Below are 57,671 nucleotides of genomic sequence, written 5' to 3'. Positions count from 1 at the left end.
CGTTTTTCGTTGCGGCATAGGTCAGTAGATACGGCGGCCGGTGGGGCGCGGGAACCGTGAGCTGGCGCCCAATGCCATCTACTTTCACCATCGCTTGCGATTGAAGCGTTAGCGGAGCGGCGCAAGCCGCCCGGTGTGTGAAGGTTCGCACCGCAAAACCGGACGGCTCGCGCCGTTCCGCTACAAAGGAAGTGGCATCGGGCTGGCGCCCTGCGGCTGATGGGGAACGGGAACCGTGTCATTCCGCGGGCGGACGGCGCGGGGTGTCGCCCCCGGCGCGGGGGCGGTCGCCATCGCGGGGGCCGCGTCCATCGCGGGGCCGATCGCGCAGCCGCGACAGGGCCGCTTCGGCTTCTTGCTTGTCCACCACGCCGTCGGCGTTGCGGTCGATCCGTTCGATGTTCTCCTGCATCCGCGCGGGCAGCTCGTCACCGCTCAGCTTGCCGTCTCGGTTTTCATCCCGGCTTTCGAACAGGCGATTCACCATGGCGGCGGCGTCCATCCCTTCGCGGGGACCGCGATCGCCGCGAGGACCACGGTCGCCGCGGGGGCCACGGTCGCCACGCATCTGCCGCATGGCCTGGAGGGCGGCGACCAGTTCCTGGGCGTCCAGTTTCTGGTCGTCGTCTTTGTCGAAGCGTTCGATCAGCTGTTTGGCCATGGCTTCGGGCCTGATCTCCGGGCCGCCGCCCCGCCGCCGGTCTCTTTCGCCCCGCTCGGGTCGCTCGCGATCGGCTCGGTCGGCGTCGCGTTGGCCGCGGGCCGGGCGGTCTCCGCGAGGGCGATCGCGTTCGGGGGGCTGCGCCTGCACACTCGTCACGGTCACGGCCAGCAACAGGGCCAAACTGGTGACAGGGCTCTTCAAGATTCTCAACGACATCGCACGCGACTCCGAAAAAGAAAAGGGACAGGGTGGACGTAGGTCCGGCAGATTAGTAAACCTCCGTAAAGCCTGAGGGTTCCGCGGAAAAGAGGCTTCCCGCCGCGCACGCGCCCCGGTGCCGTTTGTGCCGGCCTCGTCGTCCACGGGCGATCCGGATTAGAATGACCCCCTTCCTCCGCAAATCAGACGAATCAGAAAGCAGAAATGGTTTCACAAACGAACGCCTTGCCTCGCATCGTGATCACCGGTCTGGGGGTGATCAGTCCGCTGGGAAATGAGTCCCAGGCGTTGTTTGACGCCCTGCAGGCCGGTCGCAGTGCGGTCGGGCCGCTGACCCGCGTGCCGACCGCTCCGCTGCCGCTGAGCCACGGTGCCGAAGCCAGAGAGTTCACCGGGGCGATCGGCGACTACGGTCCGATGGAAAAGCCGCTGCAGCGAACGATCCGCAAGGGCAGCAAGGTGATGTGCCGCGAGATCGAGATGGGCGTCGCGGCGGCCCAGTTGGCGTTGGTCGACGCCCAGTTGCCGGCCGACAAGCGAGATCCGCATCGCACGGGCGTGATCTACGGCTGCGATTACATCATGACGCTGCCCGAGGAGTTCGCCGCCGGGGTCCAGAAATGCTTGGACGAGGACGGCCAGTTTCAGTTCGAGAAGTGGGGCGAACAGGGCAAACCGCAAGTCAATCCGCTGTGGCTGCTGAAGTACTTGCCCAATATGCCGGCCAGCCACATCGCGATCTACAACGACCTGCAGGGACCCAATAATTCCGTTACCGTGCGCGAAGCCAGTGCGGCCGCGGCGATGGCCGAAGCCTATCTGACGCTGCAGCGCGGCCACAGCGACGTGATCCTGGTCGGTTCCACCGGCTCGCGGATCCATCCCTTCCGCACCATGCACGCCTGCATGCAGGAGGATCTGGCCAGCGACCGCGAGGATCCGACCCAGATGAGCCGGCCGTTTGATGCCGATCGCGACGGCGGTGTCCTGGGCGAGGGCGCCGGGGCGATGATTCTGGAAACCCTGTCGCATGCGGAGGCTCGTGGAGCCAACATTCTCGGCGAAGTGGTCGGCTATGGCAGCAGCGCCGTGGCCGCTCGGGTCACCGATCAATTCCAACGCAACGCCTTGGCCAACGTGATGCGTTCGGCACTGGGCCAGGCCTCTGCCGTGGGGCACATCCACGCCCATGGCTTGGGCACGGTCGAGGGCGACATTCAGGAAGCCGCCGCGATTCGCGACGTCTTCGGCCAAAGCATCCCTCCGGTGGTGGCCGCCAAGAGCCACTTCGGCAATCTGGGGGCCGGCGGTGGGATGGTCGAAGCGATCGCCAGTCTGATGGCTCTGCAGCAGGGGCGTCTGTTCCCCACGCTGAACTACCGCACGCCGGATCCCCGCTGTGACCTGCCGGTCACCGTCGACGACCAGGCCCCCGCCGGCGACAGCTTTCTGAGTATGAACGTCACGCCACAAGGTCAGGCCGCCGCGATCCGGATCGCCAAGTTCGTTCCCTAGGGTGTGGCAAACCACCGCCGAGACCGGGCTCGCCCTCCGGTTGGTGGGGTGGTTTTCGCCTAGCCGTTATTGGTTGACAGCCTCTGGACAGATCGTTAATCTCATTCATTCAACGAGATCCTGCGACGCGCCCGGGTCGATTTTCAACCCGGGCCGTTTTTTTTATCTACGGAAAACCGTACAAGTCTGCATGAATCCCCAAGATATCCTTCGCTACGTCGACTCGCTTCATCGCGAAAAGAACATCGATAAGGAAATCGTGTTCTCTGCGATCGAGTCTGCTCTGCAAACTGCCGCCAAGCGGCAGTACGGAGAAGACGCAGATATCGTTGTGCGATTGGACCGTCAAAGTGGCCGTGCGCAAGCCGTGCTCGATGGCGAACCGTTGGGCGAAGATCAGATCGGTCGCATTGGCGCCCAGACCGCCAAGCAAGTCATCATTCAAAAGGTCAAGGAAGCCGAGCGGGATTCCTTGATGTTGGAATACCGCGAACTGATCGGTCAGATCGTCAGCGGCGTGATCGGCCGGGCCGATGGCGGCGTGGCGACGGTCAACCTCGGAAATGTCGAAGCGATCCTGCCACGGAGCGAGCAGATTCCGGGCGAATCCCTGCACGCCAACGAGCGGGTGCGGGCGGTCGTGTTCGAGGTTCGGGCGACCGGCAACCGGATCCGCGTGGTGCTCAGCCGAACCCGGCCCCAATTGGTGCAGCGTCTGTTTGAACAGGAGATTCCCGAGCTGGGCGACGGTACGATCGAAATTAAATCGGTCAGCCGCGAGCCCGGTTATCGCAGCAAGGTTGCCGTGGCCAGCATGGACAACCAGGTCGATCCGATCGCCGTTTGTGTGGGGTTTCGGGGTAGCCGGATCAAGGCGGTTCGCGAAGAATTGGCTGGTGAGCACATCGATGTGATTCGCTACAGCGAAGATCCTTTGGTGCTGGTTCCCAATGCCCTCCAGCCCGCCACGGTCGAACAGGTCTTGCTGTGCGACATGATTGGCCGAGCGATTGTGCTGGTTCAAGAAGATCAGTTGTCGTTGGCCATCGGTCGACGCGGTCAAAATGTCCGGCTGGCCAGCAAGTTGTGCGGCTGGGACATCGAGATCATGACCGGCAACGAGCTGGAAGAGCAGATCAGCCGGGCTGTTTCTGGATTCAGCGAGCTGGAAGGGGTCACCGAGGAATTGGCCGGAGCGTTGGTCGAGCAGGGGTATCTGTCCTATGATGACCTGTCGGTGATCGAGCCGGATGCTCTGGTGGAGATGAGCGGCTTGAGCGAAGAGCAGGTCGATCGCATCGTCGAACAAGCCGAACAGCGTGCCGAAGAGGCCGAGGTGGCGGCGGCCGAAGAGCGACGACAACGCCGCGACCGCGAGAAACAGCAGCGAGAAGCCGAGGCGGCCGGTGAGCAACCCGCCGGCGAAGCACAGCCCGCCAGCGAAGAGCAACCTGCCAGCGAAGAGCAACCCGCCGGCGAAGAACAACCTGCCAGCGAAGAACAACCTGCCAGCGAAGGGCAGCCCGCCGGCGAAGCACAGCCCGCCGGCGAAGAGCAAGCCGCCGGCGACTCGCAGGCGGGTCAAGAGGCAGCAGCCAGTGAAGAACGCCCCGCAGGGGGTGATGAAGCCGCCGCGGCGGACTCGGCACAGCCGGCGTCCCCGGACGCCTCATCCCAATCCGACCCGCAGTCTGCCCAGGACGGTTCGACCGTCGGCGGCGATGACTCGGGCGAAGCGGCTCGAACCAGTCAGCAAAGTAGTTGATGCTTCACCACGTCCCGGGCGGAATCTTCCCCTCGGGTCAGGATGGTCGCTTGGCGCCTTGTGAGAGGCCCGGCGAACGGAGGAAATGATGTAATTTTAGCGACATAATTTGCCAGCAACGCTCGCCTCGATTCGGGGAGCAACGACTGGCCTGAAAACAGATTCACAGGATCCTTGCCCCGTGCCCGTACGCATTTACGCGCTCGCAAAAGAATTAAAGTTAGACAGTAAAGAACTGGTCGAGATCTGCAAAAAAGCCGGAGTCAGCGGTAAAGGCTCGGCATTGGCCAGTTTGGACGACGACGAAGTTCAACGCGTCAAAAAGTATCTTGACGGCAGCGCTACCAAGAAAGCTGCGCCGCGTCCGTCCGCTCAAGCCACTCCGGCGGCCCCGATCAAACCGGTCCGCGAAGCCGATCCGGTGGAAGCCCGCGGCACGGCCAATCGCGTTATCGGCCGTCGTTCTGCGAGCAAGCCGCCACTGAGCACGTCGGCACCCGCGGAGACGTCCGGCAAGGACGAGGGCAAATCGCCCGACACCGCTGCGGCGCCCGGCACCGCTGCGGCGCCCCAGGCTTCGCAAGAGGCCGAGACTCCGGCGCAAGCTCCGGCGGCCAGCGAGCCGACCAAGACGGCGCCCACCGCTGGCAAACCATCTCAGCCGGCGGCCGAGAAGCCGGCGGCCGAGGACCGTTCCCGATCCGGCGGCAAGCCATCGGGTGGCAAGCCCTCCGGCGATCAAGGGGCCGGCGACAAAGCGTCGCCCACCCCCAGGCGTCCCGAAGCCGCGCCCGGTCCGCTTTCGCCGATGCGGCGGGACCCGATGGGCCCGGGCGGTGGCGGCGGTAAGATCCGCGTAATCGGTCGCGGGGCCCGCCCGGATCGCGGCGACAAGTCCGAATCCAAGGGCAACCGTCCGCCCAAGCGGCGCGAGCCATCGGTCAAGATCAACCTTGCCGCTCTGCCCGAAGCCAAGCAGCCGGTCGCCAAGAAAGGCCCCAGCGAACCGCCGGCCCAGCAGCCCGAGGTGCGTTTCACCAAGGATGCGATCGCCGGCCACAAACAGGGCGATGCCGCCGGGATCGACAAGACGGTCTCCGATGAAAAGACCAAGAAGACCAAGATCGGCACGGGTGGTCTGAGCGAGTTTGCCGAGAAAGCCAAGGGACGCGGTGGACGCGGCGGCGACGCCGACGACGCAGCGGAGAAACGCCGCAATGCCGGTATGGCGGGTGCTCGTCCGGATCGCAACAAAAGCCGACGCTCGGGCAACCGGCGAAATATCACACTCGACGGCGGAGGCGATTTCGGTCGCCGCCGCGGCTACGGCCGCCACAGCGGTCCGCGGCGACGCAAGGGCGTCAATACGGCCGCCCCGCGTAAGGATGCCGTGACGGTCGAGCTGCCCTGTACGATTCGCGAGTTCTGTACCGCTGCCGGCGTGCCGGTGGCCAACGTGCTGCGGTTCCTGATGGGCATGGGCACGATGGCCAACATCAATGCCACGATCGATCACGAGACGGCCGAATTGATCGCCGCCGATTTGGATCTGAATATCCAGCTGAAAGAGCACGAGACGCTGGAAGACGAACTGATCACGACGATCGAAGAGCAGGAAGACGATCAGGAGAACCTGGTGCCCCGTGCTCCGGTGGTCACCTTCCTGGGACACGTCGACCACGGCAAGACCAGCCTGCTCGATCGCTTGATCGGCATCGATGTGGTCAGTGGCGAAGCCGGCGGGATCACCCAGCACATTCGGGCCTATACGGTCGAGAAGGATGGCCGGCCGGTGACCTTCGTCGACACCCCGGGCCACGAAGCCTTTACCGAGATGCGAGCCCGCGGTGCCAACGTCACCGACATCGCCGTGTTGGTGGTGGCCGCCGATGACGGCATCATGCCGCAGACCGAAGAAGCCATCAGCCACGCCAAGGCGGCCGGTGTGCCGATCGTCGTCGCGCTGAACAAGTCGGACCTGGAAGGCGTCGACCCGATGCGGGCGATGACCCAGTTGACCGAACACCAACTGACGCCCAGCGAATGGGGTGGGGATACCGAAGTCGTCAAGACCAGTGCGATTACCGGCATGGGCATGGACGAGCTTTTGGAAACCCTGCTGACGGTCGCGGAACTGCACGAGTACCAGGCCAACCCGGACCGACAGGCTCTCGGTGTGTGTCTCGAGGCCGAACAGCAAGGCGACCGCGGTGTGGTCGCCAAGTTGGTCGTCCAGAACGGTACCCTGCGAGTCGGCGATGTGGTCGTCTGTGGTGCGGCCCACGGCCGGGTCCGAGCGATGACCAACACGTTGACCAACAAACCGCTCGAGGAAGCCGGCCCCAGTACGCCGGTCAACATCATGGGCTTGGACGAGCCGCCGGGCGCGGGCGATCGCTTCCACGTCCTGGACGATATCACGCAGGCCCGCGAGATCGCTCAGTCGCGTGAACACGGCCACCGCACCGAGAACCTTTCGGGCGTGACCACCAAGGTGTCCTTCGAACACTTCCAGCAACTGCTCGAAGAGGGACGTCTGGGCGAACAGCAGGAGAAGACCAAACTGAACGTGATCATCCGCTCGGATGTTCGCGGGTCGCTGGAAGCCATCGACAAAGAACTGAGCAAGCTGGACAACCCCGAGGTCGAAGTCCGCGTCCTGCAGCGGAGCGTCGGCGGCGTCAGCCTGGCCGACGTCACCTTGGCCTCGGCCTCCGACGCGGTGATCCTGGCCTTCAACGTGATTCCCGACGATGCGGCTCGAGCCCTGGCCGACGAACGCGGCGTGGAGATCCGTCGCTACGACGTGATCTACAAGCTGGCCGACGAAATCAAGGCGATGATCGAAGGCCGACTGCGACCCGAGGAACGCATCGTCGAATTGGGCCGAGCTCTGGTCAAACAGACCTTCCAGATCAGCCGCGTGGGAACGATCGCCGGGTGCTATGTCGCTCAGGGCTCGATCCAGCGTGGTTGCCGTATCCGCGTTAATCGCGATGGCCGGACCATCGGCGATTATCCCTTGGAAGCCCTGCGGCGGATCAAGGAAGATGTCAAGGAAGTGCCTCGCGGCATGGAGTGTGGCATCAAGCTGTCCGGCTTTAACGACATCAAACAGGATGACGTGCTGGAAGCCTACAAGATCGAAGAAGTCGCTCGGACGCTGGATTGATCGCCCGGCCGCTGTTTTTTCTCTCCGCGCCGCGTCGCCCTCGGCGCGGCCCTGGTTTGTCTGTCCTGCTTCACCTGGATCCTTTTTATCCGTGACTAGTCGTCGAATCCTCAAAGCCGCCGAAGCGATCCGCGAAGTGGTGGCGACCGCCATCCTGACGGACCTGCGAGATCCGCGCATCCAGGACGTCACCGTCGTGGGCGTCAAGCTGAGTGCGGACATGCGCGACGCCAAAGTCGGTATCAGCGTGATGGGAGACGAGGCGCAGGAACGGTTGACCCTGCGGGGCTTGCAAAACGCCGCTGGCTTCCTGCAGGCCAAGATCGCCGAACGCATCGACAGCCGCTACATCCCCAAGCTGCGCTTCGAAATCGATAAGGGGACCCGCAGCGCTCTGGAAGTCGGGCAATTGCTCGATCGCTTGCGCCGCGAACGCGAAGCCGAGCAAGCCGCCAAAGCCGCGGCTCGCCAAGCCGGGCTGACCGATCCGGGCGACGAGCAGGATGCTCCGGGCGACGAGCAGGATGAACCGGCCGCCGAGCAGGATGAACCGGCCGCCGGGCAGGATGATGCGGCCGCCGGGCGGGGTAATTCAGACGCCGGGCAGGATGAAGCGGCCGACGACCGGCGCGATCTTCGGTAATCTCGCTGGCCGCTCCCTGGCAAAGCCCGGGCGGGCGATTAACCTACGGCTCGACCCGCTCTCTTAAAGCTCACCGAAAAAATATTCTCACAACCTCTATAGACGATACGGATACCGCGCGATGACCGCCAGCAATCGAGCCGCTCGGATCACCAAGCTGCAGACCGCTCTGAAGAAGCACTACAAGCCGGTGCCCAGCCCCAGTCGGCCGATCATGGAGCACCTGTTGTACGCGTGTCTTCTGGAAGGGGCTCCCAGCGAATTGGCCGACGAAGGCTTGGCCAAGCTCGAGCAGCAGTACTTTGATTGGAACGAGGTCCGGGTCACGACCACGGCCGAGATCACCGACGTGTTGTCCAGCCTGCCCAGTCCGGTATCGGCGGCGACCCGCTTGAAACGCGTTCTGCAGTCGGCCTTCGAAGCGTTCTACTCCTTCGATCTGGAGGAGATGAAAAAACAGAATCTGGGACAGGCCGTCGAGCAGTTCGAGAATCTGCCCGGGATCACGCCCTTTGTCCTGGCCTATGTGACCCAGCACGGCTTGGGCGGCCATTCCATCCCGGTCGACAACGGCGGTCTGCGGATCATGTTCGCCGCCGGGATTATCAACGAAGCGGAGTTGATGCAGCAGAAGGTGCCGGGGCTGGAACGAGCGATTCCCAAGAGCAAGGGGATGGAGTTCGGTTCGCTGTTGCAGCAGGCCAGTGCGGCGCTGCGAAAGAACGCCAGCGACAAGACGGTGGTGGCGGTCGTCACGGCCGTCGATCGCAACGCCCCGCAGTTGTTGGCTGCGGTGACCGCCGCCGGCGGCAAACCCGCCGCCAGGAAAGCCGCCAAGAGCAAGTCGGATGACGCTCCGGCGGGGGGCGAGAAAGCCGACAGCGGCAAACCGGCGAAGAGCAAAGCCGGCAGCGGCAAAGCCGACGGCAAGCAGTCGTCCAAATCGGCTGCGTCGAAAGGTGCGGCGAAGTCCGCGACGCCGGCCAAGAAGGCGGCTTCCGGTAAAGAAGCTCCACTAAAGAAGGCGGCCAAGAAAGCCGCCAAGAAAGCTGCGGCGAAAAAGGCGGCCCCCAAAAAGTCCGCCACGGCGTCCAGCAAGAAAGCCACTCCCAAGAAGGCTTCGACCAAAACCGCCAAGACGCCCACCAAGAAGCTCAGCAAACGCAAGCCACGGTGAGTTGGTTGTTGGTTGTTGGTTGTTGGTTGTTGGTTGTTGGTCGATGGTCGATCGAGACGTAGCGGAAGTCGCCAGACTTTGGAGAGAGTCGCCTTTCGCTCCGCCGAAAGTAGCCGCCCCTCCCCGTAGCCGAAGTTGCCAGACTTAGAAGGAGAACGCGGCGAGATCTGAAATCTCAAATCTGAAATCTCAAATTTGAAATCTCCGATCTGTTTCCCCCGCCCATAGGGCCCTCCCCGTCGCGGAAGTCGGCAGTGGGGTTGCTTTTTCGCGAAACCTTGGCCCATCGGCTAGGTTGAAAGGGTATAACGCGTCGCCCTCGCATCGATTCCGCTGCAGGCTGGCGAGCCTTTTCCTGCGGGGATCTTCTCCCATGACGATGCGCCTCTCGCTTGCTACGGCAGCACTGTTCGTCGCCGGTTCGGTTCTGGCAGACTCACCCGACCCGGACGCGGTCGCTTTCTTCGAGACCAAAATCCGGCCGGTCCTGGTCAACGAGTGTTATAGCTGTCATTCCAACGAGACGGGCAACGCTCGCGGTGGACTGCGGCTGGACACTCGCCAGTTGACGCGGATCGGCGGCAGCAGCGGTCCGGCCGTAGTCCCGGGCCAGCCCGAAGAAAGCTTGCTGTACACCGCGATCACGCATCAAGACTTTGTGATGCCTCCCAAACGCAAGCTTGCACCGGAGGTGATCGCGGACTTCCGGCGGTGGATTGAAACCGGAGCCGTCGATCCTCGAGAAACCGAAGTCATTGAGATCAAAGCCACGATCGGTCCGGAAGATATCCGCACCGCACGCGAAACCTTTTGGGCTTACCAGCCGCCTGCGGCGCCGAAGTTGCCCGAGGTTCGCAGCCCCGCCTGGCCCACCACCGAGATCGACCGCTTTGTGCTCGCCCGGCTGGAATCGGCCGGGATGCAGCCGTCCGCCGATGCGGCGGCGGCCCCGCTGCTGCGGCGCTTGTTTTTCGATCTGGTCGGGCTGCCTCCCACACCTCGGCAGCTCACCGCCTTTGAGAGCCAGTACCGGAGCGATCCCCAGCAGGCGGTCGAGGACGTCGTCGCGTATCTGCTGCGGCAGCCGCAGTACGGCGAGCGCTGGGGTCGCCACTGGTTGGATGTGGTCCGCTATGCCGAATCGACGGGCCGCGAAGTCAATATGACCTACCCGCACGCCTGGCGCTACCGCGACTATGTGATTGATTCTTTCAATGCCGACAAACCGTTCGATCGCTTCGTCCAGGAACAGATCGCCGGAGACCTCTTGCCCGCCGCCGACGACGCGCAGTGGGCCGAACAATTGATCGGTACAACGTTCCTGGCCCTGGGCCCCAAGAACGTCAACGAACAGAACCGCGTGCAGTTCGCCGCAGACCTGGTCGACGAACAGATCGATACGACTACGCGGGTGTTCCTGGGCACCTCGGTCGCGTGTGCCCGTTGCCACGACCACAAGTTTGATGCGATCCCCCAGGCCGATTACTACGCGATGGCGGGCATCTTCGGCAGCATGAACACGTACTTCGGCAACCCGCCGTCGAGCTACGGTAGTTTTCGCGGCGCACAGACTCGACGTAACAGCAGTTTGTTGTTGTTGCCGGTCGAAGACGAGCGTCCGGTAGGCCAACGGTACACGGCCGCCGAGATCCGCGCGATGCGGCAGCAGATGGAAGAGCTGCAGGAAGAAGCGGCGGCAGCTCGTCGCAATCGGGCGGCCGGCGATAACCAATCGATCAGGAACTTCCTTCGGCTGCAAAACCAGTTGGCTCAGTTGTCGGCAAAGCTGGCTGTGGTGGACGAACAGGGACGACCGCGGAGCTACTGCATGGGAGTGCAGGAAGCGGACCAGGTCGAGGACGCTCGAGTGCTGATCCGCGGCGAAATCGATCAGCCCGGACAACGCGTCGCTCGCGGTGTTCCCCAGGTCCTGGCCACTCGGCCGCTGGAGATCGACGAAGACTCCAGCGGACGGCTGGAGCTGGCTCGTTGGATCGGCAGCGATCGCAACCCGTTGACCGCTCGCGTGATGGTCAATCGCATCTGGCAGTCGATGATGGGTCGAGCTCTGGTGACGACGACCGACAATTTCGGAGCCAGCGGAGCGGAGCCGACGCATCCGGAATTGCTCGACTATCTGGCCGATCGCTTTGTTCAGTCGGGCTGGAGTGTCAAGCAGATCGTGGCCGATATCGCCAGCTCGCGAATCTATCGCGCTTCGACCGAGTTCGATCCGGACAACCACCGGCAGGACCCGGACAACGAACTGCTGTGGCGGGCTCATCCGCGGCGTCTGGGTGCGGAATCGATTCGCGACGCGATGCTGCAGGTCAGCGGCGAACTGGACCTCCGCCGGCCCGCCGCGTCGGTGGTTGCCCAGGCGGGGTATGTACGGGTTCGTGACGGCGTCTTGGGCGACCCCCGTGAACAGCTCCGCGAGCAGGCCGAACAGATTCGGGCCCAGGCGATGGCCGAAGCCCGCAGCCGCCTTGCACGACAGACGCCCGCCGCACGTTTTCGCTCGCGTGGGTCAACCGATATGCGATCGCTGCGGCAAGAGATACAGCGTGAGGTCGCCCAGCGGCTACAGCGTCTGGCCCAGAGCACACGCGACTCGCTGCAGATGACCGACGCCAAGTACCGCAGCGTCTACCTACCGATCGTCCGCGACCAGCAGCCGCGTTCGCTGGACGTGTTCGATTTTGCCGATCCCAATGCGGTCGTGGGCACGCGGGAAAGTTCCAGTACGTCGAATCAGGCGCTGTACATGATGAATAATCCATTCGTGATCCAGCAGAGCGAACGGTTTGCAGCGCGTTTGTTGGCCGAAGCCTCGGATCCGGAGCAGCGTGTCGAGTTGGCGTTTCAGTTGGCCTTTGCTCGTTCGCCCAGCGACGGGGAATTGGCCGCAGCGCTGCGTCTGGTGAACGATTTTTCCACCTCCACCGAATCCCCGCGAGCGTGGTCCGTGTTGTGTCAGTCCCTGTTTGCCGCCGCCGAATTCCGTTACTTGGACTAGGAGATCAAAACATGTTTGCAAACCTTTCACGCCGGCAGGCGTTACAGACGGTGTCGGCGGGGTTTGGGTTTCTGGCCTTCAGCGGTTTGACCACCGCGGCGGCTGGCCGAGCCGGTGCGGCGGAGACGTCGAGCGGTTCGCGCAACCCCTTGTCGACTCGTCCTCCGCATTTCCCGGCTCGTGCTAAACACGTTATTTTTCTGTGCATGCAGGGCGGTCCCTCGCACGTGGACACCTTCGACTACAAACCGGAACTGACGCGGGACCACGGCAAACGTGCACGCTATGGCGGCACCCTGCTTGCGTCGCCGTGGGCATTTCGCCAACGTGGTGAAAGCGGTTTGTGGATTTCGGATCTGTTTCCAGAAGTCGCCAAGCACGCCGATCAATTGTGTTTGATCCGGTCCATGCAGTGCGATCAACCGGTGCACCCCGGGGCGATGACGCAGATGCATACCGGCACGGCTCAGTTCATCCGGCCGTCGCTGGGAGCCTGGACGCTGTACGGCTTGGGAACCGAGAACGACTCGCTGCCCGGCTTCGTTTCGCTTAGTCCGCCGGCGGGCAGCCAGCGCAATTACGGCAGCGCGTTCCTGCCGGCCATCTACGGCGGAACCAAGGTCGGCCGTGGTGGTCGGGCGGCCCGCTTCGCCGCCGACGCCGGGCCACCCGTTCCCGATATTCAGAATCCACGGCTGAGCAAATCGCAGCAGCGTCGCCAACTGGATTTCATCCAGTCACTGAATCAGGACAAACTGCAGCGGGAATCGGTGCACCCGGGCATCGAAGGCGTGATCGAATCCTACGAACTGGCTTTTCGAATGCAGGATGCAATGCCGGAGTTGATGGACATGTCGGGGGAAAGTCGCGAGACGTTGGCGATGTATGGAGCCGACGGAGGGGCGACCGAAAACTTTGGCAAACAGTGTCTGTTGGCTCGGCGGTTTGTCGAAGCCGGGGTGCGGTTCGTGGAAGTCACCCACGGCAACTGGGACCAGCACGCCAACCTTTCCCGCGATCATCAAGCGCGAGCCGAAGCCTGCGACCGCCCGATCGCGGCCCTCTTGGCGGATCTACAGCAGCGCGATCTGCTGAAGGACACGCTGGTGATCTGGGGCGGCGAGTTCGGTCGAACTCCGGCGGCGCAAAACGGCGACGGACGCAACCACAACAACAAAGGTTACACCACGTGGATGGCCGGCGGCGGCGTCAAAGGCGGGTTCAGCTACGGGGCGACCGACGAGCACGGTTTCGAAGCGGTCGAGGACAAGTGCCATATCCACGACTGGCACGCCACGATCCTGCACCTGTTGGGGCTGGACCACAAACGCTTGACCTACCAGTACGCCGGCCGCGACTTCCGCCTGACCGATGTCTACGGCAACGTCATCGAGCAGATCATGGCGTGATGCACCCCGTAGCTGAACTCGCCAGAGTTTGGTCGTTAGTCGGCGAGTGGCGATTTCGTGCTCGTGCTCGTGCTCGTGCTCGTGCTCGGCGATTTAAGATCTGCGATCTGAGGTTTGCTGACACGGGCGGAATCGATGTACGGGAACGGACGTTCCCGAATCGCGGAGCGATGGCGTGTGGTAGCCCCGGGCGCGAGCCCGGGGTGCCGCCCTACATAGAAACGTTTTCTCCCCTCTCCCCCGAAGCCTGGCGAGCCCAAGCGAGTCAGGCTTCGGGGGAGAGGGGGATTGCAGAGCAGGCCCATGAACCGTCCTGCGTAACGATCAGACAATCGCTAGCCACACGGTTTCGTCGTTTCGCGTACTCTATCTGGACGCGGCGATAGCATCCGGTGCAACGAGTTGGGTCGTTGCGCCGGAGGCCCCTCACCCCCAACCCCTCTCCCCACCGGCCTGGGCAAGCTCCACTTGCCCAAGGCCGGTGGGGAGAGGGGAGCAAACGTCAAGATACCGAGAACCCGTTGTGGCCGGCAAAGTTTCTCCAACCGGTACCACCCGAATCGAGTCCGGAATGGGAGGGTTATGCCCCCCGGACGGTCGACACAAGTGGCATAGGCTTCCAGCCTGTGAATCCGAGACCCGGCTAAACTTTCGCGGAGCGAAAGGCGACGCTGGGTCAATACCACGTGCTTAAGAAAAACACCGCACAAAACAGGGGGGGCAGCGATGCAAGGAAGCGTTCGCCGCAGTTTGATTTCCAGCCGTTTTGCCCTGCACGCGGCGATGATGATCGCTCTGTGTTGCTTGGCCGCCGGGTGTACGCCGCGAGTTGTCGTCCGGGCCAATCCGGATCAGAGCGACACCGGCATCCGGTTCTACCGTCCCAAGCCGTACCTGAAGATTGAACCGGCCGAGGTCGCCGTCGATCGGAACCAGACGACGTTGGTTCCCGGCATGGTGCGGATTTCGTTGGTCTACATGCCGGACTTCAGCGAGGAGTATTCGATCGACGTGCGTACCGGCTGTGGCACGGCCAACGTCGGAATCAAATTGGAAGACGGCTGGAACCTGACCGAGATCAGCCAGGACCTGGACAGTCAAACCGACGAGAACATCGAGGCGGTCGGTGCGTTGGTCAAAGCCGTCGGTGGAGTCGTTCCTACGGCGGCTGGCGACGGCGCCCAAGACGTTTCCTTCACCGTGCCGGCGCGGAACGTACCGATCGGGTTCTACGAATCGGTGGTCGGCCGCGACGCCCGCGGATGCAAACGCTTGTATGGATTCCGGTACGTCGGCTTCCTGCCCTATGCGGGTTGCCCGGTGGACATGGGCGGGCACCAACAAGCCTGTTGCGGCGACGGCCTGCATCCCCTGTACGGATTAATGTTCGAGAACCAAACCATGGTGTTTCAGCCGCTCGATGTGATGGCGACCACGCCGATCGGTGCGGCCACGGACCCGCAAAGCGACATGCCCCAGCAGACGGACGCCCCGCAGCCGCCGGCGATCGTCGGCCCCGCAGACGCTCCGACGGCCAGTGAATCCGAGCTGCTGGCCGTCGAGCTGCGAAGCCACTTGCGGCAGCGATTTGCGGAGGTCCACGAGGTGCAGGTCGCCGGCCGAGCTGGCGTAGTGGAGGTGATGGTGCGGGTCGGGACCGGAGCGGACATCGAAGCGATCGAGATGGCGGCCAGCGTGTGGTTGGACCAACGCTTCGGCGTCGACGCACCCACACAGTTGCGACTTCGGGTGGGACCGTAGCGTGCCGGCCGACCTGTCGCTGGATCGCCTCCGCCGCATGCAGCGAACGCTGTTACGTCGCGTGGCCGGTCGCGATCCTCGCAACATCGTCGCCGTCGGCTTTGCGCCCAGTGCTCGGCAGCCGGCAGACCACGTCGGCGATGATGCCCTCGCCGTTCCGGTCGTCGCCCAGTTCGACGTGCGGAAGAAACGCCAGGCGGTCCCGGAGGCGAAACGCATTCGCCCTGAAGAAACCCTGCGGTTGCTGGATCGCGACCGCGGCGGTTACGACGATATCCGCTTGGGTACCCGCGTGCGGCAGGCCGGCGGCGCGGAGCCGACCGGGGTTGTGATCACTGCGTCCGATCGCCGAGCCACCGCGGCGGTGGTGGTGCGGTGGAGCCGCCGCAGACCGGTTCCGCCCGTTCCCAAAACGTCCGCTCTGGGCGCCGACGATTGGCGGTGGGGCGTGCTGACCGTGTCCCACTTGTTCGCTCACGCCGATACGTCCGGCCGAGCCCGGGTGACGCGCAAAGCCGTCTGCGGTTCGGGGCCGCGCGACCTGGGCGGACGCGTCGTGGCGGCTGGCCGGGTGCCCGGCGGCCCCGACGTCGCGTTGGTCGAAACCGGACTGGACCGTTTATGGCTCAGCGGTTTTCTGCCGCGCATCGACGTCGATGCTCTCGATCCCGCTGCCGCGGGCGATCTGCTGCGCTGGACCCAGGAAGGCACAACGGGACGCCTATTCGCCACCGCAGCGGCATCCTGGCGATGGGAAGCGTATTATCCGGTGCTGGACCTGAAGGGGCTGGGCCAACTGCAGCATGTGATCCGATATCGCTGGCGAGGCAGGGCGGCAGAGGCGAACAAGCCGAACACCCCCAACAAACCGTTCGGGCCGGGCACCAGCGGCGGCGTGTTGGTCGCCGGCGGAATCCCGATCGGTTTGCACATCGCCGCCGAATCGCCAGCGTATCAAGTCGGTTACGCCCAGACCTTCCTCGCCTCGCTGCCCTGGTTAAAGCGACGACTCAAAGCCACCGCATTCCAGATGGTCCAAGTAGTGGCATAGGCTTCCAGCCTGTGGACGGTCTCGTCCCCGAATCGCGAAGCGATGACAGGTGGTAAACCGGGCGTGACCATCTGCCGTCGCTTCGCGACTCCGCAACGGCTTGGGTGGGGCGGGCGACCTGGGACTTACGTCCCCAGGCTATCGACTATCGTTGCTTCGCAACTGGCGGCTTCGCCGCTGGGAATCGCGGGGCGCTGTGCGGCGGGCAACGCCGGTTCCGAATCGCGAAGCGATGGCAGTGGATAGCCTCGGATGCAATCCGAGGTTGGCATCGAAAAAACGCGTTGCCGGAATCGCGAAGCGATGACAGGTGGTAAACCGGGCGTGACCATCTGCCGTCGCTTCGCGACTCCGCAACGGCTTGGGTGGAGGGCGACCTGGGACTTACGTCCCCAGGCTATCGACTATCGTTGCTTCGCAACTGGCGGCTTCGCCGCTTAGAATTGCGGAGCGATGGGCAACTGGTGGCCGGCCGCCAACAACTATTAACCCCGGTCCAGCACCTGGTCGAACAGCTCGTACGCCCGCTGTCGCTGCTCAGGAGGGAAATCGTGGTCGCAGTCGGGATGGGCGATGCGCAGGGCCTCGCCGGCACCGTAGAGCTCGAAGATCGGCCGCGCCGCGCGAGCGATTTTGTCGACGCTTTCCGGACGGAAGTTGCTGTCGTGCAGCGGCGCGACGATCAACGTCGCACGCGGTGCCAACGCCGCAATCATCTCATGGAAATCGAACGGGATTTCGGACAAGCGATCCTGGTACTGGGCCAGTCGCGGCATGTAACGTTGTGACGTCCAGCCTCGGCCGCCTTCCCAATTGGCGCGGTCGCCGCCATAGTAGTCGCGGTAGGAGTCCAGTCCGCAACTGGAAACGATCACACGAATGCGGGGGTCGAAGACGGCGGTGTAGACGGCATTGTGTCCGCCCAGCGAATGCCCGATCGCACCGATTGCCTGATCATCGATGTAGGGCAGGGACTGCAACAGGTCGACGCCCCGCATATTGTCCCAAATCGCTTTCAGCGTACCGCTCTCCCAGCCCAGTTGTTCCAGGTCCGGCTGGTAATCGGCCAACAGGGGATACGCCGGCGCAAGCGTCACGTAACCTCGCTCGGCCAGTTCGGCCGCGTATTGACGATTGGCACGTCCGCCGAGGCCCACGACCACTTTGTTGCCGTTGACGTTATCGGTCGGATGCAGACAAAGGACGGCCGGCAGCGGCGTGTCAGCTTCATTCGGTGCCACCGAATCGGCAGCTTGTTTGGGGACGCATAGATAAGCCGGAGTCCAGCAGCGGGGCTCGGAGAGATAACGGATATGTTTGCGGACATAGATTCCGCAATCGGTCTCCGACAGGACCTCCCAGCGCGGCGCTGCGGCGGCCGGTTTCGGCGGCAACTCGCCCATGATCGACTGCATCCGTTTGACCAGTTCCGCACGGTTCGCTTCCCACCGCTCGGCGGTCGACGCCGAACGCAGCAGCGGATGAGCTTCGTCGCGGGGCTCGTCCACGTTCGCCGCGGCGGAAGCCGGCGTCGCCGCGGGAGCTTGGCCGACGACAGGTTGGCCCGCGACGCCCTGCAGAACCAGTGCAATGATGCCCAGCGCGTGGACGAACCAGCACCTGTGTTTAGATTGAAAGCGAGCCAACTTGTTTGCGATGCACATGGGTACTCCACGAAGGGTGCTTCTGCTGCCTCAACAGCCTATTGAGACCAGCGGCAAAAGGAAATCAGAAATGCATTTCAGACCGATTTTAGCTGCCTGTAAGAACGTCGTGCAGTTGGTTCCTCCGATCGGGCTTCGTTACCGAATCCACCTGGATGTCAGACGATGCTGAGGCGATCGAGCTCGAGAACGTCTTCGCTTTGGAAGCTCCCGTCGATCCTCGTTCTGCCATGATCCGTCGACTATGGAACGTAGAAAGTGGTAACTTCGGTATATGTCACTTGATCGACCCACGATTCATACATCGGATATGCAATGGCGGATTTAATCTATAAAGACGAGTGCTACAGAATTATTGGCGCCTGTTTCGAGGTCTACAATGACAAAGGGTGCGGCTTTCACGAACCGGTCTATCAGGAGTGTATGGAAATCGAGTTAGGATACCAGGGATTCGCCTTTGTTCCCCAGCAGACGCTGCAATTGTATTATTGCGGAAAAAGGCTGCGGCAGAAGTTTGTCCCGGACTTAATTTGCTTTGGAAAGATCATCGTTGAGCTGAAGGCCGTCAGCCAGTTGAATGACGAGCACCGAGCGCAAGTGCTCAACTACCTAAATGCAACCGGGTTTGAATTAGGTGTTCTGGTCAACTTCGGTAGCCACCCAAAACTGGAATGGGAGCGGCTAGCAAACACGGCGAAACGATAGTGATGAACACTTACGGCGGGATTGCTTGCGAATGAGAGAGAGGCAGGCATTCGCGCTCATTGGGGTGATTAGCGGGCGCGTTTTAGACGGGCTGGGCGGTTTTGGCCTTGGGCTTATTTGTGCTGATTGCTTGTTCGGTTCACCGGCGTAGAAAACTTCCGCTACGATTCAACGTTTTACCCAGCCGGCTTCGGCTAGGAAGTTGAGGGTGGCTTTCAGGGTGGACTGGTAATCCTTGCCGTCGGATTTTTTACGGAATGCCGGGCTGTTGAAGAAGCCGTGTTTGCGGCCTTCGTAGGCGTCCACTTCGCAGCGGTTGCCGGCGGCCTGCATCGCTTTCTGAAACGCCTCGACGCCCGCAAACGGAGTGGTCGTGTCGGCGGTGCCGTGGCAGATCAGCGTCGGCGGCAAGCCGGGACGGACGTGGTGCAGCGGCGAGAGCTGCCGCCAGTCGTCGCCCAGGCGGTTCGCGCCATAGCCTTTGGGCGAGGTGTCGATGACGGGGTTGTACAGCAGCAACAGGTTCGGGCGCGTGGTTTCGTCGTCGGCCGGTAGGACGCCGGTACAAGCCGCCACGTGGCCTCCAGCGGAACCGCCGCCGGCAGCGATCCGCGCTGGATCGATGCCCCACGCTTCGGCGTGCTCTCGCAAAAACGCGACGGCTCGGCGTCCGTCGGCGACACAGTCCTGGGGCTCTGTCCCGTGTCGGCTCCGCACCCGGTACTCGGCCGCAGCGGCCACCATCCCGTGCTCCGCTAGCGCCTGGCACTGGGCGTAAAACTGTTCGGGTGTGCCGCCGTTCCAGCCGCCGCCGAAGAAGAACACCGCCGCCGGCCTGCGGTCTGCGGCTTTCCAGTCCTCCGGCAGGAAGACGTGCAGGTGCAATTTCACCGGCTTGCCCTCGCTGTCTTCGGCCGTCGCGTAACGAACCTTGCGATCGGGTTCGAGCTCGGCGGCCGCGGCCGAGCAGGCCGCAAAACCGGCCGCGAGCAGCAGCGGCACCAGGCTGAAGTAAATGCGTTTGGCGGAAGGACGGTGGATCGAGGAGCGGGCGGACATGGGGGAGACGACGCCTGTGAGGAGGAAGGGGGGGGATGAAGATCCGTTCCATCATAAACGCTGCGCTGCGCCACGGGTGGGAATCGCAGAATGTCGTGAAGTCGCCAGGGTGTCGAAGCCTATGCCACGTTGGCCGGAGTGGTGGGAAGGACGCCGAGCCGATAGGATTTTGGCCGGCGGGGTGGATTACCGTGGAGTGAACGCGCAAGTTTTGAGACGTCCCTGATGCAATGGTCCCTGGTCGCCCTGTTGATTCTGGCTTCGTGGTTGCCCGCCGCGTTGCTCGCTTGGTTGGTGCTGTATCCAATCCGCCGCAGCGCTCGGCGATTGGGGCTGCTGGACCGGCCGGGACAGCGCAAAGTCCATACCCAGCCGGTGCCGCTGGGGGGCGGGCTGGGGATCTGGTTTGCCGTCATGACGACGTTCGCGTTGGGGACCGCGGCGGTGGGGCTGTGTCGCAGCCAGCCCTCGTGGGCCGCGATGTTGCCGGAATCGATCGGCGGGTCGCTGGATGAGATCTGGCAGCGAGCCGGCGAGCTGTGGGGCGTGCTGGCCGGCGGCACGCTGCTGACGCTGTTGGGATTGATCGATGATCGCCGCGGATTGTCGGCGTGGTTTCGCTTGGGAACCGAGATCCTGGTGGCCGCCCTGGTCGTGTTCGGGCTGGACTACAGTTTCACGGCCTTCATCCCGGTGCCCTGGTTGACCAAAGCCCTTTCGGTGCTGTGGATCGTCGCCCTGATCAACTCATTTAATATGCTGGACAATATGGACGGCCTGAGCGGTGGCGTGGCGGGCATCGTCGCCTGGATGTTGGCCATCGTGATGTTGCTGACCCCCGACCCCGATACCGGGCATCCCCAGCTGTTGGTGGCCGGGTTGCTGTTGGTCGTCGCCGGATCGCTGTGCGGGTTCCTGTGGCACAATCGGCCGCCGGCCAAAATCTTTATGGGCGACGCGGGCAGTTACCTGGTCGGTTACCTGGTGGCCGTGGCGACGTTGTTGGCCACCTACGCTGGGTATCAGGAGCAAACGCGGCCGCATGCCGTGTTTGCCCCGCTGTGCGTGATGGCCGTGCCGCTGTACGACATGACGACCGTGTTGTGGATTCGCATCCGCGAAGGACGCAGTCCCTTCGAAGGCGACAAGAGCCACCTGTCGCACCGCTTGGTGGATCTGGGGCTGAGCAAAACGCAGGCGGTGCTGACGATTTACTTGATGACCGCGACCTGCGGATTGGCCGCCGTGTTGTTGTCCTTCGTCACGGTTACCGGCGCCATTTTGGTCGGCGGGATCGTGCTGTGCATGCTGACCTTGATCGTGATACTGGAATCGACCGGGTGGCGAAAAGACGCTCCGTAACCAAGCCGCAAACCAAGCCGCAGCGAGCGAGTCAGCCATCGCCGCCGAGCTCGCGCCTGCGCGATCCGCACGCTTTGCGCTGGTTGGCCGCGGCGCTGCTGGCCGCCCTGTGGGTCGTCTCGATGCACTGGACGGCCGACAGCGTGGGCGTCGAGCAAGGTCTGGCGGTGTATCACGTGGGGCTGGCGCTGTTGCCGGCGGCGTTGGTGGCGTTCGCTCATCTGGCTCAGGCTAGCGCCAACGGTTCAGCTGCGAAACCTGAGGCTAACGCGCACGGCTCAGATCCCTCAGGCAGGTTGCTGGACTTTGCGGCGTGGGCACTGGCCGCGTGGATCGTGATCAGTGCCTGGGCGCTGCGCGACCAGTTGGAGCTGCGGCGAGCGGCTCACGAGGCTTGGCTGTGGATCGCCGGCGCGGCCTGCTTTACGGCCGCCCGGCGCTTGTTCGCCACCGCGGCGACGCAGCGCACGCTGGCGATCCTGTTGATCCTGGCCGCCGTGGTGTTGTCGGTCCATGGTTGGCATCAATTATTGGTCAGTCTGCCGGCGGATGTGGCTCGCTTCGAAGCCGAGCCCGAAGCGGTGTTGGCCGAAGCAGGGCTGGACGACGCACCGCCGGGATCCGCGCGGCGAATGATGTTTGCCAACCGGCTGCGGGACGGCGGTCCCACGGCCACGTTCGCGCTGACCAACTCCTTGGCCGGTGTGTTGGTGATGGCTTGGTTGTTATCGGTCGGATGGCTGTGCGGACGGTGGCGCGTCATGCCCGTGGCGGCTCGCGGTGGTCTCGCCATCGCGGGACTGGTGTCCGGGACGCTGCTGCTGCGGACCAACAGCCGAGCGGCGATCGGGGCGGTAGCGATCGTGATGCTGGGCTGGGCGGTGTGGTTGGCCTGGGCACGCGTCCGTTCCCGCGCTAGCTCGCCCGACGGCGCAGAGCCGCGAGCCAACCAGACGACCCAGCGTCTGCTGGTCGCCGTGGCTGGCGTGTGCCTGTTGGTCATCGCCGGGTACGTGGCGACCAATCGCGAGATCACCGAGCGAGCCTGGACGTCGCTGTCCTTCCGCTGGCAGTACTGGCAAGCCACCGCGTCGATCGTCGCCGACTCGCCCTGGTTCGGCTGTGGTCCCGGAAATTTTCAGACGACGTACCAGCGGTATCAAGCGGCCGAGACCAGCGAGCAACCGGCCGATCCGCACAACTTTGTGATGGAGACCGCGGCGTCGGGAGGCCTGCCCGCGGTGGCGCTGCTCATGCTGCTGGGCGCTGCCGCCGGGTGGCAGCTGTGGCGTCGTGTCCCCGCGGCGGTGCCCGAGACCGGCGAACCGCCTGAGACGGGTGTGGCAGCCGCGACCGACGCCGTCGGCTCAGGGCAGGGCGGAAAGGTGGTGGAGCCGGGCGCTGGAAGAAACTTGGCGTCGGCCGCGACGATCGGTTTTCTCGTCGGCTGGGCGCTGGTCTGGATGGTGGGGCTGGTGATCGGTCAGTGGCCGGACCTGGGCGCGCACGCTTGGGCCGTTCCCGTGGGCGGCATCTTGGCAGTGCTGCTGCTGCGTTGGCCGCCCGGGGCCGAACCGCCGCGGTGGGTCGGCGTCGGCGCGGTGGTGGGGCTGTTGATCCATTTAAGTTTCTCCGGTGGCTGGACCGTGCCCGGCGTGGCGGTGGGCTTGTGGCTTTGGGCGGGGGCGATGTCGAGTGACCGGGCGATGTCGAGTGACCGGGCGATGTCGAGTGACCGGGCGGTGTTGAGTGACCGGGCGATGTCGAGTGAACCGGGTTCGAAACGACCAAGCGCTGCGGCGGTGAGTCGTTTTGCGGTGCCGGTTTCCGCGGTCGCGGTCGCGTTGGCTGGCCTCGGTTTGCTGGTCGCGTTCTACGGGACCGAGCTGCGGCCGACCAGCGAGAGCGGGCGATGGCGGACGCAAGCCGCCTTTGCTCGCGACCCGAGCCAAACTGAGCAGGCGCTGTTGCGGTCGATCGAAGCCGATCCCTGGACCAGTCAGCCGCGAGCGGATCTGGCGGACTTGTACCGTCGAGCGTTGTTATTTGCCGATGATCCGGCGCTCCGCCGGCGGCTGGACCAAGCCAGTGCCGCCGCGGCGGAAACCGCGGCGGGCGATCCGGCTCTGCTGGCCTTTTTGGGCGAGGTGCGGATGCATCTGTACCAGCGTTGGCAGCGGGAGGCAGACCTGCAGGCGGCCGCCGAGTGGTACCGCCGCGCGGCCGAGGGAGCCCCGGTCAATGAACGCTACGCGGCTCAGCTGGCCGTGATTTATACCCGACAAGGGGACCGGCAAGCGGCTCATTGGGAGCAAACCGCTCGGGAGTTGGCGCGGGCGGGCGGACACCTCGAACGGTCCTTCGACCTGATCAACGTGCTGCCGGCCCAAGCTTTCGGCCCCGACGCCGCCGAGGCGCCGGTCCGGGCGCCGGCGGCGGAAGTCTTGCCGAACCCCACGCCCTCGGCGGACGTAACCAACGGTTGAGGGTCCCCCTCTGATCGAGCATCTCCGTCCCGGGCTCGAACATCCACCCTTTTGACAGCGATTCTTTCGGGAGTCCCATCACGTGAAAACATTCCTGCTCTCCCTGGTTGTCGTCGTGGTCGCTGGCAGTACGGCGGGTTACCTGACAGCGGCCCGGCGCTACAGCTGGACCCCGGAAAAATTTGGGTATTTTCGCAAGGGCGACGATCTTAGGGCGGAAAATCTGATGGCGCACGTCCAGTCGCTTCGCCAGGATGGGATGGCCAAGGTCGAGGTGGTCGGCGGCGAGGAGTACGACTTCGGCTCGATGCTCCGCAATGCCAAAGGCGAACACAAATTCGTCATCAAGAACGTCGGGGACGCTCCGCTGGAACTGGCGGTCCTGAAAACCACCTGCAAATGCACGCTGGGGGAACTGGCCGATTCCAGTTTGGCACCCGGCGAATCGACCACCGTCCACATGACCTGGGAAGCCAAGACCGACGGCAAGCGTTTCCAGCAAACCGCCACCGTCTCGACCACCGACCCGTACCAGGGCGAGTTGCAGTTGCGGATCATCGGCGACATCGTGGACGCCCTGTCGGCCCGTCCGCGTAACTGGATCGCCGGCGAGGTCAGCGGCGACACTCCGCTGGAGTTGACCAATACGATTTACAACCGCTTCGAATTCGATGTGCGCTTCAAGGAAGCTCGCTGGTTGGACCAGATCCGGGGCGATGTCGACGTCCAGGTGGACGTCCAGCCGGTGCCGGTCGACGCGGAAACCGCCAACGAGTTCCCCGATACGCGGCAAGCCTTCGAGGTGCGTCTGCGAGTCGGTGCGGGGATGCCGCCGGGCCTGTTCAACTACACCGCCATCCTGGAATTCGAACCGGTCGATCCCGGCGTGGAGGTCGAGGACGAGCGAGCGCGGCTGACCATGGCCATGGGACTGGAAGGCCGGGTGGTCGAGGATCTGACGCTGACCGGCGGGGCGCGGCTGACCGGCCGCGACCAGGGCCGCTACGAGTACACGATGCCGGCGGTTGACCAGGGCGAGGCGGTCGAGCAGAGCCTGCTGCTGCTGTTGCGCGGGCCGCATCGCGAGGGGGCCACGCTGCGGATCGCCCAGAGTGAGCCTGCCGAAGTGCTGGTGGCGGAGTTGGGCGAGCCGAAAATCAAAGAAAATCTGACGATGGTGGCGGTCAAATTAAAGATCCCCAGCGATGCCCCGCCGATGCAAAGAGACGGCAGGGATAAAGACGACTATGGCATCGTCCGCATCGAAGCCGATAATGAACAAATCGAACCGCTTGTGCTGCGGGTGAAATTCCACGTTCGAGAGAATCGTTAGGATCGGTATGAGCGTCGCGCAATGGACTGACACGAAAAAGCGATGGTGGATGGGCGGATGGTCGCTGGCGATGGTCGCCGGCTGGATCGTCGCCGCCACGTTGGCCGGATGCCAGCAGAGCGAGTCGCCCGACGATGTCGACCCCGATGCCGATTTGACCGTGACCCTGCCCGGAGAGGGCAGCGATCCCGGACACCTGACCGACGACCCGATTGCACCGCCGGCGGTGGACGTCCAAGCTCCGGCGAAAACCGCGGCGTCGGATCCCTCGGCCATGGCCTCGCCGCCTTCCGCCGCCGGCGATCCGCCGACGCAAGCCGTGGTCGCCGGCGACCAGCCCGAGCCCTGGCAGCAGTGGCAGGATCCGGCCGTGGTGCTGGTGGTTTCCGGCCAACAGCACGGCTACATCGAACCGTGCGGATGCACCGGGCTGGAGAATCAAAAGGGCGGTCTGGCGCGACGCTTTACCCTGATCGAACAGCTCCGCGACAAGGGCTGGGACGTGGTGCCGCTGGACGGCGGCAATCAGGTGCGGCGGTTTGGCCGGCAGGCGGAAATCAAATTCCAAACCACGGTCGCCGGGCTGAAGCAGATGGACTACAAAGCCGTCGGGTTTGGTCCCGATGACATCCGGCTGGGCGTGGGAGAATTGCTGTCGGTAGCCGCCGGCGATGAAGACAATCCCACCATGTTTGCTTCGGCGAACGTGACCCTCTTGGATCCGGAGTTGATGCCCAAGGTGAAACGCATCGAACAGGGCGGCAAGACGGTGCTGGTCACCACGATCCTGGACCCCGACACGTTGGATTCGGCTGCCAGCGACGAGATCATGGTCGCGCCGGTGCCCGAGGCGCTGGCCAACTTGCCGGCGGAACTGACCGCTGAGGAAGAGGCGTTTCGCGTGCTGCTGTACGTGGGTGAAGAAGCCGTGGCAAAGCAGCATATTGCCCAGCACGCTCCGGACGTGTTCGATCTGTTGGTCGTCGCCGGCGGTTACGGCGAACCCACGTACAAACCCCAGAGCATCGAGGGCAGCAAGACGCAGGCGATCGTGACCGGCAACAAAGGCATGTACACCGGCTTGGTCGGTTTGTTCGACGACCGGCCCATGCAGTATTCCCGCGTCGCCCTGACCGACGATTTCTCGGACGCCGACGAGATGATGCAATTGATGGCCACCTACCAGGACCAGCTCGAGGCCCTCGGCCTGGAAGGGCTGGGCCTGCGGCCGGTGCCGCATCCCAAGGGCGACCAGTTCGTGGGGTCGGCAACGTGCGGCGAGTGTCACACGATCGCCTACGACATCTGGCAGGGCACGCCCCACGTGGACGCCACGGCCGACATCGTCAGCCCGCCGAATTCGCGGGGTTCGATTCCGCGGCACTTCGATCCCGAATGCCTCAGTTGCCACGTGACCGGCTGGAACCCGCAGGGCTACTATCCGTATGAGAGCGGTTATCTTTCGCTCGAGCAGAGTGCGCACTTGACGGGCAACGGTTGTGAGAACTGTCACGGTCCCGGCGCGGCCCACTCCGCAGCCGAACGAGAAGGTTCGGGCGCGACCGCCGAGCGGTTGGCCGAGCTGCGCGAAGGCATGCGGTTGCCGATGGAGAAGGCGCGGGAGAAATGCATCGAGTGTCACGACCTGGATAACAGCCCCGACTTCCACGACCCCGACGCCTTCGAAGACATCTACTGGCCCGAGATCGAGCACTACGGCCTCGATTAGCGCGAGCGCCGCAGCGCAGCTCGACCCAGTGTCGCCTTTCGCTCCGCGAAAGTAGCGAGAGTAGCTCGGCTGTCCCAGCCGAAATTCAGCGCAGTCCACAGGCTGGAAGCCTATGCCACTGTCGGTGGAAGCCTATGCCACTGTTGGTGTCGCCCCTCCGGGCTGGTGACGAAATGCTGGTTCTGGGGGCGCGGCCGGGTTAAGCTGCATCATCTAATTCTGATGATGTTCCAGCGTAGTGAAGCAAAGTGGATGATGCGATGAAAGTATGGGGCAGCGTTTGCCGCCGGATGGTCGTGGTTCTGGTCGGATTCATTTGCCTGGGGAGCGTCGTTCCTGACGCCAACGCAGCGACGGCCGAGGACTCGGTCGAGCTGCAAACACTGCAGCCGGTGCTGGCCGCCGGACCGTTGCAGGCGACCGCCGAGCAGTTGACAAAACTGGTCGAGGAGCTGGACGCCAAGCCTCGGGGATCGGAGTATCGCCACGAAGGCATGGATCTAGCAGTGCCGCTGGCGACCGAAGAAGACAGCTCCTGGAAGAACCAAATTCTTTCCAGTGCCCACTATCGTTTTTTGGCCAGCGGCGAGCTGCGAACGACGATTTGGGCGATCGCCCGGCCGCAGTCGCAGGACGAACTGGCCAACGTCGCTCAGTTGCACGCCGAGTGGTCGCCGTGGCACGAACAGCGTCCCCAGCTGGAAGCTCGCGTGATCACCCCGGATGGGGAAATCATCGTTTTGGACGCCGCCCAGGTGGTCGAACACGCCGGCGAGGCATCGACGCCAGGGGTCCTGATGGATCGCAAAGCGTTGACCGCCGTACTGTCGGGCGTCCAGCCCGGGGCGATCGTGGAAACCAAAACGGTCTTGGTCAGCCAGCCATTGATGGAGCGGGCGATCGGTTTTCAGCATGTCCTCGCTTCGTTGATGCCGACGAGAATTCAACGCCTGGTTATCTCCGGCGAACCGGGCGTCCGCTGGTCTGAGCAAACGCTGGGGGAAGTCCCACCAGCGATGCCCTGGACGGCTGAAGGCATTGCGGACTCGGCTGAAGGCATTGTGGAGTCGGCGGAGGAAACCGAGTACCGGCTGGTCGATGCTCCCGGACTATTCGAATGGTTCGAGCCCGGCTGTGGTCCGCGGGCGTCGTCCTACCCGTTGCTGTTTGCCGCCGTGACGTCCGATTGGGAACAGCTCGGGGCGATGTACGGGAAACGGATCGATCAAGCCATTTCCCAGGGCGATCAACTCGCGCGTCAGATCGTCTCCGCGATGCAGCCGGCGGACATCAAAGCCGATGTGGACGCTCGCGACCCAAAGATTTCCTGGGCGGTTCAGCAACTGCAGCAGATGGTGCGGTATACGGGATTGTCCTTGGGAGAGAACGCGATCTTTCCCGTCTCGCCCGACCGCTCGTTGCAGCGGCGATTCGGCGATTGCAAAGACCAGTCGACGTTGTTGGTGGCGTGGTTGCGGCAGATGGACATCCCGGCTCACGTCGCTCTGCTCAACACCGGTGCGGGACCGGACGTGCCGCAAGAAATGGCTTGTTTGGATTTCTTCGACCATGCCATCGTGGCAATTCCAGACGAGACACGCCCCGGCGGGTACCTGTTTATCGATCCGACGATCACCATTCCCGGCAGCGGAGATTACCCGGTGGGTTTTCTCGCTTCGGACTGCCGGCACCGGATGGCGTTGGTGTGTGATGCGTCGGGAGGAAAGCTGGTGCAGACGCCCGGCAGCGAGACGGCGACGGACGTAGAAACGAGGGTCAACTGGATGGACCTGAACCGCAATGGCGGCGGTGCGATGTCGATCGAATTGCGCCGCCGCGGCGGGATCGCGGTGGAGTTGGCCGCCGAGTACGATTCGACCAACCGTCAGCCGATGATCGAGCAGTGGCGACAGTATGCCCAGACCGAAACGGGGGCGGAGCTGGCGAGCTTGAGCGTTCTGCCGCTGACCAACGATCCGCAGGGGCGGCACCGGTTTGCCGTTCGCGGCAGCGGGCATCCGGCCCAGCTGTTGACGACGCAAGGGTATTCGGCATTCGGAACCCTGGCAGCCGATGAAGATTTTCTGGTTCTCGACGGTGTGTCACCGCTGGTTCCTGCCGACTTGTGGCAACGTCTGCAGGGCTCCGGCGCGTTCGGCGAGGACTCGCAAACGCGGCGGACGGCTCTGGTTAATCTGGAAGGCAGCACGCACGAAGTGGTGTACGGCGTTCGCTTTCCCGCCGGTGTGACGCTTCCGCCGCTGCCTGCCGATTGGCAGCAGACCATCGGATTTCTGACCTTTTCTTCGCAGTGCCGGATGTTGAAGGTTGCCGACTTAAAGCCTCGGCAAACCTCCGCCGCCCAGCCCTCTGCGGTTCGCCAGGGGTCTTGGGAAACCTGGCAGTCCGCGGACGCCGTTCGCACGGTGGATCGGGCCGACAACGATCAAGTGCTGCAAGTGACTTTCCGCTGTGTGATCCGCCCGGCGACCTTGTCGGCTGCGGAAGTCAATGAGGCGTACGAGCAACTGCGAGCTTGGTATGAGGGGGAGAATCCTCTGCACTATCAGCTCACCTTGGACTGGAATCTGGGCAAGCGTTTGGCGTCGTCCAACGACAACGATGATCTGCGGGAGTTGGCGGAGATCGCCTCGCAAGAAGCGCGGCAAGAGGTGCCGAGGGCGTTTCTGGCGGCCAAGCTGGATAACCTGGGGATGAGCGTCCTGGCTCATCGTCTTATCTCGGACGTCACGGTAAAGCGCGTGGACGAACAGCTCGTCGGACGTCTGGCTTTGCAGGTTCGGCAGTTGCAACTCAGTCCGGACACGACACGAATTCGGTTGGACATCCCCAGCATCAAGCAATTGGCCGAGCAAACGGTCGCTCCGCTCGGCGGTCCCAGCCAAGCGGTCATGGCCGCCGCCATCATGCGCTCCGACGACGGACTGATCAGTACGGACCAAGAGCAGGTTGCCCGGGCGGTCGAACCCCTGCGGAAGCTGGTCGAGAATCCCGCCGCCCATGGGCTCAACAGTGACGCGAGCGAGACCCTGCAGTTGTCCTATGTGTTGGCGTTGTTGACGACGCATCAGGACGCATCGTTAAAAACATTCCTGAGAACGCGCGATGGGATTTTTTATCCCTTGCTGATCGCGGTGCTCGAGGATCGTGAACCGGAAGTCCTGCGCCGCTTCGACGCCGATTTGCGACAGCGCGTCGTGATTCAGCTTTGGGAGCAGTTGCTTGCGGCGAACCGGGTCGATTTGGCATGGCGTCTACAGAACTTGGTCGCCGAGGTGGACTGGCCGACGATCCGCCTACAGCAAGACCGCTTGCCCGAGTTGCCGCCCTTGGATGAACAGGACGCCGAATCGGTCGCGCGGCATTTGATCCTCGCCGACCTCGAGACCAACGTGCCGGTCATCCAGCAATTGGCCTGTGTCCCGCAGTCCGCGGCCGTCCTACTGAAGGCTTCGGCCGGCGGCTACAGCGAGGTTCATCGCTGGGTCAGCTTGGGAGAAAACTTTCGCTCGCGATGGTTGACGCAAACCGTTGCCGCCAACGCCACGGTCGACCTCCATCCGGTCAGCGAAAGTTTGCAGAAAGCGACGTTGAAATACAGCGACGACCAGGCGGTGGAATATTGGTTGATCAAGGACGCCGCCGGGAAGTGGCGGTTTGCGCCCCAGCCGAGATGGCTGGGCGAGCCGTTGTGGCAACAGTGGGCGGACGGCCAGCACGAACAAGTGCAACTGGCTTTGGAAACCCTGATGCCGCTGCTGGCCAAAGAACTGCCTTGGTTCGATCAGTTCAGCGGCAGCTATGCCGCACGCGTCTGGATGCGTTTGCGTGACCAGGAATCACTGCGTACCGAATGGACGGTTCGGGTGATGGCTTGCGAAACGACCGGAGACCTCGAGCGAATCGATGCAGCGGAGCAGGCGGCGCCACCGCAGATCGAACTGTGGGTGCAAAGGTTGCGGATGCTGGGATACCGAATCAACGATGATTACCGGTCCCTCTATCCAATCCTGCTGGAGCAGATGCAGGAGCAGATGGCGATCGATACCGTTCGGTACTTCTTGGCGTGTGTTTCGGAACTGCAACGATTGTATCCCGAAGAAGAGCGTGACGATTCCGTCTGGCGGGACCGTGTTGACGAGTTTATCGCCGACCTGCCCGACAGTGCGATCAAGCGTGATCTGCAGTATCACTATACGGTGGTCACGGGCCAGCCCATCGCGGCGCTCGATGCCTTGCAGGCTTATCTGGCGGAACAGCAGCAGGCGGTAGGCGTCGACGAATTGGCCAATACGCTGCTGTGGGACTCGTTGATGATCGAAGACACCGCCCAAGTGGCGAAAAGGTTGCGGGTGGCCGAGGCGAAGATCGATCGCAGCAACTTTGCTTCGGCACACACATTGGCCTGCGCTCAGGCGTTGGTCGGCCAGTGGATAGAGGCCAGCGAGATCTACCGCCGCCGGCTGGACCAACCGTTGGCACTGTTCGGTCCTTCCATGGAACTGCTCAACGGCTTGGTTGCCATGGAGCTGGGGTTGTCCGAGGTTGCGCGAACCAGTTTCCAAACGGTGTGCACAGAGGAGCCACGTGGTCAGGCCGTCACCATCATCCGCCGACACGCCGAAGCGGTACTGAAGGAAGGCGACAGCTGCACGAAGTAACTCAGCTGTCCAGTGTCGCCTTTCGCTCCGCGAAAGTAGCAAAAGTAGCTCGGCTGTCCCAGCCGAAATTCAGCGCAGTCCACAGGCTGGAAGCCTATGCCACTGCCGGTGTGGGGATCGCTTTCGGTCTCTAGCGCGTTGCCTTGAGCAATTGATCGATCTCGCGGAGTACGGCGACGTGTTGAGGACGCAGTCCGGGCCTGGCCGGCATGGCCGGCTCGGGGGCGTCTTCATCGCCCAGGCCGCCGGTGTTTTGCGCGGCGATGTGCCGGCGAATTTTATCGCGCAGCTCGGCCGCGTTTTCGATGCCTTCGATCAAGCCGTGGTGGCCGTTGGTCGAGGTGTCCTGTTGGTGCGCGGCGCCGCCGCCGGCCGTTTCGACGATCACGTCGGCGATCCCGAAAAACCTTTGGACCGGTCCCTGGCGGGTTTGCACATTCTGGATGTTTTCGAAGGTGATCGTGGTTTCCCGGATCAACCAAATGCCCCGCCGCAGGCGCATGCTGCGATCGCTGAACACGTACCACGTCGTGTCGTAACGCAGCCGCACGGCGACCAGGCCAACGAGTGCTACGGCGACGATGCCCAGCAGGGTCAGCGGTGTTAAGACGCCGCCGACGACCGGATGGTTGATCGTCAGTATGATGCCCAGAACCAGGTCGCCGATGACCAGGGCCGCTACCTTGGCGGCCAGGGTTAGACGCAGGTAGCCGAGGAAGCTCTCGGCCGGTTTGCGGGCGATGATCTCTTCGCCGCTGTGGGCGGGCAACACCGGTGGGACGCGGGGCACCCGAAACCAATCGGCCATCACCCGCCAGATGCCCTCGTAGACAAGTTTTGAGTAACCCTCGCTGGACGAAGGATCGGAAACGCCCCCGGTTTCGGCTTTGACGACCGGCACGTCGCCCTTGGAATCGATCATGATTGCTCCGCCGAGGAACCGCGGGAATCGGCCAGCCGGCGCACGGAATCGCGGATGCTGCACAGCAGCTGCAGGACTTCGTCGTCGCCGCCCGGTGTGGCGGCGGCCGCCATCACGGCGGGATCTGCCGCGGCATCCGTCGTCAGATCGTCCGGCGATCCATGCACCGCCGATTCGCGAGCTCCGCGCATCATCCCGTACAGGTAGTCTCGCAGCGCTTCGGCTTCCAGCACGCCTTCGATTTTCATTTCCGGAGCGGCGCTTCCCGAGGCGGTTTGCACCGTCAGATTCGCCAAGCCAAACCAACGCTGCACCAGATTGCGGTTCAGGTGAATGTCCTGGATGCGTTTGTAGGTCAGGTAGGTCTCGGCGCGAAACAAAACGCCCCAGGACAAGCAGATGCCGCGGTCGTCGAAGCGGTAGCGGAGCGTGTAGTAGCGGCACAGCAGCGGCACCAGCACGATCGGAAAGGCCGGTCCTGTGGCCAGGGCACACAGGACGTAGTACCACAGCAAGGCCTTGTCGGGCCGCTGGATGCGGCGGACGTCGAACGGTTGGTCCATGACGATCGTGGGGGCGAGCAGGGCAGAAGCGAGACGAGCACCTGGGAAAAGTGTAGTCGATGGGATCGGCCCGCGCGTTCGGAAATGTTCGTTCCCCCGCATCGACTCTCCCCCGAAGCCTGGCTCGCGTAGGCTCGCGCCTGGGGCTACCGCATGTCGCCACTGCCGTGGCTGCGGCGCCCCGAGCTTCGCACGCCATACATCGATTCCGCCGGAGTCAGGAAATCTCAAACCTCAAATCGCTTCTCTCCAAACTCTGGCGAGTTCAGCTACGGGGGCTTGAAACTCTGGCGAGTTCGCTTGCGGGTTGTTAGTCTGTCGGGATCGTTGTCTGCTCCGTCGAACTCGCCCTTGCGTTCGAGGCCTTCATGAAGATCCAGGTCGTCATTCCCGCTCGCTTGGCCTCCAGTCGCTTGCCGGAAAAACTGCTGCTGCGCGTCGACGAGCGGTCGATCCTGCAGCACACCTACGAAGCGGCCCGCCGAGCCGAGGGCGTGGCGGGCGTGACCGTCGCGGTGGACGACCCGCGGCTTGCGCAGGAAGTGGACGATTTTGGCGGTGAAGCCTTGATGACCGCCGTGGATTGTCCCAGTGGGACCGATCGGATCGCCGAAGTGGCGGCGCTGATGCCGGACGTGGATATCTTTGTGAACGTCCAGGGCGACGAGCCGGAGATCGAGCCGGCGGCGATCGAACGGGTCAGCCGGTTGTTGATCGAGCATCCCGAAGCGGATATGGCCACGGTTGCCGCGCCGCTGCGGGACCTGGATCGCTGGCAGGATCCGAACTGCGTGAAAGTCGTCCTCGACCAGCACAACCACGCCTTGTACTTCAGCCGGGCCCCCCTGCCGCACGTTCGCGACGGCGTGACGGCTGCCGACTTGGCTGCCGATCCCCCCCAGTTTTGGCAGCACGTGGGCCTGTATGCCTACCGCCGCGAGTTCCTGCTGTGGTTCGCCACCGAGCCGCCGGCGGCGCTGGAACGGCTGGAAAAGCTGGAGCAACTGCGGGCTCTGGCCGCCGGCCGCAGAATCGTCGTGGGCCGCATCGATACCGTAGCCGCCGGAATTGATACGCTGGAAGATTTCGAACAATTCTGCCAGCGATTCGAATCGCAGTGATTGCCCGGCGAGGCGGACCTCGGAAAAAACGCTCCCGTCCCGCTAGGCGGCTTCCCAGTGGGCCCGCTAGCGGTAAGATCCATGTCCATGACCAAGCACATTTTTGTTACCGGCGGTGTCGTAAGTTCACTCGGCAAGGGATTGACCAGCGCCTCGATGGGCATGTTGCTCGAGCAACGCGGCCTGCGGGTGTTGATGCAGAAACTGGACCCGTACATCAACGTCGATCCGGGCACGATGAGCCCCTACCAGCACGGCGAAGTGTACGTGCTCGATGACGGCAGCGAGACCGACCTGGACCTGGGCCACTACGAACGTTTTACCAGTGGCGAACTGACCCGCGACTCCAATTACACCACCGGCCAGATCTATCTGTCGGTGATCGAAAAGGAGCGTCAGGGCCGCTTCCTGGGCAAGACGGTCCAGGTGATTCCGCATATCACCAACGAAATCAAGAGCGTGATCCGCAAGTTGAGCGGCGATGACGTCGACGTGGTGATCACCGAGATCGGCGGCACGGTGGGCGATATCGAAAGCCTCCCGTTCCTGGAAGCGATCCGGCAATTCGCTCAGGACGTGGGCCGCGAAAATTGCCTGTTCATGCACCTGACGCTGGTCCCGTACCTGAAGGCGGCCGACGAGCTGAAGACCAAACCGACCCAGCACTCGGTCGGCCAGATGCGCGAGATCGGTATCCAGCCCGACATCCTGGTATGCCGCTGTGAACGCAGCATCAGCCGCGAAGACCGCGAGAAGATCGCGCTGTTCTGCAACGTCCCGATCGATGCGGTGATCGAAGAAAAGGACAAGGATTTCTCGATCTACGAAGTCCCGCTGTCGTTGGTCGATAATTCGCTCGATGAACTGGTGATCGAACGGTTGGGGCTGAGCGCCGACCAGTTGGACATCCAGGCCTGGCACGACCTGCTGCACCGCCTGCGCAATCCTCGCCACGAAGTGTCCATCGCGGTGGTCGGGAAATACGCCGAACACCGGGACGCCTACAAATCGATCTACGAAGCGATCGACCACGCCGGGATCCATCATCACACCCAGATCCGCGTGACCCGCATTCAGAGCAGCGACATCGAGCGCGAGGGGGCCGAACGCCTGCTGAGCGGTTTCGATGGGATCCTCGTTCCCGGCGGCTTTGGCGAACGCGGGGTCGAGGGCAAGGTGGAAGCCATTCGGTTCGCGCGCACCCGCAAGATTCCTTTCTTCGGCATCTGTCTGGGCATGCAGTGCGCCGTGATCGAGTTCGGCCGCAACTCGGTCGAATTGCCCGAAGCGCATTCGACCGAGTTCAACAAGGATACGCCGCACCCGGTCATCTGTTTGCTGGACGAACAACGCAACGTAACCAATCTGGGCGGCACGATGCGGTTGGGCAAACAGCCCACCAGCCTGACGCCCGGATCGCGTTCGGCCGAGGCCTACGGCAGCGAATCGGTGGACGAACGGCATCGGCACCGGTACGAATTCAACAACCAGTACCGCCAGCAATTCGAGGCCCACGGGATGCAGTTCGCGGGAACCAGCCCCGATGGCAAGCTGGTGGAGATCGTCGAGATCCCCGACCATCCCTGGTTTGTGGCCGTGCAGTTCCATCCCGAATTCAAAAGCAAACCGTTGCAGGCCCATCCCTTGTTCGCCGATTTTCTTCAAGCGACGATCGACCGCCAACAGTCGCGCGTCTCATCCGATTCCAATCAGCCCAAAGGTGAGTTGACCCAATGAGCGATTCCGAATCCGAAGCGGAAAAAGAACCCAAACTGATCATCGACGAGGACTGGAAGGAACAGGTCCAGAAGGAAAAGGAAGCCATCCGAGCGGCCCAAGCCGAGAAGGGCGAGACCGAAAAGGCCGGCGCCGAAACGGCTGGGGCAGGGCAGGCGGGCGGCGAAGCGGTGGCCGGAGCCGATGCCGCGGCCGGAGCCGGCGAGGAAGCGCCGCCGCCGGCCTCGTTCGTCACGCTGGTCTCGATGCTGTTCACCCAGGCCATGGCTATGCTGGGGCAGATTCCCGATCCCACCACCGGCAAACCCTCGGTGAACAAGCCCATCGCCAAGCACTACATCGACACGCTGGAGATGCTGGAGAAGAAAACCGCCGGCAATCTGGACGAGGAAGAAACCAAGATGCTGGGCGAAGCCCTGCACGCCCTGCGGATGACCTTCGTGTCGGTGAAATCCTAAGCCGGGAACCGCTCTTGCTTTGTCACCGCCGTGTACTTTACGGTCGCGCCGTATCGTATCTACGGAGAAAACGGCATGACATGGCAACGGATTGTTCTTTCGATTTCGCTGGGCACCTTTCTGAGCGCAGCGGCTGCGGAATCCCCGCAAACCCGCACCGATCAAGCGGCCGCTCGCGCTAAACTGCGTCCGCTCGGCACGCCGGGATTGGTCGACGCGCTGCGGCAGTCGGCCGCGGTGCCGGCCGGCTACCAGCGGCCCGAACAGAGCGCCAGCAAACCCGTCATCCGGCAGACGGCCATGATGCAGGCGAGCGGCCCGATGGGCCTTCCACCCGGTGCAGCGGCCACGCCGCCGGATGCGGGCCCAGCTGCCGCCCCGCCGACGATGACACCCCCGCCGGGCGCCGCGACGCCACTCGGCGGTTCGCCCGCCGCCCCGTCCACCCGCCCGGTTGCGCCGCCCCTGGCCGGAGAGAATCTGCAGCCGGTTCCGCTGGATAATCGGCAACTGCCTTCGCCGCCGGCGGCCCTTCCCGGTGGGGCCCTTCCCGGTGGGGCCCTTCCCGGTGGGGATCGTTCGCCGCCGGCCGCCGACCTGACACCGGTGCCCCAGCCGGGCCTGGAAGCTTCGATGGCCACGGTCGACAACTGCGCCTGTGTCTCGGCGCCCTCATCCTACAACGCCGGCGGGCTCTGGCAGTGCGGTCCGGAGTACGTGGTGCCGTGCAGCGCGACCGTGCCGGCGACGGTTCCCGCGACCACTCCCTACATCGCTCCGCCCGCGGTGGTCGCCCCGCCGGTGGCGATGCCCGCGGTGGCCACCACAGCGGTTGTTCCCACGGCCGGTTGCCGGCCCCTGTTCACGCTGGGGCAGGATCCCACGAACGTCCAGATCGGCCAGGGCATCATCGGCCAGCCCAAAGCCTACGTCCCGGGCCAGAACGTGCGCAACTTTATTCGGTATTTCACCCCGTAGCGGAGAGTTGCCTTTCGCTCCGCCGAAAGTAGCGAGACTTCCTGGGCAACTCTCGCGGAGAGTTGCCTTTCGCTCCGTCGAAAGTAGCTGGACTTCCTGGACTACTTTCGCAGAGAGTTGCCTTTCGCTCCGCCGAAAGTAGCTAGACTTCCTGGGCTACTTTCGCGGAGAGTTGCCTTTCGCTCCGTCGAAAGTAGCTGGACTTCCTGGGCTACTTTCGCGGAGCGAAAGGCGACACTGGGCTACTTTCGCAGAGCGAAAGGCGACACTGGGCTACTTTCGCGGAGCGAAAGGCGACACTGGCTACTTTCGCGGAGAATCGCCAGTTGCGAAGCAACGACCGTCGATAGCCTGGGATGCCAATCCCAGGTCGCCGGCACCCTACTACCCCATTGATAGTCGCACCTCGGATTGGCATCCGAGGCTATCAACTGCCATCGCTTCGCGATTTCGGCTCGCTCCGTCCACAGGCTGGAAGCCTATGCCACAGAGTCGCTCGGCTGTCCTCAGCCGAGAACGACGTCTACGACCGCGGTATTACACTGCCAATCGGTTGCCTGTTTGCGGTTCATCCGTACATTGAAAAGCGTTGGGGCTTTCTTTCCGAGGATGGATACACGCGATGCGGCGAGCTGGGTTGCGACGTACTGGGCTGGGACGGCGACGAAGGTGTTTGGTGGAGTCGCTGGAGTCGAGGCGCCTGCTCGCCGCCGAGGGCGACCTGTTCGAACTGGACCGTTCGCTCGATACGGCCGGCTTGGTAGGCGACGTTTCGGCTCAGGTGTCCTGGGGCGATGGAACCTCCTCGGCCGCTCAGGTCCGCGGTGCCAGCAGCGGGGGGCCGCTGCGGGTGGTCTTCGATTACTCGTTGGACTCCAGCGGTTTCTTTGCCTCTTCGGCTCGCCGGCAAGTGCTCCAGGCCGCGGCCGATTCTCTGGTCAGCCGTTTTACCGACGACCTGGCGGCGATCTCGCCGAGCGGAAGCAATGTCTGGTCGCCGGCGGTGCTGCATCCCCGCACCCAGGCGGCCTATTCGCTGCCCTCGTCGCTGTCGATTCCCGCCAACCAAATCCGGCTGTACGTCGGTGCCCGGGACCTGCCGGGACGTCAGCTCGGTGAGGGCGCGACCGGCTACTTTACCAGCGCTCGCGGTTCGCAGGCCTGGCTGGATACGGTCCGCGCCCGGGGTGAACGAGGAGCGCTGTCCAGTTCGCCAACCGACCTGGGACCCTGGGGCGGTTCGCTGGCGTTCGACGAGCCTCGTGATTGGTACTTCGGGCTGGACGCCGATGGGATCGGCGCGAACCAGCACGATTTCTTCTCGGTCGCCGTTCACGAGATCGCGCACGTCTTGGGCTTCGGCATCGTGTATCCGGGCGCGACCCAGTCCAGTTGGGAAGTCCTGGTATCGGGCGGCGTGTTCACCGGTGCGAAAGCTCGCGCCAGCTATGGCCAGAACGTGCCCTTGGCTTCGAATTCACACTGGCAGGCGGAGCTGCAAAGCGGCGGCCGCGAAACAGCGATGGACCCGACGCTGTCGACGGGAGAGCGAAAATTGCTGACGCCGCTGGACCTGGCAGCGATGGACGACATCGGTTGGTCGGTCCAGGACACGCGAGTCGACGTCGAGGCCCAGCATCGTTACGGCGACGACGGCTCGTATCCGGTCCAGGTGGTGCTCAGCGGCAGCCGTGGTGGCCAGATCGCGTATGACTTGGCGGCCACCATCACCAACGTCGCTCCCACCCTGTCGCTGGCCGAGCCTCAGAATGCCGTGGCCGGACAGCCATTGTCGATCACCGATCTGGTATCGATTTCCGATCCCGGTTACCGCGTCAACACCGCGACGCCGCCGACGGCGGAAACCTTCGAAGTGGAAGTCGACTGGGGCGATGGGACGCCGGTCGAGACGTTTGCGGCGACCATCGACCGCCAGGGCAGCGCCACGCGGCCGACGCTGGCATCGCTGGACGCGGCTCATACCTTTCAGACCGCAGGCACCTATTCGGTGTCGGTGACGGTGCGAGACGACGACGGGGGTCGAACCAGCGGGCGACTGCCGGTGACCGTGTCCGCGCCGCCCAGCCTGAGGCTGCGGCTGGATTCGGCGACGATTCGCGAAGACGCCGGCGCGGCGGCCACGGTGTTGACCGTCACTCGTTCCGGGCCGGTCCTGACCACGGCCGAGACCATTCGTTTGTCGTCCAGCGATCGCGGCGAAGCGACCTTGCCGGCCAGCGTCGTGATCGCCGCCGGCGAGGACTCGGTCGCCGTGCCGGTCAGCGCCATCGACGACGCCCTGCTGGACGGCGACCAACGCGTCACGCTGTCGGCCGAAGGCGGAGGGATGGACCCGGCGGCGGTCGATCTGATCGTTCGCGATGCGGAATCGCTGACCGCCGGCTGGAACCAGACCAGCGTCGACGAGGATGCGGCCGCCAGCAGTTTGTTGTTGACGATCACCCGCAGCAACACCGATCGAGCGCAGGCGTTGGCGGTCGAGGTTACCGGGGGCGACGCCGACCAATTGGTGCTGCCCGATCCGCTGGTCATTCCGGCGGGCCGAGCGTCGGTGACGGTTCCCGTGATGGTGGTCGATGACCGACAGTCCGAACGGCCGGAAACGCTGGCCTACACCTTCACCGCCGCGGGTTATATCAGTGCCACGGCGTCGATCGAGGTGGTCGACGACGATCCGCCCGTTTTTCAGAATTCCAGCAATGCGTTCGATGTGAACAACGACGGCCGCGTCGAACCCTACGACCTGTTGCTGTTGATCAACGCCCTGAACCGCAACGGTGTTCGCCAGCTGGATCCGGCCGTGGACCCGCTGGACGACCGCTACATCGACGTCAGCGGCGATTACGAGTTCACGCCCTACGACGCCAGTTTGTTGAACAACGAACTGAACCGGTTGGCGCGGCTGAGGCGATAGCGCCCTGCCAATGGGTGCGTTTATCAGCCGCTGACGCGCTAGCGTACGGTTCTTACCGGGTTGGTCCACCGGGGGGGCGTTGCGCGTAGGAACCGTGGGCTAGCGTCCTTCGGCTGATGGGGATGGGTTCAGTGAAACCACCGAGATGTCGCTGAAGGACAGGTCGGTGGTGGGATCGTGCGCTTGCAGCATGATCGTGCCCGGTTCCAACCGCAGGCCTCGACGAGGATTCGGATCGGGGTCGCGGGTATCGGTCCAGTTGCTGACCTGCACGCCGTTCACCCAGGCCATCATCGTCGGGCCGTTGGCCACCAGCAGGATCGTGAACCACTGTTGGTCCTCGGCGGCGACGATGCGGGCCTCTTGGCGACGGAAGATGCCGCCGGTGCCGGTGTCGGCCGGTCGCAGCGGGTTGCCGTTCTCGGTGGCGTTGCTGATCTGGCATTCGTAGCCGTTCATTTTTTCGCCGGGAATGCAACGAAAGAAGATCCCGGAGTTCAGGTCCGGGGCGTTGGTCCGGCAGCGAGCCAGGAGGGCAAAGTCGCCGTAGGACTCGCGGCTTTCCAGTTGTCCGCTGCCGCCGCGAACACTCAGGTTGCCTTCGTCGTCGATCGTGAACTCGCCTTCGTACTCCGGATACTTTTTCCACTGCGAGAGGTCTTCGCCGCCGAGCAGGGCTTCGAGGCCCAGCGGGCGAATGCGGATGTCGCGAAAGGCGATGCGGCCCTGGTTGTGCTGCAGCGAGATGTGGCCTGCGGGCAGTCGCGAGCGGTCTTCGTACTGGCAGACCTGCTGGCCGTTCAGATGGACCGTGACGTTGCGGTCTTCGACGCGGATGCGGTAGGTGTGCCAGTTGTCCGGATCCAACTCGCCCACCTGCTCGGGTTCGATCCGCTCTCGCTCGACCAACGAACCGGTCGGGAAGGGGTTGTCCGGCGGGGCGATGTTCAGCTCGTAGCAGGAGTTCGCGACCGACTCGGGTTGCAGGGCGGTTCGCAGAAAGATACCGCTGTTGGTCTCCGCGTCGGCCTGGTACTGCAGTTCCAGTTCGTAATTGTCCCACACCGAGGTGGTGGCCAGAAAGCTTTTCTGGCCTTCATCGACGACGATCGCCCCGTCTTCGACTCGCCAATTCGCCTCGGACACCATTTGCCAACCGAACAGGGACTGGCCGTCGAACAAGCGGACCCAGCCCTCGCGGGTCTGGTCGTCGGGCAGGCGAGCGGCCAACAGTTTCTCGGCCGAAAGTTCAAACGTCGGCGGTCCCGCGGCCGTGGCAGTGTCGGCTGGTTCTGGTGCACTTGTCGATTCAGGTTCGCTTGCCGGCTCAGGTTCGCTGGGCTCCGGTGCAAGGTCCGCATCGGTCTCGGCCGGTTCCGCGTCGATCACTTCCACCGCGGCGTCCTCGGTGGGCAGGGTTTCCTTGCCCCTTTCCGAGCAACCGCCGAGGGCCAGCGGCATCGCGGCCAAGAGGATCAACAGCATCGCCGGTTTCCAGCGAGACGCGGTCGAGGAAGCGGAGCGGGTTGCCAGGGGAAGCGTCAGGATCGGGCAAGCAGTCATAGCGACCATGCGGGACAAAGGGGACGAAACAAATGACCGTGTTCAGCCGCGATTATAGATAACCGTAACGCTCGAAATAATCCGCCCATTCGGTTTTGATGCGGGCTTCGGTCTCGGCCGGCAAATGGTGACGATTGGTCTTGTACTCGCGGTGTTGGTTGTCGGCCCAAGCCTGCAGTTCGGGGCGGACCGCGGCAAAATCATCCAGCTGCAGTGCGTCGTAGATATGCTCCAGCGTGGCCACCGGATCGGCCACCAGGTCTTCATAGCGAACGTGGACGATCTGGTCGGACGACAACGCATCGACGTCGCGGTGGAAACCCGTGTACATCCGCCGGAAGCACTCGATCACGTACGCTTCCAAAGGCTCGGGGTCGGGAACCTGAAACGCTTGCACCTGATCCAGGCTCTGCCACAACCGGCACGTCGACGGGAACAGGCTCCGCGGGTCTCGCGTGATGTGCAGGAATTTGGCTCCGGGAAATGCACGCGACAGAACACCGATGCGGCCGGTGTGCGTGGGGCTCTTCAGCACCACACGCCGCTCGCTGCGGTAGCTGACCGCCAACAGGAACCGCCGCAAATAATCCACCCACTGCTGTTCCTGTTGGGGGTCGATATCCGTCCAGTCCAAGTACTGCAGATCCGGCGGCGGGTTATTGGGAAAGGCGATACGGCGATAGGGCGAGGGAGCCCCCAGGTTCATCAACGCAAACTCGTCTTCCTGGGGACGGTCCCAACCGGCCTCCATATTGTCCATCGGTCGCTTGGAGGGCAGCAGCCACGAAGCGAAGGTGCGGAAGAACCATTCCGACACCAGGAAATGATGGGGGGCAAAACACTGGTAGGTCGACGGGCAACCCAGACGCGGATCCTTGTTGACCAATTCATGCAGCAACGTCGTGCCGCTGCGCCAGTGTCCCAGGATGAACAGGGGCGGTGCGACCAGCTCCGCGTTTCGCAGACGGCGACCGTAGAGAGCCTGCTGCAACAGCCACAGCGAATCGTTGAACGGCGCGGCCATCGAGACGGTGCCCACCATGGCCCAGCGCGACGGATGCGCCCGCCAGCGGTTCTCCGCGAGCAACCGCCACCAGGTACCGGTGCGCATGCCGTGCCAGAAACGCGGGCTGTAAAACGGATAGGGATGGTATTCGGCCGCCTGCTTGGGGGGCTTTTCGGCCGCAGACGCCCCGGTCGGATGCGTGGGCCTGGGCGGTTGCATGGCGGAGCTGGTCAAGTGTGAGCGTCGGGTAGGGGACAGCGAAACGAATGGGTCCGTGCAATCCTAATCGCAAACCGCCGGTAGTGCTACGCAGCCCGATTGCGACGCGGCCTGATTGCGATGTGGGCCGATTGCGACGCGGACTGATTCCGATGCGGGCGCTGCGAGCCGGACTGCTATACTGACGACATGTCATCGCCCCGCGTTTTCTCTGGTTCGGCCACCGACGCCACCGACGCCACTGCCGCCACGCGCTTGCTGGGCCGCGTCGACGCGGTCGCGGGCCGGGCCACGCGGTGGCTGCGCGCTCGCGCGCTGTTATTGTTGCTGGCCGCCGCTGTCGCCGTTCTGAGCATCGTTGTCGCGGTGGATTGGTGGTGGCGTTTTCCCCCGGCGTGGGGCCGCTGGATGCTCAGCGCCGCGGCCGTTGCCGGTTTGCTGGCGGCTCTTTGGGCCTGGGCTCCGGCGCTGTTCCGCACTCGACTCCCCCGCTTGACCGTCGCCCGCCGCATCGAAGAGCGTTTTCCTCTGCTGGGCGACCGGCTGAGCAGCCTCGTCGCCCTTGCCGAGGGGCGGAGCGGCGAGAAGGCAGAGGGCGAACCGCGTGAGGCCCGTTTCATCCGCTTGGCCGCCGACCAGCTGTACGAGCGGTCGCAGCGGCTGGACTTTGCCGACGCGCTCGATCGGCGGCACCTGGTTCGGGCGGTTTGCTTGTTTGCGGGCATCGCTGTGGTCGCGGCGGCGGTGGTTTGGAAACGGCCCGAGGTTGCCAGCCGCGGGCTCGCGCGACTTGCCGCCCCCTGGCAGCCGCTGCCGTGGCCGCGCAGCGATTACCTGCAGTGGACTGCGCCTTCGCCGGCGTTGGCCGGCCAGCCGGTGGAGGTTGTGGTTCAGAATCTGGCGACGCCCACGCGTCCGCTGCCCCGCGATCTGGAGCTGCTGTGGCGTCCTCGTCAGGGGGCGCAACCGGTGCGGTCGATCGAGGTGGACCGGCGAACGGGCCGAGCCGAAGTGGCCGGTGACTGGACCGGCGAGGATTTTCAATTGCGGGTTCGCGGCGGCGATCACCGCAACCTGCCGTGGCGATCGGTCACGGTGCTCCCACCGGTTCAGCTGACGCAGGCGGTGTTTCGCGTCACGCCGCCCACGGCCACGGGATTGCCGTCGTTTGAGGCCAGCGAGCGGCGGTTCTCGGTTCCCGCGGGCAGCCGAATTAATTTCCGCGGACGTCTGGAGCGGCCTGTCCGGACCGCGGCGCTTGTCTTCCAGCCCGGCGGCCGGCGGATCGACGTGCTGCAGGCACCGTCCGGGCAGACCTTCGAGGGCCGCTGGCAGGCCAGCGAACCCGGTGCTGTCGAAGTCCGGTTGCAGTGGACCGACACCGCGGGGCTGCGCGACGCGATCGAAACGCCGTGGCAGATCGACATCATGCCCGATCAAATTCCGAAGGTGCGGTGGGTCGAAACGAGCTCGACCTATCGCGTGACCGCGGCGGCGGGGCTGGAGCTGGGCTTTGCCGCCCGCGACGATTACCGCCTGTCGGCCAGCGGCTTGCTGTGGCAAGCCGACGCCCTGGCCGCGGTGGATCGATCGACGCCGGTCGATCAGTGGTCGTTCCACCGGCTGGAAACGAGCGCCACCCTGCGGCGCCGTTTGTCCCTGCCGGTGCAGCGGTTGGTCGAATCGGGTTTGAACAATAACACGGGGCAGCCGCGTCCCACGCCGCCCGCCGGTTCGGCCGCGGGCACACACTGGACCGTGTGGGCTCTCGCCCAGGACACCGCCGGGCAGGTGGGCGCGTCGGAACCGCTGCGGATCGAAATCGTTTCCGACGAACAACTGCTGGCCGAATTAACCGAGGCCAGCCGCCAGGTCCTCCAACGCTTGCAGCGGGCGGCGCAAACCCAACGGATCGCCGCCGAACGCACGCGCGAAGCCGCTGTGAACAGCGATGCGGGCGAGCAACAAGAGTCCCTGGCCATTGCCCAGGCGGCCCAGCGGCAAACCCTGGGCGAGATCGAGGGCGACCGGTCGGCCCTGAAGCTGGCCCAGCAAACCGTCCAGCGTGCCGAGACCAACCGCGTCGACGCGCCGCTGCTGGATGCGGTCGCCGAAACCAGCGAACAACTGGCTCGGATCGCCGAGGAGACCCTGCATCCGGGGATCGCCGAACTGCAGTCGCTCGGCCAACTGGACGCCCTCGATGAAACTCGCGCCACGCAGTTGGCCGAGCGACAAAGCGATGCAGCGGAGCGAATGCAGGCGCTGGCCAGCCGCTTGGGTGAAGAGCTGGAGAGTCAGTTGATGGCCGAGTCGCTTCGGGATGCGGCCGCGCGTCAGGCCCGATTGGCCGAAGCTTCGGCACGAGCCGGCGAGGCGGCCGATCCGCAGTTCAGCCAAGCCTTGGCCGACAGGCAGCGGGCGTTGGCTCGAGAGGCCGAGCGATTGCTGCAGCGTTTGCAGGACCGAGCCGCAGTGGGTGAGCAGGAGGGGACGCCGGACGTCGCTGCCGCCGCCCTGCAGGCCGCCGCCGAGCGGATGCTGGACCAACGAATCGCCTCCCGGATGCGCAGTGCCGCCGATCAACTGCAGCAGCAACGTGCCGCGGACGCGGCCCAACAGCAACAGTCGCTTGCCCGCGAGCTGCGGCAGATCGCGCGGCTGCAATCCGCATCGTCATCGCCGGCGGCAGGACGTTTGGTCGATGCCGCCGAGCAATTGGCCCAGCAACAACGTTCCACCGCGGACAAGATCGCTCAGACGCTGCGCCGTGAAGGTGTCGACAGCGAATCGGCCGTGGCACAGCAGAGCGATACGCTCGCCGCCGTGGACGAAGTGCAGCCGCAACTGGAATCGATGCCGCTGTTTCCCGAGATGCTCGACCGCGCGAAATCGCGGATGCAGTCGGCGACCGCGCGGCTCCGTCGCAGCCCCACCGACGCACGAGCTTTCGACGACGCCGCGGCCGCCGCGGAAATGCTCGACGAGATCGCCGCGGCGTTGGCTCAGTCTGCGACGCCGGCCGCTGAACCGGACGGTGCGAGCGAATCGCCAACGGAACCGGCGACGCCCGCGGCATCCGACCCGCAGGCTGCTCCCCAGCCGCCCCTGCCCATGGCTTCGCTGTATCTGGTACGTTCGGTCCAGCGGCGTCTGAAGGATCAGACCGCGGCGCTCCAGCGCCGCCTTGCCGCCGCAGACGAGACCGCCCCGGACGCTGCCCTTCGTCAACAGCAACAGCAGTTGATCGAACAGCAGTCGGAGCTGGCTGGGCGTCTGCAAGACTTCCTCCAGCGTGCTCGTCCCGATGTGTCTGAGGTCCCCGCGTCCGAGGAGTCCAGCCAATGAGTTGGTGTGATCGATCGATGCGACGGGCCTTGTCGGGATTGTTGATCGGTGGCGTGTTGTCGCTGGTCTCGGTCGCGGCCCAGGCACCGTCGTCCCCGGAACCGTCGCTCCAATCCTCTGAGCCGCCACCGGAATCGTCCTCGCCCTTTGACGATCTGCTGGAAGGATTGCCCACCGAACCGCAGCCCGCGCCGGAGGCCCGGTCGGCTGGCCAGCAACCCGGGGACGCCCAGGACGGAGGACCGCGGCCCGGCGGTGAAGCCGACGCCTTGGGGGCCGCTTACCAGGCCATGCAGCAAGCCGGTCGGCGTTTGCAGCGTCGCGAAGAAGTCCCCGCGGCCATCGATGCCCAGCAGCAAGCGATCGACGCCCTCGACGCCTTGCTGGAGCAATTGCAACAGCCGTCGAACCAACCCGAGGGCGGCGAAGCCGGCGAACAAGCGTCTGCGGCGGAGCAGCAGCCGTCGGAGGAAGCGGCCGAAGAATCCTCGCCTGCGGACTCGCCGTCCTCGCCTGAAGCGGGTGATTCCGATGCAGGCGATTCCGAAGGGGGCGATTCCGAGGCGGGTGATTCCGAAGAGGGTGGGGCGGATCCGGCCGCGGGTGACGGTGGGCAGACGAACGAAGCGGGTAATCGTTCCGCAGATCTGGATCCAGCCGTCCTCCAGCGAGCCCTGCAGGAGGGCGTCTGGGGCCACTTGCCCGAGCGCGTTCGCCAGCAGTTACAAGCCGCGCGGCCGGAGGAGTTCCATCCGCGGTACCGCGACGCCATCATCGATTATTTTCGCCAACTGGCCCAGTAAACGTGCACCGCGGGAATTCACCAAACCGTTCTCCAACGCTCAACCGCCGCGGGCTGTTGGCCTGGGGCGCTGCGCTCGCTGCCCAGACGTCGGTCGGCGGAGGCCCCTGGGTGCGAGCAGAGGAACTGTCCGGATGGGCGGAGACCGACGGGCTGTTTACCAGCGACGTCCGCACGGCCATCGAACGAGGCTTGCGGTATTTGGCCGCGCTGCAGCGTGCCGATGGATCGTTTCCCGAACGGATGGGCAGCAACGTCGGTGTCGTGTCGCTGTGTGGGTTGGCTTTCCTGGCGACCGGCAGTCTTCCCGGCCGCGGACCCTTCGGGGCGGTGCTGCAGCGATGCGTCGATTACGTCGCTGCCGCCAGCCAGGACAGCGGGTTCATCGTGCGGCGCGAATCGGTCAGTCGCGGGGCGATGTACGGCCACGGCTTTTCCACCCTGTTCTTGGCCGAAACGCTGGGGACCAGCCGGCAAGCGGGGTTGGGCGCCAAGGTCCGCGCGGCGGTGGAAGTCATTCTGGCCGCCCAGCACCGTTCCGGCGGCTGGCGTTACACGCCCCAGCCGATCGAGGCCGATCTGTCGGTCACGATCTCGCAGGTCATGGCCTTGCGGGCCGCTCGCAATGCCGGCATCGAGGTGCCTGCCGAAGCGATCACTCAGGCGATCGACTACATCCGCCGTTCGCAAAACCCCGATGGCGGTTTCATGTATCAGATGCAGGGCGGCGAGAGCCGTTTCCCGTTGACGGCCGGAGCGATCGTCGCGCTGCAGAACGCCGGGCGGTACGAGGGTGACGAACTGGAACAGGCCTACGATTTCCTCCGGCGACGACAGTCCGCCAATCTGTCGCCGCGGCAAAGTAATTATTTTCTGTACGCCCATTACTATTCGGTTCAGGCGTACTGGCAAAAGGGTGGCGACGACTTTCGCCGCTGGTACACGGCCCTTCGCGACGTGCTGTTGCCGACGCAGTCCAGCGACGGTGGTTGGCACGATTTCATCGGCCGCGCCTACGCCACAGCCATGGTCTGTTTGATCCTGAGCGCCCCGCGGACCGCGTTGCCGATCTTTCAACGCTAAACAGGAAGGCGCGCCTGCCCGTAGCCGAAGATGTTTTGACGAGGTGTTTGATGCAAGTTCCGTTTGTTCGCTGCCTGCCCGGTGCTGCCGAAAGGTCGTCCCGGCTGCGAACGCTGGCGTGCGTGGTGTTGACGGTCGTGTTGATCAAAGTCGTACTGGCCGATACCGCGGTCGCCGTCGACCCGCCGGCGGGCGTTTTGGTTGGTTCCGATGGAAGAAGGCAACCCGCCCGGTTGATAGCGATCCATCCGGATCGTTTGGTCATCGATGGCGGTGAAGGGGACGCGAGCGAGCGCTCGGTGCCGTGGAGCGAGGTGCTGCGTTTTGGGCCGGAGCTGCCCGGGCCGGCGGCGATCGATGCACCGGCGTCGGTGTGGCTGGTCGACGGCAGCCGCCTGGCCGCCAGTCGGATTACGATCAAGGACTTGAGCCTCGAAATCGAAAACCCCTGGTCCCGTGCGCTATTGCCGATCGATAGCGTGGTGGCGGTGCAGATCAACGGGCCACTCTCGCCGGCGGCGACCGCGGCCGGCGGGCGTTTGCTGGAATCGCTCGACCAGGACGATGCCGCGCAAACCGAGGATGCCCTGGTCTTGCTGGACGGCCAGGTGCGGCGGGGCGGGTTGGCTTGGCACGCACTGGAGGACGTCTCACTGCTGCAGGCCGCACAGCAGGATCGGGAAGTGGCGTTGCAGCGGCCCGGACAGACGCTGTCGACGTCCTTGGCTCGTGTGCGGTGGATCGTCACCGGGACGGCTCTGCGAGCAACCGTCGAATCGAAAAGCGAACGCTCTGAACACAACTTCCCCGAGCTGATGGTTCAGATGCGTGACGGCAGCCGTTTGGTTCTGGGCGGCGTCTCCGATCCGGCGCGGTGGCGCCTGGCCTGCGGGGTAGACATCGTGTGGAACGCGGATCAAACGATTCACAGCCACGTGCAAGCGGTCGCGCCGGCCGTGGTGGACGGATTGCTGGCGAGGGCTGCGCCGCTGCGCTATCGCGCCGTCCCTTGGTTTGGCTCACCGCCACCGCTGCACCGCGAGACGACTCCGCTGCGCAATCGCATCGAAACCGCCGCCACCAGCCGGCTGGTGTATTCGCTGGATCGGCCGCGGCGGCTGCGCGGTAGGGTGGTCGTGCGCGACGCCCGCTGGGCGGCCGCGACGTCGCCCTCACCGTCGGCGTTCTCGGCGACGGACGATTCGTCGCTGATCCCCGCCTGCCGGTTTACGGTTCAGACGGTCGACGCCCAGGGCACGGTGACCACGCGGTGGCAGTCCGATCCGGTCGGGGCAATCGCCGGCGAGAACGCTGTGGATTTTGACGTGGTTTTGCCGGCGGCGGGACTGTTGATTCTGGGCAGCGACTCGGCCAGCGGCGGGGATCTGCCGGTGCCGCAGTGGCGGGATGTCGTCTGGTACGAAGCCCCGGCGAGCTGACTATTGAGGACGCGTTGCGAATCGAGTTGCCAGGTGGTGTTAAGCACGTCGCAACATTTCATTCGGCTTTACCCTCCCACTGCGCGGGAGGGTGTTGTCGCGGAGTTTCACCGAAAAATTTATGCCGACGTGCTTAAAGCGGACAGCTTGCGGGATCGGGGCCAGCGGGGTTGGGGCCTGTGTGGGTGCCAGGTCAACAGCCGCGACGATCGCAGCTACAATTCGAACTCTCGTCCGGTCTCGAACGTCGTCCTGAACCCCCCTCCGATGGCCATGTCCTCCGATCCCCAGCCCAACATGTCTGACATCTCGTTCGCCGATCTGCAAGCCAAAATCCGCACGATGTACTTCGACAAGGATGCGGCCCGCGGTGTGGACGGCACGTTTATGTGGTTTATGGAGGAAGTGGGCGAACTCGCGTCGGCTTTGCGCGGTACAGATAAAGAGAATCTTGCCGAGGAGTTTGCCGACGTGATTGCGTGGCTGGTCACGATCGCCAACGTCGCCGACGTCGACCTCTCCCAGGCCCTGATCGCGAAATACGGCCAGGGATGCCCCGGCTGTGGGCGGCTGGAATGCACCTGTCCCGTAGAAGAAAAACCGTGAATCGCTTGTCGAGCTTTGCTTCTTGGTCGCTGTGGCGAGCCGCGCTGCATCTGTGGATGCCTGCCGTGTTGGCGGTGTGCGCCGGTGGAAGTGCCGGAGCGGTGGACGCCGCAGTCGAGAACCCCGACAGCGACCCATCCGGTACCCGTGCAGCCGCCGGTTCCGACGCTCCGGTCTCCGTCGAAGTGGCTTTCGACGGACAGTATCGGCTGGGACAGTGGACGGCCCTGCGCGTCGAACGCTCCGGCTACGACGGCCCCCTGACCCTGGAGACGATCGACGGTGACGGGGTCCGCGTTCGCTACGTCGACGACGCGGCGACGAGCCATCAGGACAATGCCAGTGCCGCCGCAGGCAACCAAGTCGACGAAAACAACCAAGTGGACGAAAGCAACGACGCGGTCCCCGCACGACTCGCGGAGGATTCGGCTTGGCGATACGTGGTGTGCGGGGCGGCCTCGGCGCCGCTGTGGGTCCGGGACGATCGAGGCCGCTTGTTGGTCAAGACGCGCTTTCCCGACCAACCCATTGCGATCGAACAACGCCGGGTGCTGATTCTGGGCGACCCGATGGGGATCGACGAAATCGGCAAAAACGAATTGCTGGGCCGGGATGCCAAACTGGCGACGACCGTCGTCGAAGATGTCGACACCTTGCCCGATCACTGGCTGGGATACGATTCGGTCGACACGCTGGTCGTCACCGCCACGGCTTGGCCGTTGCTCGAACAGATGGACGAGAGGGTTCGCGATGCGATCCTGACTTGGGTGCGTCGCGGTGGCCGTGTTCTGGTGACCATCGGGCAAAGCGGCCCGGAGGCGTATCAGCACAGCCGGTTGATCCGCGAATTAATTCCGCTGCAGGACGTTCCGCTGCTGCAGCAGATGGAGCCCGCACCGATCGAAGCTTTCATTAGTGCCCAGCAGCGGCTGGACGTTTTTCCGGCCGCCGTGTTACCGCTCGGCGGTGCCCAGCCGATGTTGATTGGCCGGACGGTCCAGCGTCGCTCTCTGGCCGTGGCGATGCGATACCAAGCGGGACTGGGCGAGGTCTTGGCGGTGGCGGCGGACCTGGACCGGCCTCCGTTCGCGGCGTGGCCGTCGCGGACCGATCTGTTGTTGGAGTTGATGCCGGACCTGGTTCCGGCCGCCCGCGAACCCTCGTCTCGCGGACGCCGCTCGGACACCCATTACAACGACCTGGCCGGCCAGTTGCGAGCTACGCTGGATCGTTTTTCGGCCGCCGGTGCGGTGCCGTTCAGCGTCATCGCGGTGGGGCTGTTGGCTCTGTTTCTGGTGATCGGGCCGCTGGATTATCTGTTGATCAATCGCTGGTTGAAGCGTCCTCTGGCCGGTTGGGTTTCGTTCCCGCTGGTGATCCTGGTCTGCAGCGTCGCGCTGATCCTCTGGGCGCGTCGCGGCCAGCAGTCTCCGGCGCAGACCAATCGCATCGAATTCGTTGACATCAATGCGGTCGAAGGCGTCGGCCGCGGCTACCGGGTGGATTATCTGTACACGCCGCGGGCCGAGCGCTTGGATGTGGGGTTGGAGGTAGAACCAGGGTTTGCCGCGGCGCTCGATGGACCCTTCGACAACGGTCCGCTGCTGGCGCCGTTCGCGTATTCGGGAGCCACCTTTGGCGGGGTTCAGATCGCCGTCGAAGACCAGCGACTGCCCGCCTATCAGGTGCGGATGCGGCGTAGCGGAGACCGGCTGCAAAGCCGCGCGGTGGACGTGCCGATCGCCGCCGGCGGCAGCAAAGGGTTTGACATGCGGTGGACGTTCTCGTTCGCTTCCTCCGCCCGGCAGGGCTTGTGGCGACGACGCACCGAGCTGGCCGGACGGCTGGAAAACCCGTTGCCGGTGGACATTCTCGACGGCATGCTGCTGGACCGCGACAAGGTCTACTTCCTGCCCTCGCGGTTTCGCGCCGGGGCCACGATCGCTCGCGTCGAGGAATTGCGGCCCCGCGTGCTGCGTTGGTTCCTGACCGGACGCAAGAGAACCGAGGACGCGACGGTCAGCGAACGGTATGACCCGGCCGACGATACCGATCTCAGACGCGTCAGCGAGATGCTGGGTTTCTACCGGATCGCTGGCGGAGAATCGTACACGGGACTGCTGAACCGGCCGCTGGGCGAGTTGGATCTGAGCGGCATCGTGACCGACCGGCGAGCGTTGTTGATCGGGCGTCTGGAACAGCCCACCACGCGGCTGACCGTGCGGCAACACGGCGGCAACGTCCAGAGCGACGGCGAGAGCGACAGCAGCGACAGCGCGGGTGGCGAGGGCGACGCGCCGGTGGTCCAGCCGCAGCAGGAGGTCAGCGTGGTTCGCATCCTGCTGCCGATACTTCAGGATCGACCCGAGAACTAACAAGGGAAAGCAACAACGTGATCAAGACCGTCGACCTGACCAAGAAGTACGGCGAATCGTACGCCATCAAAGCCATCGAACTGGATTTGGCCGAAGGCGACCTGTTCGGCTTTATCGGTCCCAACGGGGCGGGCAAGACGACCACGATGCGGATCATCGCTACCTTGCTCGAGCCCAGCTGGGGCGAAGCCTATGTGTGCGGCCACAGCGTCCACACCAAACCCAAGGAGATCCGCCGCCTGGTCGGATACATGCCGGACTTCTTCGGCGTGTACGACGACATGACGGTGGTCGAGTACCTGCAGTTCTTTGCTTCGGCGTATCGGATCAACGGCGAAGACCGCCGCCGCCGCGTCGACGAGATGCTGGAGGTGGTGGACCTGGACTTCAAACGCGACGCCTTTGCCAATACGCTCTCACGCGGTCAGACCCAGCGATTGGGGCTGGCGCGGACGCTGCTGCACGATCCTCAAGTTCTGCTGCTGGACGAGCCGCTGTCGGGGCTGGACCCGCGAGCCCGGATCGAGATGCGGAACCTGCTGCGGCGGCTGGGCCAGATGGGCAAGACCATCATCGTCAGCAGCCACATCCTGCCCGAGCTGGCCGACATCTGTAACAAGGTCGGGATCATCGACCGCGGCGTGTTGAACGTCAACGCGGACGTGGAAGAAGTCAAACGCCGGGTTCGCGAGCACATCGTGTTGGTGATCCATCCCGAACAAATCACCGACCTGGAACGGATGGAAACGGTTTTAAGCGGTCACCAGAAAGTGCAGGGCGTCGAACGCGGCGATAGTTCGGTTCGCGTGATTCTCAAACCCGGTGTCAGCCAGTACAGCGACCTGCCAAGCCTGTTGATCGAGCAGGGCATCCCGCTGAATAAGTTCAGCGAAGAAGAACTGGATCTCGAAGCCGCCTTCATGGCCCTGACCAAGGGTACGTCGCAGCGGATGTAACCGCCCGCAAGGGCGGGAGGGCCACACTCGTAGCTGAAGTCGCCAGGCTTTGGTTGTTGGTTGTTGGTTGTTGGTTGTTGGTTGTTGGTTGTTGGTTGTTGGTTGTTGGTTGTTGGTTGTTGGTTGTTGGTTGTTGGTTGTTGGTGGCAAGTATTTTCGATGCGCGCAAAAAACGTTTGCTCCCCTCTCCCCCGAAGCCTGGCGAGCCTAAGCGAGTCAGGCTTCGGGGGAGAGGGGCTGGGGGTGAGGGGGGCCGGTGCAATCGTATGTTTTTGTCACGGGGAGGTGTCAGGCGCAATGGATCTTTGCATCGACAGCCTTGAACCCCGCTATGGTTGCAACACCGTGGGGCTTGCTCTCTTGTCCCCCTCACCCCCGACCCCTCTCCCCCACGGCTTCACTCGCTGACGCTCGCGGCGCCGTGGGGGAGAGGGGAGGAAATGGTGTTTGGGTTTGCCAATTAGGGTTGAATCGCCCCTCGCCCCTCGCCCCTCGCCCCTCGTCACTCGTCACTCGCTACCCAATCACATCTCGCCGATTGTTGACATAATCCCAGACCACAAACCTGTCCAAATCCTTGCCGCTGGTGAAGAACACGCGGCCGGTTGTCGACTCGGCCAAGCGGTACGCAAAACGGATGTCTTCTTCGCTCTGCGACCAACTGGGGATCAGAAAAATATTAATCGTGATCCCCTCGCGGTGACACAGCATCCCCTCGCGCATCGTGGCCTGTTCGGTGCGCGGGTGGGGCGGGTACAGCATGTACAGCTCGGACTGTTCAAAGTGCGCTGTGGGCAGGCCGTCGGTGATCAGGACGATCTGCTTGTTGGGCGTGTCGCAGCCGACCATCGCCTGGCGAGCCAGCTGCAGCGAGTGCTGGATGTTGGTGAAGTGCGGGTGGATCTGGTGTTCGCTGATCTGGTCGTCGCTCATGTCGGCCATCAACTGGACCCAGGGGTCGTGGATGGTGACCGGTTTGGGCATCATCTCGATGATCTCGCTGGCGGAGCGCAGTTTGGCGAACGTGTACATCTCGATGAACCGGAGGAAGTCGCCCGGGTACTCGCTTTGGATTAATCCCTGCAGCGCCAGCGCCATGCGTTTGACATTGATGTACTGGCCGTCGTAGCGCATCGAACCGCTCATGTCCATGATCACGGTCGTGGCGCACTTGGGGTGGTTGCGCGTCTTGTGCACCACGATGTCATCGCTGTGCAGCCGCAGCGGTCGCTGGTCACCCTGGCGCAGCAGGGCGTTGATCACCGTTTGCGGGATGTCCATGTTGGCGACGCTGTCACCGAACTCGTACGGCTTGGTGCGCTGCATTTCGACCGCGCCTTCGCCGACGACTTCGCCTTCGTGCCGGCCGGTGCGCGAGGGCTGGAGGTCGCTGAAGATGCGTTCCAGCAGGCGGCTTTGAAAAATCTTGTAGGCGGCCGGCGTCAGGCGAAAACCCTTGCCGTCGCCTTTGGATTCGAGGCCCTGACGCTCGGCGTGTTCGCGGAGCAGGTTCTCGACCTGGCGGCGCATCTCTTCCAGCCGTTCCATGTCGCCGGGCTGAGCGAATTCGCTCATCAGGTCCATGTCGATCAAGCCGATCTGGGCGTTCTTGGCCGCCTCCTCGAGCTGTTTCAACAGCTCGTCGATCTTCTCCAGTTCCTCCTTGACCTCCAGGGCCTGGGGAACGGACATCGATTCGTGGCCGCTGAACTCGTACTTGCTGGCCAGTTCCTGGACCTGATGCTGGTCGGTCATCCGCTGCAGGACGCCCAGCAGGCCGCGAGCTAGGGCGCTGTTGTCGTCGCCGGCGCGGTACCACAGCCGTTCCAGCTCGTAGGGCTGCTCGGCCGCGATGGCCAACTGGTAACTGGCCGCAAACCGCTTGGGAACCTGCAACTGCTTGGCGGATTTCTGAAACGCGCGGCGCGCCTTCTTTTCGACGGCGTGCGTTTCATAGCGCTCGAGGATCTTGCGTTTGCGTTCCTCCAGCATTGCCCGCAGCATATCCAGGCTGGGGCCCATGCCGGCGATCTGGCTGGGATCCAGGCGGACCGCGCGGGCCAGTTCCTCCTCGGTCAGTTCGCGGTAACTGCCGAACATCATGGCATGTTCGAACGCCGGCGAGACCAGGTCCGGGGGCGGCTGCGTCGGACTGGGGAAGCGGCCCGGATCGAATTTTTGATAGGCGTGAATGATGCCGCCGGGACGGGACTTCATGCCCTCTGTAGGTCGCTTATTCAAAGTCGTACTCGATCTTGCCATGTCGCTCGGAGCGGCTGATACGGTCCAGGCTATACAGTCCGGCCAGGACGAATTCCACACACGAAGCCCGCACGGCGTCGCTTTCGGCCGCGTTGACTTCGAAGGCTTTTTCCCAGACCGGCGGCACCCGCTGCAGCCGCTGGGCATAGTGGCTCGAGGGCAGCATGTCGCCGACTTCCACGCGCACGCCCTTGCTGAAGATCTCGCCGATCTCGCCCAGCCCGTGTTCCTCGACATAGCGTTGGAAGACCGTGCCGATGGCCGTGGCGACGACCGCGTCCAGGACCTGCCGTTCGCTCATCTGATGGCTGCCCATCATGTCCAGTTCCAGCTTGCCCAGCGAGCTGCTGTACAGGTGCCCCAGATCGCTGATCCGCGGCACCGCCGGACGCTCGTCGAGCAGCACGGCGCGGTGCCGGGCGCTGGCGACCATGGTGCGGAAGTTGGCCAGCGAGAATCGCGCCGAGACGCCCGAGGCGTGGTCGATGTACTTGCTCTGCCGGGCCTGATGCGTGATCTCCTCGACCAATTCGTACATAAAGTACGGCACCTGCACCGGGTAGTCGCCGTCCAGGTCGATCGCCGCTTCCTGGCGGAGGATTTCGATGCCCTGTTCGCGCTCCTTGGGGTAGTGCGTTTGAATGATCGAACCGATCCGGTCCTTCAACTGTGGGATGACCTTGCCCGAGCGGTTGTAGGTACTGGGGTTGGCCGAGAACAGGATCATCACGTCCAGGTCGAAGCGGATCGGATAACCGCGGATCTGGACGTCGCGTTCCTCGAGGATGTTAAACAGACCGACCTGGACCAGATCGTCCAGCTCGGGCAGTTCGTTCATCGCAAAGATGCCGCGGTGCATGCGGGGAATCAACCCGAACGACAACGCTTCTTCGGCGCTCATGCTGACGCCGCCGGTCAATTTGGCCGGGTCGATCTCGCCGATGATGTCGGCGAATTTGGTGCCGGGGCTGAGCCGTTCGGCATAGCGTTGGTGTCGCGGCCACCAGGCGATCGGCAGGTCTTCGGGATCCCGCTCGCGAACCAAACGCTTGCCCAGCGACGTGATCGGCTGGAAGGGATCCTCGTGCAGCGGCAGGTCCGGGTGATCGAGGTAGGGGACCCAGGGATCGAGAAAGCGGGTCAGCATCCGCATGATCCGGCTCTTGGCTTGCCCTTTTTCGCCAAGGAACAGCATGTCGTGGCCCGACAACAGGGCCAGATTAATTTCCGGGATGACCGTGTCGTCGTAGCCGACGATCCCGGGAAACAGTTCGTCGCCGGCGGCGAGTTGGCGGATGAAATTGGCGCGGATTTCCTGTTTGACGGTTTGCGATTGCCAGCCGCTGTCACGTAGTTCGGCCAGGGTCGATGCTTGCGGAGAGGCGATAGCGTTCATGCGGGCAGAGAACAGGTGGGGAGAGCGTAACGAAGGGACGTGTGTGCATTATAGCGCGAGGCAAGGTGGGCCCAGCCTAACGGTTGCGGATCAGATTGATTCGCACCGGCGAGGGCAGGGCGGCCGCGGCCGGCGGAACCTGCAGGGGCAGCCTGTCGCCGCTCTGGTCGTCCTGGACGATCAGGAAGGTCTGCGCCAGCTGGGGGGCGGAGAGTCGCCAGAACACGTGGTGGGCGCCGGCGGGCAAGTCGACCGAGGCCGATTCGCCTCGGACACCTGGGACCAGCGCCTGGGTCTTGCCGTCCACACGGATTAATTGCCCGCCGCCCGCTGGAGGTGCCTTGGAAACGACGATGCGAACCGTGCTGGCTTTGTCCAGCCGCAGCGTCCCCTGAAACTCCAGGACGAACGGCGCGGGCGGTTTGCCGATCGCTTGGAAGATCCGCGTCAGGACATTCTGATCGATCGCCGAACCGGGCTCGTAACG

Annotated in this window: 37 protein-coding genes (1 of these 37 cut by a window edge); 27 read left to right on the top strand and 10 right to left on the bottom strand. The window is 64.0% G+C overall.

From position 1 onward, the window contains the following. Positions 1-238: 238 nt before the first annotated feature. Positions 239-880: an EF-hand domain-containing protein gene (locus GE027_RS04185; RefSeq protein ID WP_153555924.1), complete on the bottom strand. Its 642-nt coding sequence runs from the start codon at positions 878-880 to the stop codon at positions 239-241. Between the two features lie 207 nt (positions 881-1,087). On the opposite strand from GE027_RS04185, the gene GE027_RS04180 reads away from it, so the two are divergent. The 9 genes from GE027_RS04180 to GE027_RS04140 all read left to right on the top strand — a co-directional run bounded on the left by GE027_RS04180 (position 1,088) and on the right by GE027_RS04140 (position 16,395). After that, the gene (locus GE027_RS04180; protein ID WP_153555923.1) at positions 1,088-2,398 is read left to right on the top strand and encodes a beta-ketoacyl-[acyl-carrier-protein] synthase family protein; all 1,311 of its coding nucleotides are present in this window, start codon (positions 1,088-1,090) and stop codon (positions 2,396-2,398) included. A gap of 190 nt (positions 2,399-2,588) precedes the next feature. Next, positions 2,589-4,163 (top strand): transcription termination factor NusA, encoded by a 1,575-nt coding sequence (nusA, locus tag GE027_RS04175; RefSeq protein ID WP_153555922.1) that lies wholly within the window; start codon positions 2,589-2,591, stop codon positions 4,161-4,163. A gap of 181 nt (positions 4,164-4,344) precedes the next feature. Beyond that, complete coding sequence (gene infB, locus GE027_RS04170; protein WP_153555921.1) at positions 4,345-7,335, top strand: translation initiation factor IF-2; 2,991 nt, start codon at positions 4,345-4,347, stop codon at positions 7,333-7,335. A gap of 91 nt (positions 7,336-7,426) precedes the next feature. Further along, on the top strand, positions 7,427-7,978 hold the full coding sequence (gene rbfA, locus GE027_RS04165) for a 30S ribosome-binding factor RbfA (RefSeq protein WP_153555920.1): 552 nt from the start codon (positions 7,427-7,429) through the stop codon (positions 7,976-7,978). Between the two features lie 121 nt (positions 7,979-8,099). Then, positions 8,100-9,155: a hypothetical protein gene (locus tag GE027_RS04160; RefSeq protein WP_153555919.1), complete on the top strand. Its 1,056-nt coding sequence runs from the start codon at positions 8,100-8,102 to the stop codon at positions 9,153-9,155. Between the two features lie 373 nt (positions 9,156-9,528). Further along, positions 9,529-12,174 (top strand): PSD1 and planctomycete cytochrome C domain-containing protein, encoded by a 2,646-nt coding sequence (locus GE027_RS04155; protein ID WP_237607252.1) that lies wholly within the window; start codon positions 9,529-9,531, stop codon positions 12,172-12,174. An 11-nt stretch (positions 12,175-12,185) separates the two neighbouring features. Continuing rightward, positions 12,186-13,583 carry a DUF1501 domain-containing protein gene (locus GE027_RS04150; RefSeq protein ID WP_153555918.1) on the top strand — a complete coding sequence of 466 codons (1,398 nt, stop codon included), beginning with the start codon at positions 12,186-12,188 and terminating at the stop codon, positions 13,581-13,583. A gap of 726 nt (positions 13,584-14,309) precedes the next feature. After that, positions 14,310-15,344, top strand: a complete 1,035-nt coding sequence (locus GE027_RS04145; RefSeq protein ID WP_153555917.1) for a hypothetical protein — start codon at positions 14,310-14,312, stop codon at positions 15,342-15,344. Between the two features lies 1 nt (position 15,345). After that, positions 15,346-16,395, top strand: coding sequence for a hypothetical protein (locus tag GE027_RS04140; RefSeq protein ID WP_153555916.1), 1,050 nt, complete (start codon positions 15,346-15,348; stop codon positions 16,393-16,395). Positions 16,396-16,880: 485 nt separating this feature from the next. Here the strand turns inward: GE027_RS04140 and GE027_RS04135 are convergent, their stop codons facing one another. Next, the gene (locus tag GE027_RS04135; RefSeq protein WP_153555915.1) at positions 16,881-18,059 is read right to left on the bottom strand and encodes an alpha/beta hydrolase; all 1,179 of its coding nucleotides are present in this window, start codon (positions 18,057-18,059) and stop codon (positions 16,881-16,883) included. Between the two features lie 315 nt (positions 18,060-18,374). Here GE027_RS04135 and GE027_RS04130 point away from each other — a divergent pair, with 315 nt between their 5' ends. Continuing rightward, positions 18,375-18,764: a GxxExxY protein gene (locus tag GE027_RS04130; RefSeq protein WP_153555914.1), complete on the top strand. Its 390-nt coding sequence runs from the start codon at positions 18,375-18,377 to the stop codon at positions 18,762-18,764. Positions 18,765-18,932: 168 nt separating this feature from the next. Here the strand turns inward: GE027_RS04130 and GE027_RS04125 are convergent, their stop codons facing one another. After that, positions 18,933-19,823 carry an alpha/beta hydrolase gene (locus GE027_RS04125; RefSeq protein WP_153555913.1) on the bottom strand — a complete coding sequence of 297 codons (891 nt, stop codon included), beginning with the start codon at positions 19,821-19,823 and terminating at the stop codon, positions 18,933-18,935. A gap of 225 nt (positions 19,824-20,048) precedes the next feature. On the opposite strand from GE027_RS04125, the gene GE027_RS04120 reads away from it, so the two are divergent. The 5 genes from GE027_RS04120 to GE027_RS04100 all read left to right on the top strand — a co-directional run bounded on the left by GE027_RS04120 (position 20,049) and on the right by GE027_RS04100 (position 31,415). Then, the gene (locus tag GE027_RS04120; RefSeq protein WP_153555912.1) at positions 20,049-21,185 is read left to right on the top strand and encodes a glycosyltransferase family 4 protein; all 1,137 of its coding nucleotides are present in this window, start codon (positions 20,049-20,051) and stop codon (positions 21,183-21,185) included. Continuing rightward, entirely contained in the window at positions 21,164-23,671 is a 2,508-nt protein-coding gene (locus GE027_RS04115; RefSeq protein WP_153555911.1) for an O-antigen ligase family protein, read from the top strand. The genes GE027_RS04120 and GE027_RS04115 overlap by 22 nt, the downstream gene beginning before the upstream one ends. Before the next feature lie 82 nt (positions 23,672-23,753). Continuing rightward, on the top strand, positions 23,754-25,004 hold the full coding sequence (locus GE027_RS04110) for a DUF1573 domain-containing protein (RefSeq protein ID WP_153555910.1): 1,251 nt from the start codon (positions 23,754-23,756) through the stop codon (positions 25,002-25,004). Positions 25,005-25,011: 7 nt separating this feature from the next. After that, positions 25,012-26,733, top strand: coding sequence for a multiheme c-type cytochrome (locus GE027_RS04105; protein WP_153555909.1), 1,722 nt, complete (start codon positions 25,012-25,014; stop codon positions 26,731-26,733). Between the two features lie 260 nt (positions 26,734-26,993). Continuing rightward, a complete protein-coding gene (locus tag GE027_RS04100; protein ID WP_153555908.1) occupies positions 26,994-31,415 on the top strand; it encodes a DUF3857 domain-containing transglutaminase family protein in 4,422 nt (1,473 codons plus the stop codon). A 130-nt stretch (positions 31,416-31,545) separates the two neighbouring features. Here GE027_RS04100 and GE027_RS04095 read toward each other — a convergent pair whose 3' ends face one another. Together GE027_RS04095 and GE027_RS04090 are read right to left on the bottom strand one after the other, a co-directional pair. After that, the gene (locus GE027_RS04095) at positions 31,546-32,337 is read right to left on the bottom strand and encodes a PH domain-containing protein (protein ID WP_153555907.1); all 792 of its coding nucleotides are present in this window, start codon (positions 32,335-32,337) and stop codon (positions 31,546-31,548) included. Beyond that, complete coding sequence (locus GE027_RS04090; protein WP_202617323.1) at positions 32,334-32,900, bottom strand: PH domain-containing protein; 567 nt, start codon at positions 32,898-32,900, stop codon at positions 32,334-32,336. The genes GE027_RS04095 and GE027_RS04090 overlap by 4 nt, the downstream gene beginning before the upstream one ends. Before the next feature lie 368 nt (positions 32,901-33,268). On the opposite strand from GE027_RS04090, the gene kdsB reads away from it, so the two are divergent. The 5 genes from kdsB to GE027_RS04065 all read left to right on the top strand — a co-directional run bounded on the left by kdsB (position 33,269) and on the right by GE027_RS04065 (position 40,129). Further along, positions 33,269-34,021: a 3-deoxy-manno-octulosonate cytidylyltransferase gene (gene kdsB / locus GE027_RS04085; RefSeq protein ID WP_153555906.1), complete on the top strand. Its 753-nt coding sequence runs from the start codon at positions 33,269-33,271 to the stop codon at positions 34,019-34,021. An 87-nt stretch (positions 34,022-34,108) separates the two neighbouring features. Next, on the top strand, positions 34,109-35,758 hold the full coding sequence (locus GE027_RS04080; RefSeq protein ID WP_153555905.1) for a CTP synthase: 1,650 nt from the start codon (positions 34,109-34,111) through the stop codon (positions 35,756-35,758). Next, positions 35,755-36,216, top strand: coding sequence for a DUF1844 domain-containing protein (locus GE027_RS04075; protein ID WP_153555904.1), 462 nt, complete (start codon positions 35,755-35,757; stop codon positions 36,214-36,216). The genes GE027_RS04080 and GE027_RS04075 overlap by 4 nt, the downstream gene beginning before the upstream one ends. 75 nt (positions 36,217-36,291) lie before the next feature. After that, the gene (locus GE027_RS04070; RefSeq protein WP_153555903.1) at positions 36,292-37,194 is read left to right on the top strand and encodes a hypothetical protein; all 903 of its coding nucleotides are present in this window, start codon (positions 36,292-36,294) and stop codon (positions 37,192-37,194) included. A gap of 676 nt (positions 37,195-37,870) precedes the next feature. Further along, on the top strand, positions 37,871-40,129 hold the full coding sequence (locus GE027_RS04065; protein WP_237607261.1) for a dockerin type I domain-containing protein: 2,259 nt from the start codon (positions 37,871-37,873) through the stop codon (positions 40,127-40,129). A 99-nt stretch (positions 40,130-40,228) separates the two neighbouring features. On the opposite strand, the gene GE027_RS04060 is transcribed toward GE027_RS04065, so the two are convergent. Further along, positions 40,229-41,692, bottom strand: coding sequence for a 3-keto-disaccharide hydrolase (locus GE027_RS04060; protein ID WP_237607250.1), 1,464 nt, complete (start codon positions 41,690-41,692; stop codon positions 40,229-40,231). A 52-nt stretch (positions 41,693-41,744) separates the two neighbouring features. Then, on the bottom strand, positions 41,745-42,917 hold the full coding sequence (locus GE027_RS04055; protein ID WP_202617322.1) for a sulfotransferase family protein: 1,173 nt from the start codon (positions 42,915-42,917) through the stop codon (positions 41,745-41,747). A 189-nt stretch (positions 42,918-43,106) separates the two neighbouring features. Between GE027_RS04055 and GE027_RS04050 the strand changes: the two genes are divergently transcribed. The 7 genes from GE027_RS04050 (at position 43,107) to GE027_RS04020 (ending at position 53,526) form a co-directional block, all read left to right on the top strand. Continuing rightward, positions 43,107-46,265, top strand: coding sequence for a coiled-coil domain-containing protein (locus GE027_RS04050; protein ID WP_153555901.1), 3,159 nt, complete (start codon positions 43,107-43,109; stop codon positions 46,263-46,265). Then, the gene (locus GE027_RS04045) at positions 46,262-47,068 is read left to right on the top strand and encodes a hypothetical protein (RefSeq protein ID WP_153555900.1); all 807 of its coding nucleotides are present in this window, start codon (positions 46,262-46,264) and stop codon (positions 47,066-47,068) included. Before GE027_RS04050 ends, GE027_RS04045 begins: the two co-directional genes overlap by 4 nt. A gap of 110 nt (positions 47,069-47,178) precedes the next feature. Continuing rightward, on the top strand, positions 47,179-48,150 hold the full coding sequence (locus GE027_RS04040) for a prenyltransferase/squalene oxidase repeat-containing protein (protein WP_153555899.1): 972 nt from the start codon (positions 47,179-47,181) through the stop codon (positions 48,148-48,150). Between the two features lie 50 nt (positions 48,151-48,200). Continuing rightward, entirely contained in the window at positions 48,201-49,589 is a 1,389-nt protein-coding gene (locus GE027_RS04035; protein WP_153555898.1) for a hypothetical protein, read from the top strand. A gap of 273 nt (positions 49,590-49,862) precedes the next feature. Beyond that, positions 49,863-50,195 (top strand): MazG nucleotide pyrophosphohydrolase domain-containing protein, encoded by a 333-nt coding sequence (locus GE027_RS04030; RefSeq protein ID WP_153555897.1) that lies wholly within the window; start codon positions 49,863-49,865, stop codon positions 50,193-50,195. Continuing rightward, a complete protein-coding gene (locus tag GE027_RS04025; RefSeq protein ID WP_153555896.1) occupies positions 50,192-52,570 on the top strand; it encodes a hypothetical protein in 2,379 nt (792 codons plus the stop codon). Before GE027_RS04030 ends, GE027_RS04025 begins: the two co-directional genes overlap by 4 nt. A 17-nt stretch (positions 52,571-52,587) precedes the next feature. Then, on the top strand, positions 52,588-53,526 hold the full coding sequence (locus GE027_RS04020) for an ABC transporter ATP-binding protein (protein ID WP_153555895.1): 939 nt from the start codon (positions 52,588-52,590) through the stop codon (positions 53,524-53,526). Between the two features lie 516 nt (positions 53,527-54,042). Here the strand turns inward: GE027_RS04020 and GE027_RS04015 are convergent. The 3 genes from GE027_RS04015 to GE027_RS04005 form a co-directional block, all read right to left on the bottom strand. After that, positions 54,043-55,743, bottom strand: a complete 1,701-nt coding sequence (locus GE027_RS04015) for a vWA domain-containing protein (protein WP_153555958.1) — start codon at positions 55,741-55,743, stop codon at positions 54,043-54,045. A gap of 16 nt (positions 55,744-55,759) precedes the next feature. Next, positions 55,760-57,184 (bottom strand): magnesium chelatase, encoded by a 1,425-nt coding sequence (locus tag GE027_RS04010; RefSeq protein WP_153555894.1) that lies wholly within the window; start codon positions 57,182-57,184, stop codon positions 55,760-55,762. A 76-nt stretch (positions 57,185-57,260) separates the two neighbouring features. Then, positions 57,261-57,671 carry the final stretch of a hypothetical protein gene (locus GE027_RS04005; RefSeq protein ID WP_153555893.1) on the bottom strand. The gene runs 2,271 nt beyond the window's last position, so the window shows 411 of its 2,682 coding nt (coding positions 2,272-2,682); its start codon lies beyond the right edge, outside the window; its stop codon occupies positions 57,261-57,263.

It is taken from the genome of Roseimaritima sediminicola (assembly GCF_009618275.1).
Classification (GTDB): Bacteria; Planctomycetota; Planctomycetia; order Pirellulales; family Pirellulaceae; genus Roseimaritima; species Roseimaritima sediminicola.
Note: the sequence above shows the minus strand (reverse complement) of the source record. Positions and strands in the feature narration are given on the sequence as shown.

What these genes read in the sequence shown, in the direction of transcription:
- GE027_RS04185 (WP_153555924.1), bottom strand. Translation starts at nt 880, where the DNA reads ATGTCGTTGAGAATCTTGAAGAGCCCTGTCACCAGTTTGGCCCTGTTG.
- GE027_RS04180 (WP_153555923.1), top strand. Translation starts at nt 1,088, where the DNA reads ATGGTTTCACAAACGAACGCCTTGCCTCGCATCGTGATCACCGGTCTG.
- nusA (WP_153555922.1), top strand. Translation starts at nt 2,589, where the DNA reads ATGAATCCCCAAGATATCCTTCGCTACGTCGACTCGCTTCATCGCGAA.
- GE027_RS04160 (WP_153555919.1), top strand. Translation starts at nt 8,100, where the DNA reads ATGACCGCCAGCAATCGAGCCGCTCGGATCACCAAGCTGCAGACCGCT.
- GE027_RS04155 (WP_237607252.1), top strand. Translation starts at nt 9,529, where the DNA reads ATGACGATGCGCCTCTCGCTTGCTACGGCAGCACTGTTCGTCGCCGGT.
- GE027_RS04150 (WP_153555918.1), top strand. Translation starts at nt 12,186, where the DNA reads ATGTTTGCAAACCTTTCACGCCGGCAGGCGTTACAGACGGTGTCGGCG.
- GE027_RS04145 (WP_153555917.1), top strand. Translation starts at nt 14,310, where the DNA reads ATGCAAGGAAGCGTTCGCCGCAGTTTGATTTCCAGCCGTTTTGCCCTG.
- GE027_RS04135 (WP_153555915.1), bottom strand. Translation starts at nt 18,059, where the DNA reads ATGTGCATCGCAAACAAGTTGGCTCGCTTTCAATCTAAACACAGGTGC.
- GE027_RS04130 (WP_153555914.1), top strand. Translation starts at nt 18,375, where the DNA reads ATGGCGGATTTAATCTATAAAGACGAGTGCTACAGAATTATTGGCGCC.
- GE027_RS04125 (WP_153555913.1), bottom strand. Translation starts at nt 19,823, where the DNA reads ATGTCCGCCCGCTCCTCGATCCACCGTCCTTCCGCCAAACGCATTTAC.
- GE027_RS04120 (WP_153555912.1), top strand. Translation starts at nt 20,049, where the DNA reads ATGCAATGGTCCCTGGTCGCCCTGTTGATTCTGGCTTCGTGGTTGCCC.
- GE027_RS04105 (WP_153555909.1), top strand. Translation starts at nt 25,012, where the DNA reads ATGAGCGTCGCGCAATGGACTGACACGAAAAAGCGATGGTGGATGGGC.
- GE027_RS04100 (WP_153555908.1), top strand. Translation starts at nt 26,994, where the DNA reads ATGAAAGTATGGGGCAGCGTTTGCCGCCGGATGGTCGTGGTTCTGGTC.
- GE027_RS04095 (WP_153555907.1), bottom strand. Translation starts at nt 32,337, where the DNA reads ATGATCGATTCCAAGGGCGACGTGCCGGTCGTCAAAGCCGAAACCGGG.
- GE027_RS04090 (WP_202617323.1), bottom strand. Translation starts at nt 32,900, where the DNA reads ATGGACCAACCGTTCGACGTCCGCCGCATCCAGCGGCCCGACAAGGCC.
- kdsB (WP_153555906.1), top strand. Translation starts at nt 33,269, where the DNA reads ATGAAGATCCAGGTCGTCATTCCCGCTCGCTTGGCCTCCAGTCGCTTG.
- GE027_RS04080 (WP_153555905.1), top strand. Translation starts at nt 34,109, where the DNA reads ATGACCAAGCACATTTTTGTTACCGGCGGTGTCGTAAGTTCACTCGGC.
- GE027_RS04075 (WP_153555904.1), top strand. Translation starts at nt 35,755, where the DNA reads ATGAGCGATTCCGAATCCGAAGCGGAAAAAGAACCCAAACTGATCATC.
- GE027_RS04070 (WP_153555903.1), top strand. Translation starts at nt 36,292, where the DNA reads ATGACATGGCAACGGATTGTTCTTTCGATTTCGCTGGGCACCTTTCTG.
- GE027_RS04060 (WP_237607250.1), bottom strand. Translation starts at nt 41,692, where the DNA reads ATGACTGCTTGCCCGATCCTGACGCTTCCCCTGGCAACCCGCTCCGCT.
- GE027_RS04055 (WP_202617322.1), bottom strand. Translation starts at nt 42,917, where the DNA reads ATGCAACCGCCCAGGCCCACGCATCCGACCGGGGCGTCTGCGGCCGAA.
- GE027_RS04050 (WP_153555901.1), top strand. Translation starts at nt 43,107, where the DNA reads ATGTCATCGCCCCGCGTTTTCTCTGGTTCGGCCACCGACGCCACCGAC.
- GE027_RS04045 (WP_153555900.1), top strand. Translation starts at nt 46,262, where the DNA reads ATGAGTTGGTGTGATCGATCGATGCGACGGGCCTTGTCGGGATTGTTG.
- GE027_RS04035 (WP_153555898.1), top strand. Translation starts at nt 48,201, where the DNA reads ATGCAAGTTCCGTTTGTTCGCTGCCTGCCCGGTGCTGCCGAAAGGTCG.
- GE027_RS04030 (WP_153555897.1), top strand. Translation starts at nt 49,863, where the DNA reads ATGTCCTCCGATCCCCAGCCCAACATGTCTGACATCTCGTTCGCCGAT.
- GE027_RS04015 (WP_153555958.1), bottom strand. Translation starts at nt 55,743, where the DNA reads ATGAAGTCCCGTCCCGGCGGCATCATTCACGCCTATCAAAAATTCGAT.
- GE027_RS04010 (WP_153555894.1), bottom strand. Translation starts at nt 57,184, where the DNA reads ATGAACGCTATCGCCTCTCCGCAAGCATCGACCCTGGCCGAACTACGT.